General features: G+C 67.6%; 55 protein-coding genes and 2 pseudogenes (2 of these 57 running past the window's edge). 27 read left to right on the plus strand and 30 right to left on the minus strand.

All coding sequences use genetic code 11. The features are described from left to right. The 9 genes from RDCOP1_RS14210 to RDCOP1_RS14250 form a co-directional block, all read right to left on the minus strand. Positions 1-686, minus strand: the 5' portion of a protein-coding gene (locus RDCOP1_RS14210) for a sensor histidine kinase (RefSeq protein ID WP_084722623.1). It extends 538 nt beyond the left edge of the window; the window shows 686 of its 1,224 coding nt (coding positions 1-686); its start codon is at positions 684-686; its stop codon lies beyond the left edge, outside the window. Positions 687-808: 122 nt separating this feature from the next. After that, positions 809-2,443: a Na+/H+ antiporter gene (locus RDCOP1_RS14215; protein WP_072701644.1), complete on the minus strand. Its 1,635-nt coding sequence runs from the start codon at positions 2,441-2,443 to the stop codon at positions 809-811. Between the two features lie 100 nt (positions 2,444-2,543). Further along, positions 2,544-2,765, minus strand: coding sequence for an antitoxin (locus RDCOP1_RS14220; RefSeq protein WP_307718199.1), 222 nt, complete (start codon positions 2,763-2,765; stop codon positions 2,544-2,546). 65 nt (positions 2,766-2,830) lie between these two features. Next, complete coding sequence (locus RDCOP1_RS14225; RefSeq protein ID WP_072701648.1) at positions 2,831-3,139, minus strand: antitoxin; 309 nt, start codon at positions 3,137-3,139, stop codon at positions 2,831-2,833. A gap of 40 nt (positions 3,140-3,179) precedes the next feature. Continuing rightward, entirely contained in the window at positions 3,180-5,663 is a 2,484-nt protein-coding gene (locus RDCOP1_RS14230; RefSeq protein WP_072701650.1) for an HAD-IC family P-type ATPase, read from the minus strand. A gap of 51 nt (positions 5,664-5,714) precedes the next feature. Continuing rightward, entirely contained in the window at positions 5,715-6,833 is a 1,119-nt protein-coding gene (locus tag RDCOP1_RS14235; RefSeq protein ID WP_072701652.1) for an MBL fold metallo-hydrolase, read from the minus strand. Next, entirely contained in the window at positions 6,830-7,561 is a 732-nt protein-coding gene (locus RDCOP1_RS14240) for an enoyl-CoA hydratase (protein ID WP_072701654.1), read from the minus strand. Before RDCOP1_RS14240 ends, RDCOP1_RS14235 begins: the two co-directional genes overlap by 4 nt. A gap of 31 nt (positions 7,562-7,592) precedes the next feature. Then, the gene (locus tag RDCOP1_RS14245; RefSeq protein ID WP_072701656.1) at positions 7,593-7,817 is read right to left on the minus strand and encodes a type II toxin-antitoxin system antitoxin; all 225 of its coding nucleotides are present in this window, start codon (positions 7,815-7,817) and stop codon (positions 7,593-7,595) included. A 10-nt stretch (positions 7,818-7,827) separates the two neighbouring features. Continuing rightward, positions 7,828-8,718, minus strand: coding sequence for an SPFH domain-containing protein (locus RDCOP1_RS14250; RefSeq protein WP_072701658.1), 891 nt, complete (start codon positions 8,716-8,718; stop codon positions 7,828-7,830). 145 nt (positions 8,719-8,863) lie between these two features. Between RDCOP1_RS14250 and RDCOP1_RS14255 the strand changes: the two genes are divergently transcribed. The 13 genes from RDCOP1_RS14255 (at position 8,864) to RDCOP1_RS14320 (ending at position 21,406) form a co-directional block, all read left to right on the plus strand. Continuing rightward, positions 8,864-9,973, plus strand: a complete 1,110-nt coding sequence (locus RDCOP1_RS14255) for an NAD(P)-binding domain-containing protein (protein WP_072701660.1) — start codon at positions 8,864-8,866, stop codon at positions 9,971-9,973. Beyond that, positions 9,970-11,043 (plus strand): S1C family serine protease, encoded by a 1,074-nt coding sequence (locus RDCOP1_RS14260; RefSeq protein WP_072701662.1) that lies wholly within the window; start codon positions 9,970-9,972, stop codon positions 11,041-11,043. Before RDCOP1_RS14255 ends, RDCOP1_RS14260 begins: the two co-directional genes overlap by 4 nt. A gap of 49 nt (positions 11,044-11,092) precedes the next feature. Beyond that, complete coding sequence (locus RDCOP1_RS14265) at positions 11,093-11,737, plus strand: FMN-dependent NADH-azoreductase (protein ID WP_072701664.1); 645 nt, start codon at positions 11,093-11,095, stop codon at positions 11,735-11,737. 109 nt (positions 11,738-11,846) lie between these two features. After that, on the plus strand, positions 11,847-13,484 hold the full coding sequence (locus RDCOP1_RS14270; RefSeq protein ID WP_072701666.1) for an ABC-F family ATP-binding cassette domain-containing protein: 1,638 nt from the start codon (positions 11,847-11,849) through the stop codon (positions 13,482-13,484). Next, positions 13,484-13,858: an RNA-binding S4 domain-containing protein gene (locus RDCOP1_RS14275; RefSeq protein WP_072701668.1), complete on the plus strand. Its 375-nt coding sequence runs from the start codon at positions 13,484-13,486 to the stop codon at positions 13,856-13,858. The genes RDCOP1_RS14270 and RDCOP1_RS14275 overlap by 1 nt, the downstream gene beginning before the upstream one ends. Before the next feature lie 137 nt (positions 13,859-13,995). Continuing rightward, positions 13,996-14,376 (plus strand): VOC family protein, encoded by a 381-nt coding sequence (locus tag RDCOP1_RS14280; protein WP_072701670.1) that lies wholly within the window; start codon positions 13,996-13,998, stop codon positions 14,374-14,376. Positions 14,377-14,457: 81 nt separating this feature from the next. Continuing rightward, a complete protein-coding gene (locus tag RDCOP1_RS14285) occupies positions 14,458-14,733 on the plus strand; it encodes a helix-turn-helix transcriptional regulator (RefSeq protein ID WP_072701672.1) in 276 nt (91 codons plus the stop codon). A gap of 1 nt (position 14,734) precedes the next feature. Continuing rightward, positions 14,735-15,271, plus strand: a complete 537-nt coding sequence (locus RDCOP1_RS14290; protein ID WP_072701673.1) for a hypothetical protein — start codon at positions 14,735-14,737, stop codon at positions 15,269-15,271. Continuing rightward, a complete protein-coding gene (locus tag RDCOP1_RS14295) occupies positions 15,268-16,158 on the plus strand; it encodes an ABC transporter ATP-binding protein (protein ID WP_072701675.1) in 891 nt (296 codons plus the stop codon). Before RDCOP1_RS14290 ends, RDCOP1_RS14295 begins: the two co-directional genes overlap by 4 nt. Further along, entirely contained in the window at positions 16,155-17,348 is a 1,194-nt protein-coding gene (locus RDCOP1_RS14300) for an ABC transporter permease (protein WP_072701677.1), read from the plus strand. The genes RDCOP1_RS14295 and RDCOP1_RS14300 overlap by 4 nt, the downstream gene beginning before the upstream one ends. A gap of 80 nt (positions 17,349-17,428) precedes the next feature. Further along, the gene (locus RDCOP1_RS14305; protein WP_072701679.1) at positions 17,429-18,937 is read left to right on the plus strand and encodes a carboxyl transferase domain-containing protein; all 1,509 of its coding nucleotides are present in this window, start codon (positions 17,429-17,431) and stop codon (positions 18,935-18,937) included. A 757-nt stretch (positions 18,938-19,694) separates the two neighbouring features. After that, positions 19,695-20,249, plus strand: coding sequence for a DUF2231 domain-containing protein (locus tag RDCOP1_RS14315; protein WP_072701683.1), 555 nt, complete (start codon positions 19,695-19,697; stop codon positions 20,247-20,249). Continuing rightward, entirely contained in the window at positions 20,246-21,406 is a 1,161-nt protein-coding gene (locus RDCOP1_RS14320) for an AI-2E family transporter (protein WP_084722624.1), read from the plus strand. Before RDCOP1_RS14315 ends, RDCOP1_RS14320 begins: the two co-directional genes overlap by 4 nt. Positions 21,407-21,434: 28 nt before the next feature. Here RDCOP1_RS14320 and RDCOP1_RS14325 read toward each other — a convergent pair whose 3' ends face one another. Further along, complete coding sequence (locus RDCOP1_RS14325; RefSeq protein ID WP_072701685.1) at positions 21,435-21,689, minus strand: SHOCT domain-containing protein; 255 nt, start codon at positions 21,687-21,689, stop codon at positions 21,435-21,437. Positions 21,690-22,005: 316 nt separating this feature from the next. Between RDCOP1_RS14325 and RDCOP1_RS14330 the strand changes: the two genes are divergently transcribed. Further along, the gene (locus RDCOP1_RS14330) at positions 22,006-24,357 is read left to right on the plus strand and encodes a heavy metal translocating P-type ATPase (RefSeq protein WP_072701687.1); all 2,352 of its coding nucleotides are present in this window, start codon (positions 22,006-22,008) and stop codon (positions 24,355-24,357) included. A gap of 222 nt (positions 24,358-24,579) precedes the next feature. Beyond that, a complete protein-coding gene (locus RDCOP1_RS14335; RefSeq protein ID WP_072701689.1) occupies positions 24,580-26,472 on the plus strand; it encodes a propionyl-CoA synthetase in 1,893 nt (630 codons plus the stop codon). Positions 26,473-26,483: 11 nt separating this feature from the next. Here RDCOP1_RS14335 and RDCOP1_RS14340 read toward each other — a convergent pair whose 3' ends face one another. From RDCOP1_RS14340 to RDCOP1_RS14350, 3 genes are read right to left on the minus strand one after another with little or no spacing between them, the layout of a single operon-like run. Next, complete coding sequence (locus RDCOP1_RS14340) at positions 26,484-26,753, minus strand: DUF3618 domain-containing protein (protein ID WP_084722625.1); 270 nt, start codon at positions 26,751-26,753, stop codon at positions 26,484-26,486. Further along, complete coding sequence (locus tag RDCOP1_RS14345) at positions 26,750-27,178, minus strand: phage holin family protein (RefSeq protein ID WP_072701691.1); 429 nt, start codon at positions 27,176-27,178, stop codon at positions 26,750-26,752. Before RDCOP1_RS14345 ends, RDCOP1_RS14340 begins: the two co-directional genes overlap by 4 nt. Then, the gene (locus tag RDCOP1_RS14350) at positions 27,175-28,248 is read right to left on the minus strand and encodes a YihY/virulence factor BrkB family protein (RefSeq protein ID WP_072702012.1); all 1,074 of its coding nucleotides are present in this window, start codon (positions 28,246-28,248) and stop codon (positions 27,175-27,177) included. Before RDCOP1_RS14350 ends, RDCOP1_RS14345 begins: the two co-directional genes overlap by 4 nt. A 69-nt stretch (positions 28,249-28,317) precedes the next feature. Here RDCOP1_RS14350 and RDCOP1_RS14355 point away from each other — a divergent pair, with 69 nt between their 5' ends. The 4 genes from RDCOP1_RS14355 to RDCOP1_RS14370 are packed head-to-tail and all read left to right on the plus strand — an operon-like array spanning position 28,318 to position 30,715. Next, the gene (locus tag RDCOP1_RS14355) at positions 28,318-28,830 is read left to right on the plus strand and encodes a flavin reductase family protein (protein ID WP_072701693.1); all 513 of its coding nucleotides are present in this window, start codon (positions 28,318-28,320) and stop codon (positions 28,828-28,830) included. A gap of 38 nt (positions 28,831-28,868) precedes the next feature. Then, complete coding sequence (locus tag RDCOP1_RS14360) at positions 28,869-29,642, plus strand: pyrimidine reductase family protein (protein WP_072701695.1); 774 nt, start codon at positions 28,869-28,871, stop codon at positions 29,640-29,642. Continuing rightward, positions 29,632-30,123: a CinA family protein gene (locus RDCOP1_RS14365; RefSeq protein WP_072701697.1), complete on the plus strand. Its 492-nt coding sequence runs from the start codon at positions 29,632-29,634 to the stop codon at positions 30,121-30,123. The genes RDCOP1_RS14360 and RDCOP1_RS14365 overlap by 11 nt, the downstream gene beginning before the upstream one ends. A gap of 22 nt (positions 30,124-30,145) precedes the next feature. Next, on the plus strand, positions 30,146-30,715 hold the full coding sequence (locus RDCOP1_RS14370) for a dihydrofolate reductase family protein (RefSeq protein ID WP_072701699.1): 570 nt from the start codon (positions 30,146-30,148) through the stop codon (positions 30,713-30,715). Positions 30,716-30,758: 43 nt separating this feature from the next. On the opposite strand, the gene RDCOP1_RS14375 is transcribed toward RDCOP1_RS14370, so the two are convergent. Beyond that, the gene (locus RDCOP1_RS14375) at positions 30,759-32,558 is read right to left on the minus strand and encodes an acyl-CoA dehydrogenase (protein WP_072701701.1); all 1,800 of its coding nucleotides are present in this window, start codon (positions 32,556-32,558) and stop codon (positions 30,759-30,761) included. 149 nt (positions 32,559-32,707) lie between these two features. Between RDCOP1_RS14375 and RDCOP1_RS14380 the strand changes: the two genes are divergently transcribed. Beyond that, entirely contained in the window at positions 32,708-33,391 is a 684-nt protein-coding gene (locus tag RDCOP1_RS14380) for a response regulator transcription factor (RefSeq protein WP_072702014.1), read from the plus strand. Position 33,392: 1 nt separating this feature from the next. Then, the gene (locus RDCOP1_RS14385; RefSeq protein ID WP_072701703.1) at positions 33,393-34,718 is read left to right on the plus strand and encodes a sensor histidine kinase; all 1,326 of its coding nucleotides are present in this window, start codon (positions 33,393-33,395) and stop codon (positions 34,716-34,718) included. An 87-nt stretch (positions 34,719-34,805) separates the two neighbouring features. On the opposite strand, the pseudogene RDCOP1_RS21840 reads toward RDCOP1_RS14385, so the two are convergent. The 6 genes and pseudogenes from RDCOP1_RS21840 to bla form a co-directional block, all read right to left on the minus strand. Next, a pseudogene (locus RDCOP1_RS21840) lies at positions 34,806-34,964 on the minus strand (AraC family transcriptional regulator); the annotation flags it as partial. Between the two features lie 131 nt (positions 34,965-35,095). Further along, on the minus strand, positions 35,096-35,467 hold the full coding sequence (locus RDCOP1_RS21845) for an FKBP-type peptidyl-prolyl cis-trans isomerase (RefSeq protein ID WP_269460126.1): 372 nt from the start codon (positions 35,465-35,467) through the stop codon (positions 35,096-35,098). 3 nt (positions 35,468-35,470) lie between these two features. After that, positions 35,471-35,818 (minus strand): annotated as a pseudogene (locus RDCOP1_RS21850) (FKBP-type peptidyl-prolyl cis-trans isomerase); the annotation flags it as partial. Positions 35,819-35,872: 54 nt separating this feature from the next. Next, a complete protein-coding gene (locus tag RDCOP1_RS14400; RefSeq protein WP_072701707.1) occupies positions 35,873-37,171 on the minus strand; it encodes a citrate synthase in 1,299 nt (432 codons plus the stop codon). Positions 37,172-37,434: 263 nt separating this feature from the next. Continuing rightward, positions 37,435-38,421: an aldose epimerase family protein gene (locus RDCOP1_RS14405; RefSeq protein WP_084722626.1), complete on the minus strand. Its 987-nt coding sequence runs from the start codon at positions 38,419-38,421 to the stop codon at positions 37,435-37,437. An 81-nt stretch (positions 38,422-38,502) separates the two neighbouring features. Then, the gene (bla, locus tag RDCOP1_RS14410; RefSeq protein WP_231923046.1) at positions 38,503-39,309 is read right to left on the minus strand and encodes a class A beta-lactamase; all 807 of its coding nucleotides are present in this window, start codon (positions 39,307-39,309) and stop codon (positions 38,503-38,505) included. A gap of 325 nt (positions 39,310-39,634) precedes the next feature. Here bla and RDCOP1_RS14415 point away from each other — a divergent pair, with 325 nt between their 5' ends. Next, on the plus strand, positions 39,635-40,510 hold the full coding sequence (locus tag RDCOP1_RS14415) for a LysR family transcriptional regulator (protein ID WP_072701711.1): 876 nt from the start codon (positions 39,635-39,637) through the stop codon (positions 40,508-40,510). Positions 40,511-40,538: 28 nt separating this feature from the next. Here the strand turns inward: RDCOP1_RS14415 and RDCOP1_RS14420 are convergent, their stop codons facing one another. The 3 genes from RDCOP1_RS14420 to pdxH form a co-directional block, all read right to left on the minus strand. Further along, on the minus strand, positions 40,539-41,780 hold the full coding sequence (locus RDCOP1_RS14420; protein WP_084722643.1) for an MFS transporter: 1,242 nt from the start codon (positions 41,778-41,780) through the stop codon (positions 40,539-40,541). Positions 41,781-41,928: 148 nt separating this feature from the next. Further along, a complete protein-coding gene (locus RDCOP1_RS14425; protein WP_072701713.1) occupies positions 41,929-43,197 on the minus strand; it encodes an MFS transporter in 1,269 nt (422 codons plus the stop codon). Further along, on the minus strand, positions 43,194-43,844 hold the full coding sequence (gene pdxH / locus RDCOP1_RS14430) for a pyridoxamine 5'-phosphate oxidase (protein WP_072701715.1): 651 nt from the start codon (positions 43,842-43,844) through the stop codon (positions 43,194-43,196). Before pdxH ends, RDCOP1_RS14425 begins: the two co-directional genes overlap by 4 nt. Positions 43,845-44,062: 218 nt before the next feature. Here pdxH and RDCOP1_RS14435 point away from each other — a divergent pair, with 218 nt between their 5' ends. The 4 genes from RDCOP1_RS14435 (at position 44,063) to RDCOP1_RS14450 (ending at position 48,242) form a co-directional block, all read left to right on the plus strand. Beyond that, a complete protein-coding gene (locus tag RDCOP1_RS14435; protein ID WP_072701718.1) occupies positions 44,063-45,190 on the plus strand; it encodes a citrate synthase 2 in 1,128 nt (375 codons plus the stop codon). A 79-nt stretch (positions 45,191-45,269) separates the two neighbouring features. Next, on the plus strand, positions 45,270-46,391 hold the full coding sequence (serC, locus tag RDCOP1_RS14440; protein ID WP_072701720.1) for a phosphoserine transaminase: 1,122 nt from the start codon (positions 45,270-45,272) through the stop codon (positions 46,389-46,391). A gap of 239 nt (positions 46,392-46,630) precedes the next feature. Next, complete coding sequence (gene sepH, locus RDCOP1_RS14445; RefSeq protein WP_174555817.1) at positions 46,631-47,530, plus strand: septation protein SepH; 900 nt, start codon at positions 46,631-46,633, stop codon at positions 47,528-47,530. A gap of 10 nt (positions 47,531-47,540) precedes the next feature. Continuing rightward, positions 47,541-48,242 (plus strand): DUF6928 family protein, encoded by a 702-nt coding sequence (locus RDCOP1_RS14450; protein WP_072701725.1) that lies wholly within the window; start codon positions 47,541-47,543, stop codon positions 48,240-48,242. Positions 48,243-48,329: 87 nt separating this feature from the next. Here RDCOP1_RS14450 and RDCOP1_RS14455 read toward each other — a convergent pair whose 3' ends face one another. From RDCOP1_RS14455 to RDCOP1_RS14470, 4 genes are all read right to left on the minus strand, one after another. Next, the gene (locus RDCOP1_RS14455) at positions 48,330-49,136 is read right to left on the minus strand and encodes a TrmH family RNA methyltransferase (protein WP_072701727.1); all 807 of its coding nucleotides are present in this window, start codon (positions 49,134-49,136) and stop codon (positions 48,330-48,332) included. A 316-nt stretch (positions 49,137-49,452) separates the two neighbouring features. Continuing rightward, positions 49,453-49,920, minus strand: coding sequence for a MarR family winged helix-turn-helix transcriptional regulator (locus RDCOP1_RS14460; protein WP_197713482.1), 468 nt, complete (start codon positions 49,918-49,920; stop codon positions 49,453-49,455). A 24-nt stretch (positions 49,921-49,944) separates the two neighbouring features. Beyond that, positions 49,945-50,376 carry an Rv0880 family HTH-type transcriptional regulator gene (locus RDCOP1_RS14465; protein WP_072701731.1) on the minus strand — a complete coding sequence of 144 codons (432 nt, stop codon included), beginning with the start codon at positions 50,374-50,376 and terminating at the stop codon, positions 49,945-49,947. Between the two features lie 45 nt (positions 50,377-50,421). Then, a complete protein-coding gene (locus RDCOP1_RS14470) occupies positions 50,422-51,891 on the minus strand; it encodes an NCS2 family permease (RefSeq protein WP_072702020.1) in 1,470 nt (489 codons plus the stop codon). A gap of 80 nt (positions 51,892-51,971) precedes the next feature. On the opposite strand from RDCOP1_RS14470, the gene RDCOP1_RS14475 reads away from it, so the two are divergent. Next, positions 51,972-52,220 (plus strand): DUF2530 domain-containing protein, encoded by a 249-nt coding sequence (locus RDCOP1_RS14475; RefSeq protein ID WP_072701733.1) that lies wholly within the window; start codon positions 51,972-51,974, stop codon positions 52,218-52,220. 45 nt (positions 52,221-52,265) lie between these two features. Here RDCOP1_RS14475 and RDCOP1_RS14480 read toward each other — a convergent pair whose 3' ends face one another. The 3 genes in view from RDCOP1_RS14480 to RDCOP1_RS14490 are tightly spaced (at most 1 nt apart) and all read right to left on the minus strand, a layout consistent with a single transcriptional unit that may run on beyond the window. Then, the gene (locus RDCOP1_RS14480) at positions 52,266-52,805 is read right to left on the minus strand and encodes a phosphatase PAP2 family protein (RefSeq protein ID WP_072701735.1); all 540 of its coding nucleotides are present in this window, start codon (positions 52,803-52,805) and stop codon (positions 52,266-52,268) included. Beyond that, positions 52,802-55,636 carry a sacsin N-terminal ATP-binding-like domain-containing protein gene (locus RDCOP1_RS14485; RefSeq protein WP_072701737.1) on the minus strand — a complete coding sequence of 945 codons (2,835 nt, stop codon included), beginning with the start codon at positions 55,634-55,636 and terminating at the stop codon, positions 52,802-52,804. The genes RDCOP1_RS14480 and RDCOP1_RS14485 overlap by 4 nt, the downstream gene beginning before the upstream one ends. 1 nt (position 55,637) lies before the next feature. Next, positions 55,638-56,659, minus strand: partial view of a DUF3027 domain-containing protein gene (locus RDCOP1_RS14490; RefSeq protein WP_072701739.1) — the 3' portion only. It continues 25 nt past the right edge of the window; the window shows 1,022 of its 1,047 coding nt (coding positions 26-1,047); the start codon falls outside the window, past its right edge; its stop codon occupies positions 55,638-55,640.

Genomic DNA, 56,659 nt, shown 5'->3' on the forward strand with positions numbered 1-56,659 from the left:
AGCAGTTCCCGCGCCCGGTCCGGGTCGGTGCGCACGAACGAGGCGACGGTGTTGAGGGCGTTGTAGATGAAGTGCGGGCTGATCTGCGCGCGTAATGCCCGTAGTTCGGCCCGGTCGAGCCTGGCCCGGGAAGCGTCGAGTTCGGCCAGTTCGAGTTGGCTGCACGCGTAGCGCGCCACTTCGGTGATCGCGCCGAGCAACGCGGGGCCGGGCGTCGTGGTCGTCACCACCCCGAGTATCCCGGCCACCCCCACGTCCTCGATCACGAGAGGCTGAGCGATCAGTGCGCGCGCAGCGAGATCGCCGACGCCGGGCACGAGGTCACGGTGCCCGACCAGTACCCGCCGTTCCTCGGCCACGGCGCGGGCCGCGGCCTCCTGCATCTGGTCCGCGAGCCCGCCGAACGGCCCATCCCAGGCAAGCAGGGTGCCGTCCGGGTCGATGAGAGCGACAGCCTGTGCCTCTGCAAGCAACATCCGCAGGTGGACGGCGGCCTCGGTGGCGGACGATGCGTCGAGGCCGCGGCGCAACGGCCGCGCGGCGAGCGACGCCGTGTGCAAGGTGGTGTGCACGGCGCGCTCGGCGGGCGTGGTGACCACTCGACGGGTCCGGGCCCACACCACGGCGAACACGACGACGACCAGCGTGGTCACCGCCGCGAAGGCGAGGAGGACGGTTGCGTTCACGTCTCGTCCGCGCTCTCTGCTGTGCTCACGGAGTCCGGCGATTCGATCATGGGCCTACGCTACGGCGACCACCGGCGGCGGGTGCGTCGATCCGTCGGCACCTGCGGGCCGGGCGGGTTCCGTCAGTATCTGGCGCGGCGCTCGACGCGCTCTTCCGCAGCCGCCTCCTCGATGTCGAGGCTCTCGAGTTCGACGCGCAGGCTCTCGTCGTCGAGCGTGCCGTCGTCCCGCGCCGCGATCAGGGCGGTGCGCTGGGCCCGGAGCACGGCGCGGCGGAACTCGTCGAACAGTGCGCCGGCGTCGATGCCAGGGTCGGTGTCGTCCTCCGACTCGACCTGCCTCGCGTCGACGCGCGCCTGGAGCGATCGCCGGACACGTTCGAGGATGCGGCGCACGGCTTCCGGGTCGAACCCGCGGGGCGGGTCCTTCTCCAGACTGCCCATCTCTTCTCTCGCCGCGTTCACCGTGATGGTGCGGGCGAGTTCCCGTTGCTCCTCGTCACGGAGACGTTCGTACGGGTCGACGACGTCGAGTCGCCGGATCAGCAACGGCATGGTGGCTCCCTGGATGAGCAGCGTGCCCACCGCCACCACCAGCGCCACCAGGTGAATGATCTCGCGTCCCGGGAACGGCTCGCCCGACCCGAGGACCGCCGGCACACCACCGGCGGCGGCGAGGGTGACCACCCCGCGCATCCCGGCCCACGACACCACGATGTGCTCGCGGTAACTCAAGGGGTCGCGGCCGAGGCGGGTCAGCCCGGCGGTGCGCACCACCCGCCTGCGACCCCAGTTCAAGAAACCCCAGATCGGACGGACGAGCATGACCACCACCAGCACCGAGACGGAGTACATCAGAACCCGCAGCACATCCAGGCCGGTGTCGGCCACCTCGTCCAGGACGAACTTCAGTTGCAGTCCCATGTATGCGAAGACGAACATCTCGAGCAGGGTGTCGACGCTTTCCCACACGAACCGTTCCTGCAACCGGGTGGTGACCGTGGTGTCGGTGGCGCGGTGCCCCATGTAGAGGCCCGCCGCGACCACGGAGAGCACTCCGGACGCGTGGATTTCCTCGGCGACGAGGTAGGCCGCGAACGGAAGGACCAGCCCCACCGCCGTTTCCAGCGGTGAATCGAACATGCGGCCGCGGACCCAGTGCACGATCACCGCGAGCACCAGACCGATCACGACTCCGCCTGCCACTTCGTAACCGAAGAACAGAACCGGTGAGTCGCCGAACACCTGGGTTCCGGCGACCGTAGCGATCGCCACGCTGAACAGGGTCAGGGCGGTGGCGTCGTTGACGAGTCCTTCGCCGGTCAGAATGGCGATCACCCGTTTGGGGAGCCCCAGTTTCTTCCCCACCGCGACCGCGCTGACCGCATCGGTCGGAGCGACCACCGCCCCGAGCACCAGCGCCGCAGCGAACGTCAATTCGGGGATCAGCCAGTTGGCGAAGAACGCGACGGCAAACGCCGTCGCGAGGACCGTGACGATCCCGAGCCGAAGGATCGGCGCAAGATGACGACGGAACGTGGGAACGGAGAACTTCAGCGCCGCCGAATACAGCAACGGGGGCAGGACGACCCCGAGCAGCACGGCCGGTTCCAGCTCGAGCCGCGGCAGGCCGGGGAGGAACGACGCGATCGCACCGATGGTGACGAGAACCAATGGGGCCTGGAGGTTTCTCCGATTCGCAAGGCCGGTGACAGCGATGGCCGCAATGACGACGAGAAGGATCATGGTCCCGTTCACGGGACCGATTCTCCCCCTCCACTACCCGTCGTGAGCCTGTCACCGCCGAGCCGACGCAGGACCGTGGCCGAGCAGTCCAGGGCTCAGTGGGTTGCCGGACTCAGTCGGTGCCGAGCGCCTTCTTCACCGCACCCTGCGCGGAATCGACCTGTCCGGCGAACTTGCCGCCGGTCTTGCTGTCCGCGACGTCACCGATCTTGTCGACGACCTGGTTGACCTTCTCCGGATTCTCGGCCGCGAACTGTCTGCCCTTGTCGACGATGCCCTTGACGTTGTCCATGAATCCCACGCGCAAACCCCTGTTGTCCGGTGATCGGGTCATTCCGATCGAGCGAACAAAAGGGTGTCACAGCGTCGGCCGGACCAGCGAGCGGGCCGGTCGGTTCGTTACTGGGCGGGCCCCGACGGGGTGGCCGGTCCGGGGCCGCCCTCCGGCCGGGGGTCCGGACCGGGCTCGGGATCGGGCCGGACGACAGGGTCGGGATTCGGCGGCGGTGTGCCGGGCGCCGCGTCGGTGCCGAGGTGCTTCCGCGCGGCGTTCTGCGCCTTGTCGATGTGCTGGGAGTACTTCCCACCGGTCTTCGAGTCGGCGACGTCGCCGACTTTCCCGATGGCGCCGTCGATCTTGTCGGAGTGTTCCGCGGCGTACCCCTTGCCTTTGCCGAGGAGTCCCTTCACGGTGTCCATGAGTCCCATGGCGTGTCCTTCCGTTGGACTACGACCAGCGTGCCACAGGTCACGGCGCCGCGTGCAGATCCTCCCGGGAAGCGAACACCCGGCGGCGCTCGCCGTGAATCCTGCCGGTGACCCACCAACTGACCTCGACGAGAACCATCCCGATCGCCCCGCAGGTGAAGGCGATGCCGGTGTAGGCGAGGTTCGAGGGGTCGAGCGCGAAGAACTCTCGGAGGAACGGCACGGAGAACAGCACCACGTACCCGAGTGCCGCTGCGACGATCAGCGCGATCTTCCACCACTGGTACGGCCGCGCCACCACCGCGAGTACCCACAGCGCGATCATGATCAGCGTGATGAGCGCCGAGGTTCCGGCCTGCACCTTCTCCACTTCGGTCTGGTCCGGACCGGCGTAGACGAGGAGGTAGCAGACGAACGTCGCGACTCCGACGATCACACCCGACGGGATGGCCAGCCGCATCACCCGGGGAACGAATCCCGGCCGGGCGCGCTCGTTGTTCGGGGCGAGCGAGAGCAGGAACGCCGGAATGCCGATGGTGAACCACGCCGCGATCGTGACGTGTCTGGGCAGGAACGGGTACGGCAGCGGATCGAAGCCGAACACCGTCGCCAGCACGCCCGAGATGCCGATGAAGAAGGCGAGCAGCACCGAGTACACGGTCTTGGTGAGGAACAGATTCGAGACCCGCTCGATATTGCCGATGACCCGGCGACCCTCACCCACCACGTAGGGCAGCGTCGCGAACTTGTTGTCGAGCAGGACGATCTGCGCGACCGACCGTGCCGCCGGGCTACCCGAGCCCATCGCGACTCCGATGTCCGCGTCCTTGAGCGCTAGGACGTCGTTGACCCCGTCGCCCGTCATCGCGACCGTGTGGCCGCGGGACTGCAACGCACCGACCATCGCCCGTTTCTGGTCGGGCCGCACGCGCCCGAACGTCGTCGACGCTTCTGCGATGTCGGCGAGTTGCTCGCGATCGTCGGGCAGTGTGCGCGCGTCGATCGGGCTGTCGCCCTGCGGCAGACCGAGCGACGACGCGACCGCACCGACGGAGACTGCGTTGTCGCCGGAGATGACCTTGACGTCGACGTGTTGTTCCGCGAAGAACTCGAGCGTGGCCTTCGCGTCGGTGCGCACCCGCTGTTCGAGGACAACCAGGGCGACGGGGGCGACGGTCCCGGGTGCGAGCGCGTCGTCCACGGGACGGTCGCTGCGTGCGAGCAGCAGCACGCGCAGCCCCTGGGCTCCGAGTTCTTCGGCGCGGCGGGCGGTAGGTGTGTCCCGGTCGAGGAGCACGTCGCAGGCACCGAGCAGCCAGTTGCCGTGTGCCCCGTACGACTGCCCGCTCCACTTCTTGGCCGAGGAGAACGGTGCGACCGCGGTGGGTTCACCCCAGCCGGGATCGTCGGGCAATGCCTCCGACAGTGCGAGCACGCTCGCGTTCGGGCGCGGGTCGTTGCCGGCCAGAGCGGCCAGCGCGGTGCGAGCCGCTTCGAGCGTCGTACCGCCAGGACCGTCGACGAGTTCGACGTCGGCGAGCCGCATGCCGTTCTCGGTGAGGGTTCCGGTCTTGTCCGCACACACGATGTCGACCCGTGCGAGCCCCTCGATGGCGGGTAGCTCCTGCACGAGGCACTGGCGACGGCCCAGTCGCACCACGCCCACGGCGAACGCGATGGACGTCATGAGGACCAGACCTTCGGGGACCATCGGCACCAGCGCGGCGACCATGCCGCTGAGCGACGGGCCGAGCGCCTCGCCGCTGGAGAACAACTGGTTGTAGATGATGAGCAGACCCGCGGGGATCATCAGGTAGGTGATGAGCTTGAGGATCTTGTTGATGCCGGCGTTCAGCTCGGAGTGGACCAGCGTGAACTTGCTGGCTTCCTCCGCGAGCCGCGCCGCGTATGCGTCGCGCCCGACCTTCGTCGCGCGGTAGGCACCGGTACCCGACGACACGAAGCTGCCCGACATCACGGAGGTGCCGGGATCCTTGTGCACAGCTTCGGATTCGCCGGTGAGCAGTGATTCGTCGAGTTCGAGGCCGACGGACTCGACGACGGTGCCGTCGACGACCAGCTGGTCGCCCGGACCGAGTTCGATGATGTCGTCGAGCACCACTTCGCGGGGCGCCAACTCGCCGCCGGCGCCGTTGCGTCGCACGACCGGTTTGGTCTGGCTGACGATCGCGAGTTTGTCGAGGGTCCGTTTGGCCCGGACCTCCTGGATGATGCCGATCGAACTGTTGGCCACGATGAGCAGACCGAACATGCCGTCGACGATCGAACCGGTCGCGAGCACGATCAGCAGCAGCACGCCCAGAATCGCGTTGATCCGGGTGAACACGTTCCCCCGGATGATGTCCTTGACCGAGCGGGAAGCACGGTCGGGTACGTCGTTGGTCTGCCCGCGGGCGACCCTCTCGGCCACCTGCTCGGTGGACAGCCCACGCTCGACAAATGCGGGGTCATGCGCGAGCGCATCACCGGTCTCGACCACCGCGGTGGGCTCTTCTCCTGCCATGATTGACAAGGGTATTCCACCCGGTCGCGGCCCTGTTCCCCTGGATGCAGGTCAGCCCAGTGGGATCCACCACGGTTCGCGAGGGACGGGGTGAAGCGCGTCGATGCGCTGCCCCGGCATCGGTACCGCGGTCGCGACGCGAGACTCCTGAGCGGCCGGGACCAGCCGCGCGATCGGCTCGGACCACGAGTGCAGTGCGAGGTTGAACGTCCCCCAGTGGACCGGGACCAGCAGACTGTCGCGGCGGTCGGTGCCGCCGAGGTCGAGGTGCGTCCGTACGGCCTGCTCCGGGTCCATATGGACGTCCGGCCAGCGCCGGTCGTAGGCGCCGACGGGCAGCAGTGTCAGATCGAACGGTCCGTACTTGTCGCCGAGGTCGGCGAAGCGCGGGGTGTAACCGGTGTCGCCGCCGAAGAAGACTCGGCGCGTCGGCCCGGCGATGACCCACGACGACCACAGCGTGATGTCGCGCTGCAGGCCGCGCCCGGAGAAGTGCCGGGCTTCGGTGCACGTGATGCGCAACCCCTCGACCTCCACGTGCTGATCCCAGTCGAGTTCGACGATCCGGTTCTCGGCGACCTTCCACCGTCTCAGGTGGGCGCCGATGCCGAGCGGCACGACGAACCGGACATCGGGCTGGAGTGCGGCGAGGGCTTCGACGGTGTCCCGGTCGAGATGGTCGTAATGGTCGTGCGAGATGAGGACCGCATCGGCGGCGGGCAACGCCTGCAGTTCGATCGGTACCGGGTGCATCCGCTTCGGCCCGACGGTCGGCGACGGCGACACGCGTTCGCTCCAGACCGGGTCACAGAGCACGCGGTAGCCGTCGATTTCGACGAGTGCGCTCGAATGCCCGAACCAGGTCACGGCGAGCTCTGCTGCGTCGACCGGGGCCAGCGCCGGAGCGAGAGGGACCTCGCTACGGGGCGTTCCGCGGGAACCGCGGGTCAGCATGTCCTTCAGCAGCCCCCCGCCGTCCTCGGGACCGAGTACTGACGCGGGGTCGAGGTTGTGGAACCGGCCGTCGCGGTAGTTGGGCGATCCCGCGGCATAGGGGCGGATATCGCCGACCGATGCTCCGATGGAGCTCGGCAGACCGCGTGCAGCTCGTGCGAACCAGAGCGCGCCCGCACCGGCGAGCGCGGACGATGCGGCCTGCCGGGCCCTCATCGGCCGCGGAAGATCGGGTCGCGGCCGCCCGCGCGGGCCAGCCTGGCTTCCTGTGCGTCCTCGCTGAGCCATGCGGCGGCCAGCGCTGCCGTCTGCTCGGGAGTGCTGTCGTCGCGGGTGCCGTCGTCGTTGAGGAACAACTTCTGCGCGTGGAGCGACAGGGGTGCGAGTTTCGCGATCTTCTGCGCCCACTGCTGTGCGGCTGCGAGGTCGCCGATCTTGTTGGCGAGTCCGCGGGCCAGCGCTTCCTCGGCTTCGATGGGCTCGGCGGCCAGGAGCACCGTCCGGGCCGGGCCTCCGCCGACGAGCGACGCGAGTCGTCGTACAGTCCACCGGTCCACCGAGATTCCGAGACGGGCCGCGGGCACCGCGAACCTGGCATTCGGGGCGACGACCCGGAGATCGGAAGCCAGCGCGAGCTGGGTGCCCGCGCCGATGGCGGGGCCGTTGATCGCCGCGATCACCGGAATCGGCACGTTTTCGATCGTCTGCAGCATGTCACCGAGGTTGTCGAGGAACCCGGCGGCGTACACGTCGCCGGACAGGTCGGCTCCGGCGCAGAAGCTCGTTCCGCGACCGGTGATCACGATGACCCGGGCGTCGTCGTCCACGGCTTGCTCTACCGCCTCGCGGATCTCGACGCACAGCTGCGAGTTGAGTGCGTTCCGGCGCTCTTCGCGCTGCAACTCCAGCGTGACGACCTCACCGTCGCGGTTGATCCCGATCATGAATGTGGCACCTTTCGTCACTGCACAGCGATCATTCCATTGTCTCGTCCTCGCCGCGCGACTCCTGTGCACGGGGTCGTCCGGGACCGCGGATCCTGCCGACGCCGCGTGGCGTCCGTCCGGCGTCGGCCAGGGCGCGACGCAGGAGCAGTTCGATCTGGGCGTTGGTACTGCGCAGCTCGTCGGCGGCCCAGCGCGCGAGCGCGTCGTGGACCGCCGGGTCGAGCCGCAGCAGGACCTTCTTGCGTTCGGGCATGCCGAATTCCCTACTGGTACAACGACCCCGTGTTGAGGACGGGCTGGGCGCTCTGGTCACCACACAGGACGACGAGCAGGTTGGAGACCATCACGGCCTTGCGGTCCTCGTCCAGCGAGACGGTGTGCTCCGCTTCGAGGCGCTCGAGCGCGGTGCCGACCATGGACACGGCGCCCTGCACGATCTGTTCTCGCGCGGCGATCACGGCGCCGGCCTGCTGGCGGCGCAGCATCGCCTGGGCGATCTCGGGCGCGTAGGCCAGCTGGTTGATGCGGGTCTCGATCACCCGGACGCCCGCCGACTGCACGCGAGCATGCACCTCCGCCGACAGCTCGGTGGTGATCTGGTCGGCGTTCTGGCGCAGCGAAATCGATTCGAGCGCACCGTCGTACGGGTAACTGCCTGCGATGTGGCGCACAGCGGCCTCGGTCTGGACGGCGACGAACTCTTCGAAGTCGTCGACATCGAATACGGCCCGCGCGGTGTCCTCGACCTGCCAGACGATCACCGCCGAGATCTCGATGGGGTTGCCGTCGGCATCGTTGACCTTGGCCCGGGCGGTCTCGTGGTTGCGAATGCGTGTGGTGATCTTGCGGCGCGAGTTGAGGGGGTTCATCCAGCGCAGGCCGGGCTCACGCAGAGTGCCGGCATACGAACCGCCGAGCAGCTGGAGCACGCGGGCCTCGTTGGGCTCGACGAGAATCAGACCCGCGAGGAAGACGACGGCGACGACTGCGACAACCGATCCCACGACGACCAGCGGGACGTTCACCTCGACCGCTCCCCAGACGATCAGCCCGGTGGCTACCGCCAGCGCGACGAGTGCGACGCCGAGCACGGGCCAGCCGTTGGACGAACGTCCCGGGCGCTCCGACGAGGTGTTGGACTGTGCAGTTTCCATGACTCTCCCTTTCGTCACGAACGCCGATGCGAACGTGATGTCAAAGTGATATCACATTTTTGGATCGGGGCCGCTTCCTGTTCACAGCGCACGCCTCCCGCGGTCGCGGCATGATGGAGGACAACCATCCGAGGGAAGGCCGGGGATGACGTCGGACGAAACAGCCGAGAACGCGACGCACGTGGACGTCGTCGTGATCGGGGCGGGCCAAGCAGGGCTGTCCGCTGCCTACTATCTGCGACGGTTCGGCCTCGAACCCGAAGCCGAATTCGTGGTGATCGACCGGTCGTTCGGACCCGGTGGCGCGTGGCAGCACCGGTGGCCGTCCCTCACCTTGAACACCGTCAACGGCCTGCACGACCTGCCTGGCTACGCCTTCTCGGACGTGGTCCACACCCGGTCGGGTGAGGTGCCGGCGTCCTCCGCGGTTCCCGCGTACTACGGCGCCTACGAGAAGGAATACGACCTTCCCGTACACCGCCCGGTGCAGGTCACGGTGGTGTGCGATCGGGGCGAGCGACTGCGCGTCGAAACCGACGAGGGAATCTACTTCGCGCGCGGGATCATCAACGCGACGGGAACCTGGGAACATCCGTTCGTCCCGTGGTACCCGGGTGCCGCACGATTCCGGGGGCAGCAACTCCACACCAAGGACTACCGCGACGCCGAACAGTTTCGCGGACGGCACGTCCTCGTCGTCGGTGGCGGAATCTCCGCGGTCCAACTGCTCGACGAGATCTCGCGCGTCACCACGACCACCTGGGTCACCCGGCGCGAACCGGTCTGGCGCGACAAGGAATTCACACCCGAGTTCGGCCGCGCAGCGGTTGCCGCCGTGGAGGACCGAGTGCGCCAGGGATTACCTCCGGGCTCGGTCGTCTCGGTCACGGGTATCCCCGTCACCCCGACGATCCGAGCGGCACGCGAGCGCGGTGTCCTCGACCGGAAGCCGATGTTCTCCGAGATCACCGAGACCGGGGTCCGGTGGTCCGACGGCACCACTCTCGATGTCGATGCGATCCTGTGGTGCACAGGTTTTCGAAGCTCGCTCGATCACCTTGCCCCGCTCGGGCTCCGCAACCCCGGCGGGGGAATCACCATGACGGGCCGCCTCGCGACGCAGGTCGCGGCCGATCCGCGAATCCACCTCGTCGGCTACGGCCCTTCCGCATCCACGATCGGCGCCAACCGGGCGGGACGGGCGGCAGCGCGTGAACTCGTCGACCACCTGACCACCGGAGCTGCGGCGCCGTGACGCGACGCGGGGGGTCTGTCCTGCTGGTCGCCTTCGCAGTGGCCACCAGTCTTCTCGCCTCCGCACCGGAAGTCATCGACAGCGCGCTGCCTCCCCCGCCACCACCGGTACCGGCAGCACCGCCGGCGCCACTGGCCGCCGACGAACTCGCCGCCCGCACCGTCCCCGTCGTCGTGACGATCGACGCGAGCCGGGGCTGGACGGGTGTGTCCGGGAGCGGAATCGTCCTCACACCCGACGGCACGGTGCTGACGAACCACCACGTGGTCAGTGGCGCCACCGACATCACAGCGGTGAGCGCCGCGACCGGACTGATCTACGACGTGGAAGTCGTCGGCTACGACAGCGCGCTCGACATCGCCGTGCTCCAACTCGCCGCCGCGAGCGGCCTTCCGGTGGCACCCGTCACGGACGATCTCCCCGCGGCGGGCACACCCGTCACCGCGTTCGGCAACGCGGACGGTGGGGGTGTCGTCGTCGCGGCCCCGGGCACCGTCGTCGCCGCCGACCGCAGCGTGATGGTCCGCGATTCCACCGAGGGCTCCCGGAAGCGGCTCACCGGAATGCTCCAGACCGACACCCCGATCCGCCCGGGAGATTCGGGCGGCCCGCTCGTCGACCATTACGGCGCGGTCGTGGGCGTCAACACCGCCGGAGCGATCGAAGACGGCCCACAAGAAGCGGCGGACTCGCCACCGGAGGCGTATGCCGTACCGATCGGCGAAGCCCTCGCCGTCGTCGAACAGGTGCGAACCGGTGGCGGCACGGACACCGTCCATGTGGGGCCCACACCGCGCCTGGGTGTCGGCGTCACCACCGCGCGCGCCGACGGTGCCGATCGGGGGGCCGAGGTTCTGTGGGTGTCGTTCGGCACGCCCGCCTACGACGCCGGAATCGAAATCGGCGACGTGGTGGTGTCGTTCGGCGGCGACCGCGTGTCGTCGACGACGGAACTGGAATCGCGGCTGCGGATGCGCAAACCCGGGGACGCGGTACCGATCGAATGGCAGGACGCGGACGGCCGTACCCGCAGCGCCGAGGTCGTCCTCGAGGAAGGACCCGTGCGCTGACCACGGAAGACCGTACGTTGGGAAGATCATCACCGAACCGGGAGAGCACATGCCTCGACTACTGCACCTCGATTCGTCCGCCGACCTCGAGACCTCCGTCTCGCGCGAGCTGACACGGTTGTTCGTCGACACCTGGCGCGGGCTGGGCCCCGGCCACGCGGTCGTGGAACGGGACCTGCACCGCTCGCCGCTGCCGCACCTCCCCGACGCCGGACTGCACTACGCGCCGCAGTTGCGCACCGACTCCGAGCGGCCCGACCCGGCGGCCGAGGGCCTGCAAGCCGAGTTGATCGGTGAGTTGACGGGAGCGGACGCGGTGGTGATCGGTGCGCCCATGTACAACTCGTCGATGCCCTCCACGCTCAAGGCGTGGATCGACTTCGTCCACGTCGTCGGGACCACCGTGCCGGTCGACGGAAGCGGAAAGCCGCTCGCCGGCAAGCCGGTGACGATCGTGTCGACCAGGGGCAACAACTACGCACCCGGGACGGCCTCCGCGAGTGGAGATTTCGTCGTTCCTCCGCTCCGGCAGGTACTGGGCGACTCTCTCGGCATGTCGGTGTCGGTGGTGACCGTGGATCTCACGCTGGCGAACCGTCTGCCGCCGTTGGCCCCGTTCGCCGCCCAGGCCGCGGAGAGTCTGGCCGCGGCCCGGGTGGCCGTTCGGGATCTCGCGGCGACGCTGGGCTCCTGAGAGACGACAACCTCGTGTCGGCGGTGGCACGTGTGGGTCAGGTCACGGCTCCTGCCCGGTGCCTACCCGGGCCGACGGCCTGACTCATCGCAGCGGGGATACTCGAGATGTGAGCGCAACACTACGTATCAGCGGCCTGTCCACCTCGAGAGGCGAACGCACCCTGTTCGAAGGCCTCGATCTGACGGTCGCGCCGGGTGACGTGATCGGACTGGTGGGCGCCAACGGTGCAGGAAAGTCGACGCTGCTCACGACCCTCGCCGGGGTGGGGAACGCAGACGTCACCGGATCGATCGTGCTCAGTCCACCCGACGCCACGGTGGGCTACCTCGCGCAGGAACCCGAGCGCATTCCGGGTGAGACCGTCCTCGGATTCCTCGGTCGCCGCACCGGGGTCACCGCTGCGGAAGAGACGATGAACGCGGCCGCGGAGGCCCTCGGCGACTCCACAGTCGACGAATACACACCCGCTCTCGAGCGGTGGCTCGCGCTCGGTGGTGCCGATCTCGCCGAGCGCGCCGAAAAAGTGGTGGCGGATCTCGGTCTCGGAGTCGGTCTCGACGCGCCGATGACCGGCCTGTCCGGCGGGCAGGCAGCGCGCGTCGGGCTCGCGGCGCTACTTCTGTCGCGCTACGACGTGCTGCTTCTCGACGAACCCACCAACGATCTGGACCTTGCGGGGTTGGAGCAACTCGAGCGGTTCGTCGCGGAGACTCGCACCGCGCTCGTGGTGGTGAGCCACGACCGCGAATTCCTCGCGCGGACCGTCACGGGCATCGTCGAACTCGACCCCGTCCAGCAGCAGATCTCGGTGTACGACGGCGGATACGACGCGTACCTGGTCGAGCGGGAAGTCGCGCGCAGGCACGCACGCGAACAGTACGAGGAGTTCGCAGACACCAAATCGCAGCTCGAAGACCGCGCGCAGATGCAGCGCAACTGGCTCGAGCACGGCACCCGCAATGCGCGTCGCAAGTCGAAGGACAACGACAAGATCGGCAAGAAGTTCCGCGCGGAGGCCACCGAGAAGCAGGCCGCGAAAGCACGTCAGACACAGCGCCGCATCGAGCGTCTCGACGTGGTCGAGGAACCTCGCAAGGAGTGGGAGTTGCGCATGGAGATCGCTGCGGCGCCCCGCAGCGGCACGGTGGTGGCGACGCTCGACGACGCTGTCGTCCAGCGTGGTGACTTCACCTTCGGCCCGGTGACCACGCAGGTCCAGTGGGGTGATCGCATCATCGTGACCGGGCCGAACGGCGCCGGGAAGACCACCCTGCTCCGGCTGCTCCTCGGCGCCCTCACTCCGGATTCGGGGCGGGCGACGCTCGGCTCGGGAGTACAGGTCGGCGAGATCGATCAGGCGCGCGGTCTCTTCGAGGGGAACGAGCCGCTGGTCGAAGCGTTCGGGCATCAGGTGCCCGAATGGCCGGACGCCGACGTGCGCACCCTGCTCGCAAAGTTCGGGCTCAAGGGCCACCACGTTCTGCGGCCCGCCGCATCGTTGTCGCCGGGCGAGCGGACCCGTGCCGGATTGGCGCTCCTGCAGGCGCGCGGTGTGAACTTGCTCGTACTCGACGAGCCCACCAACCATCTCGATCTTCCGGCGATCGAGCAACTCGAGCAGGCAGTGGAAAGCTTCGACGGAACGCTCCTTCTGGTGACGCACGACCGCAGAATGCTGGAGACGACGCGAAGCACGCGGCGGTGGCGCCTCGAGGACGGGCGGTTGAGCGAGGAGTTGCTGTAATGAGCGGAAGCGTTCGCGCGGACAGCTGGACGTGGTCGGTGCGTCTGTTCAAGACGCGGTCGGCTGCGGCGTCGGCCTGTCGCGCCGGCCACGTGAAGGTCGACGGGGTCACAGCCAAGCCGTCGACACCGGTGACGATCGGCACCGAAGTCCGAGTGCGGGCGCACGGCGTCGAAAAGATCGTCGAGGTAACGCAACTGGTCAACAAGCGGGTGGGTGCGCCCATCGCGGCCACCGCCTACATCGATCACAGCCCACCGCCGCCGCCGAAGGAAATCCTCGCGGCGATCCCGATCCGCGATCGCGGTGCGGGCCGGCCGACGAAAAAGGACCGCCGCGAACTCGACCGGATCCGCGGGTTCAGCGAAGACTGACCGACCGGGTCGACGTCATCGAGCAATGCCCTCGCCGGTCCGGGGCCTGCTCGCTACGATCACCGCCATCGACTGCCGGGTGCCGGCGATCTCGGGGCAGCATCCCGGGCAGTCCCGAAGGGGACGGAGGTTCGGCGATGGCGTGTCGTATCAGTGAACTGGTGCTCGGCTGTAGAGAACCCGAGGTGTTGGCCCGGTTCTGGTGTGCGGTCTTGGACTTCGTCGTGCTCGATCGTGAGGACGACGGGTCGCTGGAAATCGGGCCACGCGAAGGGTTCGGCGGCGCGCAGCCCACCATCATTCTGAGTCGCAGAGATGAGCCCGAGCCGGGGAAGTCGCGCTTGCACATCGACGTCAACGCAACCGATCGCGACCAGGACGCCGAACTCGACCGTCTGCTGAGCCTCGGTGCGGTACCGGCCGACATCGGCCAGACGGGCGCGGAGCAATGGCATGTATTGGCTGATCCCGAGGGCAACGAGTTCTGCCTGCTGAAGACTCGGCTCGACCCTCTCTGACGGCACGCATCCCGGTGCCTCCAGAGACACCGGATGACGTAAATTTTGACAAATCGTTGTGTTTTTACAACACTTCGTTTCATGAGTCCGGTACGCCGTGGGGAAACGCTCCCCATCTTCAACCGCATCCGCGTTCTCCGTGCGGAACGCGGGATGAGCCGCGCACAACTTGCCGAGCTCATCGACGTGAACCCCCAAACCGTGGGTGCCCTCGAACGCGGAGACCACTACCCGAGCCTGGATCTAGCCTTCCGCATCTGTGACGTCTTCGGCCTTCCCGTCGAGGCCGTCTTCTCACGCACCGAGTTCACTCCGTTGTCGACCGAGTTCTACCGACGCCACCCCAAGGAGGCATGAGATGTCCACCGCGTCGCTCATCGACCGGTACGAGGACTACCGCACGCGCCGGTTCCTGACACACGAAGCCACATTCGGACGCTGGCTTCCGGGGTGGCGCAGACAGCACCGTCGCCGCATCCTCGCCGGCACCGTCATCGCGCTGATCTCGGCGATGTTCGTCATTTCCGTTGCAACCTACTTCTTCCCCGCCGTCGCGCTCGTGTGGCTTCTGGTGGTGTTCGCGTTCCTGCCCGCATGGACGTGCCTGCAGATCGTGTCGGGACGGCAATCCGACGCCCCGCGACATGCGCTGGACGAGCGCGAGATCGCCGAGCGCAACAGCGCCCGCTCGATCGGACTCTCGGTAGCCCAAAGCCTGCTTATCGTGCCGATCTTCGCACTATTGTGGAGCCCGCCTTTCGATTTCATCGACCACCGGGCCCTTTGCTACTCCGCAGGTGGATTCGCGCTCGCCGCAATTCTTTTCAGCGGATGCCTGCCGGCAGTGTTGCTGGCGTGGACCCGGCCCGACGACGACCCGGAGGACCAGATATGACTCTCACGATCGACAATCTCTCCAAACGTTACGGAAGCACTGTCGCTCTCGACGGCGTGAGTTTCGAGGTGAGGCCGGGTGAACTGTTCGGCTTCGTCGGCAGCAACGGTGCCGGCAAGACCACCACCATGCGCATCGCGTTGGGTGTTCTCGCCGCCGACAGCGGTGAGGTCCGGCTCGACGGCAAGCCCGTCGACCTCGAGGTCCGCCGCACGATCGGGTACATGCCCGAGGAGCGCGGCCTCTATCCGAAGATGAAGGTCGGTAACCAGCTGACCTATCTTGCTCAATTGCACGGTCTTTCGAAGCGCGATGCCACGGCGGCGATGCAGCGGTGGACCGAGAGGCTCGGCATCGCCGAGCGGATCGGCGACACGGTCGACTCCTTGTCTCTCGGCAATCAGCAGCGGGTTCAGCTCGCCGCGGCGCTCATCCACGACCCGGCGGTTCTCGTCCTCGACGAACCGTTCTCCGGCCTCGACCCCGTCGCCGTCGACGTCATGAGCGAGGTGCTCGTCGAGAAGGCGAACACCGGTGTTCCCGTCATCTTCTCGAGCCACCAGCTCGATCTCGTGCAGCGGCTCTGCAAGCGAGTCGGCATCATCGTCCACGGACGTATGCGCGTCGTCGGCGAGGTCGACGAACTGCGCGCAAGCGGAAGTGCTCACCTCGTCGTGCACGCGCCCGATGCCCCGGTGGGTTGGGCCGACGGTCTGCCGGGTGTCTCCGACGCAGAGTATCTCGACGGCCGGACCACGCTCGCGGTCGAACCCGGCGCCGACGACCAGCAGATCCTCAAGACCGCACTGTCCACCGGCCCGGTCCACGAGTTCTCCTTGGAGCAACCGTCCCTGACCGATCTGTTCCGAGAGGTGGTGGCCGCATGAGCGCCCCATTGAGCAACTCGCGTGCGATCGGGCTCGTCGCCCGACGTGAATTCTTCACCCAGGTCCAGAAGAAGAGCTTTGTCATCAGCAACGCCCTCGTGCTGATCGCAATCGTCGTCGGCATCGTCGCAACATCGATCTTCTCCGGAGGCGACGACGAACAACCTACCGTCGGGGTCGTAGCCGGCTATTCCCTCGGCACCACGCTCGGCTCCATCGGCGACGCCGCGGGCATGCCGATCGAAATCTCGACTGTGCCCGACGCGGACGCCGGACGTGAGCAGGTCAGCAGCGGCAGCCTGGACGTCGCCCTCGTTCCGGGCACGGACGGCACCGTCACCGCGATTTCCGAATCCGAGATCGACGCCGGTCTCAAGACGCTGATCGATACTGCGGTCGCGCAGGAAGCCCAGTCCGCGGCGTTGACCACTCGTGGCGTCGACCCTGCGGAGGTCGCTGCCGATGCTGCACGCGCAACGGTGGTCGTCGAAGCCATCGATCCCCCCGACCCCGAGCAGGGCCAGCGAATCATCCTGTCGATCCTTGCCGTGGTCCTGCTGTACATGCAGATCCTGTTGTTCGGAACGTACGTCGCGATGGGCGTGGTCGAGGAGAAATCCTCGCGCGTCGTCGAACTGCTGCTCTCCACGCTCCGCCCGTTGCAGTTGCTGTGGGGCAAGATCCTCGGCATCGGTGCCGTCGGTTTGCTCCAGCTCACCGCGTACGGCGTCGTGGGTGTCGGTACCGCGCTCGCCACGGGGACACTGACCGTCACGGGCACAGCCCTCAGCGTGCTGGCCGGCACGATCGGCTGGTTCATTCTCGGCTTCGCCTTCTTCGCCGTCCTCTACGCCGCGGCGGGGTCGATGGTGTCGCGCCAAGAGGACGTGAACTCCACGTCCGGACCATTGATGGTCGTCATCATCGCGATGTTCCTCGCGGCGTTCTCCTCGGTCGACGACCCGGAAGCCTCGTGGAGCACGACCCTCAGCTGGATACCGCCGTTCTCGGCGATTCTCATGCCGCTCCGCATCGCCGCAGGTGTCGCGACTCCGGTGCAGATCGTCGGCACCGTCCTTCTCATGCTTGCTGCGACGGCGTTGCTCAGTGTCATTGCCGCCAAGATCTACCAACGCTCGATCCTGCGTATCGGCCGCACGGTCACGTGGAAGGAAGCGATCGGCCGGTAGCCGTGGGCGCACGGTTCAGCGAGTCGCCTGCCCGTCTCGTATAGGTTCGTTCCACAGCATGATCGACAGGTGGAGGCGACGTGGCGGGCAACAAGATCTCCGCGCAGGAGTTCATCGACGGCGTGATCGACCCGGGTAGTTTCACCTCGTGGGACACAGCCCCGGTGGACGTCCCGGCCGACGAGAACTATCGGGCGGAACTTCGGCGGGCCGCCGAAAAATCCGGCACCGACGAGTCGGTTCTCACCGGTGCCGGGACCGTGCACGGACGCCGCGTGGCGCTGATCGCCTGCGAGTTCTCCTTCCTCGCAGGGTCGATCGGCGTCGCGGCGGCCGAGCGCATCGTGACCGCGATCGAACGCGCCACCGAAGAGCGTCTCCCCCTGCTCGCCTCCCCCACCTCCGGAGGCACTCGAATGCAGGAGGGGACGCTCGCGTTCGTACAGATGGTGAAGATCGCCGCCGCCGTCGCCGAGCACAAAGCTTCACATCTGGGTTACCTTGTGTACCTGCGCAATCCGACCACCGGCGGAGTGTTCGCGTCGTGGGGATCGCTCGGGCACGTCACCGCCGCAGAACCGGGCGCACTCGTCGGATTTCTCGGGCCCCGCGTCTACCAAGCGCTCTACAACGAGCCGTTCCCGGAAGGCGTACAGACGGCGGAAAACCTCTACCGCAAGGGCGTGATCGACGGAGTCGTTCCGCTCGAGGGCGTCCGGCAACTCGTGCACCGGCTTCTGCGTGTGCTCGTGGAACCGGATCGCCCCGATAACAGCACCTCTCGCGCCGTCACCACCGTCGACGACGTGCCCGATATTCCGGCCTGGCAGTCGGTGATGCTCAGCCGCCGGTCCGAGCGGCCGGGGATCCGTGAACTGCTCCGGCACGCGGCCTCTGCTCAGGTGAGGCTGTCCGGCACCGGGGAAGGCGAGTCCGACAGCACAGTGTTGTTGTCGCTGGCTCGGTTTCGCGGGGTGTCGTGCGTGATGTTCGGGCAGGACCGCACCGGGCAGTCCGCGTCGAGCACGATGGGTCCCGGCGCGCTACGGGAAGCGCGACGCGCAATGCGGCTTGCCGAAGAGCTTCGACTTCCGCTGGTTCTCGTCATCGACACCCTCGGCGCCTCGTTGTCCAAGGAGGCCGAGGAGCGCGGACTCGCACCGGAAATCGCCCGGTGCATATCCGATCTCGTGACACTGTCGACTCCGACGGTGTCGGTGCTGCTCGGCCAGGGCACCGGCGGCGGCGCGCTGGCACTGCTGCCCGCCGACCGTGTGCTGTGCGCGCAGCACGGCTGGCTCGCCCCACTACCCCCGGAGGGGGCGAGTGCCATCGTGCACCGCGACACGACCCACGCCCCGCGGATGGCGGAAGCGCAAGGAATCAGAGCGCGGGACCTGCTTCGCAACGGAATCGTGGACGGGGTGATTCCCGAGCGACCCGACGCCACTGAGGAACCCAAGGAGTTCGTGAAGCGAGTCGGGGCGGCCGTCGCGCGCGAACTCGCCGAACTTGCCGACGAACCCGCGGGCGAGCGGTACAGCCGGCGAATCGACCGGTATCGCCGATTGGGCGTCCCGACAGTGTGAGTAGTGCGTCGGCGCCGCGCAGCGTCGCGACCAGGTCGTCCTCTGCCACGTCGACGCCGCGAACTGCCCCTTCGGAACATCCCACTCGGTCGGGCGACGAGCCACACCCAGAACCGTGGCCACGGAGGGCTCTGCCCCGAAGGCTCGAACCACAGCGGTGCCGACGTTGCCCGTCGCGCCGGTGACGACCACCTATATGCCGGAAGATCCGGCTTTCGAGGCGGGCATGAAACGTGTCCTCCGCCTGGCGGTTTGGTCGACCAGGTCGGGACAGGAGCGCAAGGAACAGTTCCGTCGACGGATGGTGCGCTAAATCTGCAGATCGAGCACACCCACACCATCGATGGGCGGGGGCGTGTGCCGACCCGACAGCTCACGGCGTCATGGGACGGAACGAGGGTCTCGTATTACATGGGCATGTGCATCATGGGCATCCCGCCCATCTGGTGCAGCCACATCATCAAGTGGTGTAGCAACATGTGCGCCTGGTCCATCATCATCATCACGTTCACCGCCGTGACCTGCCCTTCTGGAGTCGCCGGACCGGGGGATCCGTCCCGCGACCACTTCCCATCGTCCTCCTCGGTGCGGCGGTTCACACCACGGTTCGGCCGTGATCCGAAAGCTCACTTGTGCGCCCGACAAAGACATCTTCCTAACCGGCTGAGAATGCCGGCGGTCGACTGAGAAGGTTCCATTTTCGTGGATACTTCCGAACTCCTCTCCACATCGGCGTACCTACTCGAATATTGAGTTCATGTCGACTATCAGCGGGCTTCCTGCACATGTACTGCTCGTCCATTTCATGGTGGTTCTTGCGCCGGTGACCGCGATCCTGGTCGCAGTGTGCGGAGTATGGCCGGCCGCTCGACGTCGACTCGTCTGGCCGACCCTCGTTCTCGCGACCGTCGTACTGGCTCTGACTCCGGTGACGATCGAGGCCGGTGAATGGCTCGAAGAGCATGTCGATCGGTCTGCGGCCGTGGAGGTCCACACCGAACTGGGCGACACGATGCTGTACTTCGCCGCGGTCCTGTTCATCGCCGCCCTGGCTCTTGCCGCACTCCATCTCAGAGAGCGAACGGCACGACCGTCTCGGGTGCTCAGGGTGGTCGCGGCTGCTCTGGCACTGGTCGCCGCCGTCGCCGTGATCGTGCAGATCTACCGTGTCGGTGAATCGGGTTCACGGGCGGTGTGGGGCGATGTCGCGGCGTACTCGGACGCGACCACTCAGCGGGAACCCCACGTCGACAACAATTATCGGCATACCACGGATGGCTACGACCTCGTGATCCGCTGGCTCTGGTCATGACCGGTTCAGACGGTGATCCACCAACCCACTCCGATCCCGAGCGAGTCCCGGATACCGACCCGATCGCCGCAGCCGAACGGACTGCGGCCGCGCTGAGCAGCGACGGCTCTCCTCGCGGCACGCTCGGTCCCCGATTCGATCGCCACTCCCCCTTCTTCACGGGGATGACTGCCGCGGCCGGCGCACTCACCACCGTCGCGGTCGTGCTTGCGGCACGGGCTGTGGAGTCGATCCTGATCCTGATCGGTGTCGCGTTCTTCCTCGCTCTCGGAATCGAACCGCTGGTGCGGTGGGTAACTGCCCGCCGGGTCCCGCGATGGGCGGCGGTCACCGGTGTATTCGTTGTCGGGGGCGCCGCGCTCACAGCACTGGTGGCTGCGGCGGTTCCGCCGCTGACCGAGCAAGCATCGGCATTGATCGCTGCTGCCCCGCACTACTTCGAACAACTCACCGAGCCGTCGTCGTGGGTCGGTCGCCTGAATGCCCGCTTCGACTTGCAGCACCGGTTGACCCAGTTCTCGGGCGGCGCGGGCACATCGGTCTTGGGAGAAATCGTCACGGCAGGAGAGGCCGTGTTCACCGCGTTGACCGACACCCTCATCGTCACGGTGCTGACGATCTATTTTCTTGCCGATCTTCCCCGCTTACGTGCCACCTTGTATCGGTTCGTCCCGCACTCCCGGCGCCCCCGGGCGATCCTGCTGGGCGACGAGATCTTCGCGAAGGTCGGCTCGTACGTGCTCGGCAACGTCATCATCTCGGTGATCGCAGGCGTAGCCACCTTCGTGTGGCTCGTCGCATTCTCCGTGCCCTACGCGCTTCTACTGGGAGTTTTCGTCGCCGTCCTCGACCTGGTGCCGCTGATCGGCTCGACGATCGCCGGCATCGCGGTGGCGGCCGTAGCGTTGACGGTTTCGGTGCCGGTCTGCGTGGCCACGATCGTGTTCTTTGTCGCCTTCCGGCTCGGTGAGGACTATCTGCTCGTTCCCAAGATCATCGGACGGTCGGTCGAGGTACCGGCTCTGAGCACCTTGATCGCCGTCCTGATCGGCGGGTCGCTGCTGGGTCTGGTGGGAGCACTGGTGGCGATTCCGTTCGCCGCCGCAGTGCACCTGCTCGCACAGGAAGTGTTCTTCCCGCGTCTCGACCGCGGCTGACCAGTGTCACCGAACCCGCGGATGGTCGTCAGCTACGCCGCAGTGCCGCCCGCCGGGCGAGGAACTCGTCCTCGTCGATCTCACCGCGCGCGAACCGTTCGGCGAGGATCCCTTCGGCGTCGTGATGATCCGGACGTTCCAGTTCGGGACGGCCTGTCGTGGAAAGTCTGCGGGCCAGATAGACGCCGTAGACGACGAGGAGGACTATTGCCGACCAGAGCAGGACGATCATCACCGCCATCAGCAGCACACCGCCCCCTCCGGCGCCATACCAACCGTGCATGGCTCTCACCTCTCGTTTCGTGGCGGTCGCAGATGTCGTTCGCAGGTTCACAGGCCGCCCGCTGTCGACATGTGCGCACACAGCGTCAATCGGCCGAGACGAAAGCGGTCATGTCGACGCTTCGCCATGTTTCACAGTATTCGCGGTTTCTGAGGAATCGAGCAGAAGGTCCTGAGAATCCGGAGAGGCACCGAGACGTTCTTACCGATGCCGATCGGGTTCATCACGACCGCCGGATACCCGTCGAGGCGCCGCGCATTTCGCTAGCGTCGGTGATATCCGGAGTTCGAAGCCCCAGACAAGCAGGATCGGCGCAATGACTGAAGCGTCACCGACACCTTCGTGGACAGCGCGGTTGCGTGCACGGGCGGAGTTCATATTTCTCGTCGTGACCGTTGCCGCCCTGGTTGCAGGTGGCCTGGCATGGATACTCGGCAGTAGTACGGCTGCCGACGTCTGCTGGATCGTCGGCACCGTCATCGCGATTGTGCCCGCGACCTGGTGGGTAATCGGCGCACTGCGACGGGGCAGGGTAGGGGTGGATCTGATCGCGGTGTTGTCGCTGGTCGGCACGGTGGCGATCGGTGAGTACGTGGCCGGGGCGCTGATCGCGGTGATGCTCGCATCGGGACAGGCACTCGATGCTGCTGCCGAACGCCGTGCCACCACCGATCTCAGGGCGTTGCTCGAGCATGCTCCCCGCACCGCTCGTCGTCGGGTGGGCGATGAACTCGAGGTGGTACCTCTCGAGGCGATCGTTCCCGGAAACAGGGTCGTCGTGGGGCCGGGTGAGGTGGTGCCCATCGATGGGTGGGTAGCTTCCGACCTCGCGGTGCTCGACGAGTCGGTGCTCACCGGCGAGCCGATGCACGTGCAGCGCCGGGTCGGCGAGTCGGTGCGCAGCGGAATCGTCAATGCGGGCGGGGCGTTCGAGATGACCGCCCGCTCCACCGCCGAGGAGAGCACCTATGCCGGCATCGTGCGACTCGCTCGTGACGCTGCCGCCGAGAGTGCCCCGGTGGTGCGCATCGCGGATCAGGTCGCCGCCTGGTTCCTGCCGTTGACGTTGATCGTCGCAGCGTTCGCCTGGCTCGCAGGCGGCTCGGCGACGCGGGCCGTCGCGGTGCTGGTGGTGGCCACCCCGTGTCCTTTGCTGCTCGCAGCACCGGTCGCCATCGTCTCCGGACTGTCCCGCGCGTCCCGGTTGGGTGTGGTCATCCGAAGCGGCGGTGCGCTCGAGAATCTCGGACAGGCCAAAACCCTGGTGATGGACAAGACCGGCACACTCACCAGCGGTCGCCCCACCGGAACCGATATCGTCACCGCCCCCGGAAAGGACGCGGTGGAACTGCTGCGCCTGGCCGCCTCCGCCGATCAACTGTCTCCGCATGTCCTTGCCGAGGCGATCGTGCAGGAGGCGAAAAAACGCAGGCTGACGTTGTCGATGCCCACCGACGTCATCGAGCAGGCCGGCACCGGGGTGACCGCTACCGTGGACGGTCACCGTGTGAGCGTCGGTGCCCTGCCACTGCCCGCCGACGCCCCGGGCTGGGCGCGGACGGTGGCGAACCGAGCCGCACTCGACGGCGCCGTGATCGCCTGGGTCGCTGTCGACGGGGATCTCGCGGGCGCGCTGCTGCTCGTGGATCCGCTGCGGCGCGACGCTGCCCGCACCCTGCGGCGGCTGCGCGGCGCCGGGCTGAACCGGCTCGTGATGCTCACCGGGGACCGGCATGAGCCTGCCGAAGCTGTCGGGGCAGTGCTCGGACTGGACGCGGTGTGTGCCGAGCAGACTCCGGCCGACAAGGTCGCCGGCGTCCGCGCTGAACGCCGGTCGGCCGTGACGGTCATGGTCGGTGACGGGGTCAACGACGCGCCGGCCCTCGCCGCGGCGACCGTCGGAGTCGCGATGGGCGCACGAGGTTCGACGGCCAGTTCCGAGGCCGCGGACATCGTGCTCACCGCCGACCGCCTCGACCGGCTCGCCGACGCCATGGTCATCGCCCGACGCTCGCGGCGCATCGCCGTGCAGAGCGCCGTCATCGGGATGAGCCTGTCGCTGATCGCGATGGGTTTCGCCGCGTTCGGCTATCTGCCCCCAGCAGTGGGGGCCCTGTTGCAGGAATGCATCGACGTCGCGGTGATCATCAATGCCCTGCGGGCACTGCGCAGCGATCGTGCCCGTGCCCCGGAGCTGCGAGAGGACACCGAGGCGATGCTGCACCGGTTCTCGGCCGAACACGAGGTACTGCGCGACCGCCTGTCGGTGTTGCGCGACACCGCCCAGTTGCTCGCCGAAGGTGATCTCGTCGCCGCGCACGCGGCGTTACGGCGGGTGGACACCTTTTTGTTCGGCACCCTGTTGCCGCACGAGCGCGCCGAGGACACCGAGCTGTATCCCGCGCTCGCGGAACCGTTGGGCAGCGGCGAAGCGACCGCGACGATGAGCAGGATGCATGCCGAGATCGATCGGCTCAGCCATCGACTGCGGGCGCAACTCACCCAGGCCGATGCGGCCGGGGGTCTACACCCCGACCAGTGCGAGGAACTCCTCGCCGACCTCTACGGTTTATCGGCGCTACTACGTCTGCACTTCGTGCAGGAGGAGGAGAACTATTTCACCCTCGCCTCCGAGACGGACTCGGCAACCGACCTGGACCGCAGTTAACAGCGGGCACAACGGCGAAGGGCGGACGGCCCGAACGAATCTCCGAGATCAAGGCGTGGCTGGGTCGGCGGTAGGGATTCGGAGTAGATGCGCCGTAGAGCAAACCGTCACCCCCGCTCGTCGCCCAACCACTGCCGCCTGTCGCACATTGCCGTCCGGGCACAAAACGGTCGCATAGGGTGACGCGGTCACCACTGTCAGTGCGAGGAAGGACATGAAGCGATGAGCTCGTACGAGGAGGCGTTCCGCCAGAGCGTTGAGGACCCAGAGTCGTTCTGGCTCGAGGCCGCGAAGGCCGTCGACTGGGATACAGCGCCCACCCGCGCACTGGACGACACGCAAGCACCCTCGTACCGATGGTTCCCGGACGGCGCTCTCAACACCAGCGTCAACGCGCTCGACCGGCATGTCGCCGCGGGCGCGGGTGACCGGACCGCCCTGATCTGGGATTCGGCGATGGTGCCGGCGAAGAAGACCTACACGTACGCCGAACTGCTCGACGAGGTTGCAACGTTCGCGGGAGTTCTGCGCGATCAGGGAGTCGTGGCGGGCGACCGCGTCATCATCTACATGCCGATGATCTCGGAGGCCGCGATCGCGATGCTCGCGTGCGCCCGCATCGGTGCCGTGCACTCGGTGGTGTTCGGCGGCTTCGCGGCGAAGGAACTCGCGACCCGCATCGACGACGCCCGTCCGGTCGTGCTCGTCACCGCGTCGGGCGGGCTCGAGCCCGGCCGCACGGTCGAGTACCTCCCCATGGTGGAGGCGGCCCTCGGTTTGACGAAGACTCCCCCGCACACCGTGATCGTGAAGGATCGGGAGCAGATCCCCGGTTCCGCAGCCGACTACAAGGCCTCGACCGCCGCGTGGTTCGACTGGGACGAACTCGTCGCCGACTCGTCGCCGGCAGAACCGGTCTCGGTCGCCGCGACCGATCCGCTCTACATCCTCTACACCTCCGGCACCACGGGTAAGCCCAAGGGTGTCGTCCGCGACAACGGCGGGCACGCGGTCGCGCTGACGTGGTCCATGCGCAACATCTACGACATCGATGCGGGCGACGTGTGGTGGACCGCGTCCGACGTCGGCTGGGTGGTCGGCCACTCGTACATCGTCTACGGCCCGTTGATGGCAGGCGCCACGACAGTGCTCTACGAGGGCAAGCCGGTGGGCACGCCCGACGCCGGGGCGTTCTGGCGCATCATTTCCGAGAACAATGTCAAAGCGCTGTTCACGGCGCCGACCGCGATCCGCGCGGTCCGCAAGGCCGACCCCGACGCCGAGGAACTCACGAAGTACTCGATCGACACGTTGGAGACGTTGTTCGCCGCCGGGGAGCGTCTCGACCCCGACACCTACGAATGGGCGAGCCGGGTTCTCGAACGCCCGGTCGTCGACCACTGGTGGCAGACCGAGACGGGCTGGGCGATCGCCGCGAACCTGCGCGGTCTCGATCCGATGCCGCTCAAGGCCGGTTCACCGACTGTCCCCGTCCCGGGATATCGCGTCGAAATCGTCGACGCGCACGGCGATCTCGTGAAGGCGAACACCGAAGGCAACATCGTCGTCCGGCTGCCGCTTCCGCCGGGTACCTTGACCGGGCTGTGGCAGGACGAGGACCGCTTCCGCAGGTCGTATCTCGACACGTTCCCCGGCTACTACCTCACAGGTGATTCCGGTTATGTGGACGAAGACGGCTACGTGTTCGTGCTCGGACGCTCCGATGACGTGATCAACGTTGCCGGACACCGGCTTTCGACGGGAACGATGGAAGCGGTCGTGGCATCGCACCCGGCTGTGGCCGAATGCGCGGTGGTGGGGATCCGCGACGAGATCAAGGGGCAGCGCCCGTCGGGCTATGTCGTGCTCAAGGCCGGCGTGGAGATCGACCCCGAAACGCTGCGTCAGGAACTCGTGGCGATGGTGCGCGACCAGATCGGCGCGGTGGCCACCTTCCGCGACGTCACGGTCGTGCAGGCGCTCCCGAAGACGCGCTCCGGCAAGATCCTTCGCAAGACGATGCGTCAGATCGCCGACAACGAGCAGTACACGGTGCCGTCGACCATCGAGGATCCGGCTGTCCTCGAGGCGCTTCGGGCGCAACTGGGCGGCTGACCCGCGAGGGGCTAGCGGCGGCGACGCCAGACGACCACCAGCACGACAGCGACGAGAACTGCCCCGGCCACGGCGACGAGGTCGGGGCGGTTCTTCACTGCCTCGACCCGCTCGTCGGCTGCGTGCTTGACGCGGGTCGGGACGTCGAGGCGGTCGGTCAATTCGCCGACAGTCGCGGCGAGTTCGGCGCGCTGCTGCGCGATATCGGCTTCGGTTCCGCTGCCCGACCCGTTCGGGGTCGACGCGGTGGGCGAGGGATCCTGAGATTCCGGTCGGCTCATCGCAGTGCTCCCTTCGCCGCGGCCACGTCTGCGCGGACGCTTTCGGCTGTGTGTTGCGGCACGGGTGGTGCCGCATTCTTCGCCTTCGAGGCGCCGACCGCCGCCAGGATGCCGCCGATCACGAGCACCACCAGGGCGACGATCAGTGCTGCCAGCCACGGGTCCAGTGCCGTGGCGAGCCCCAGCACGCCGGCTGCGATCAGGGTGGCGAGTCCCAAGTAGAGCAACAGTGCACCGGCGCCCGAGATCCCGGCACCGATCCCGATCCGCGTGCCCTTGGACTTCACTTCGTGGAGGGCGCTCGTGACCTCGGTCCGTACGAGTGTCGAGACCTGTGTGGCAAGCCGTTCGGTGAGTTCGACAGTGGACAGTGCGGAGGGCTGGGCCGCCACGTGCCGGGCATCGCCTCCGGTCGGTTCCGTCATGTTCGTTTCCCTTCCTCTTCGTCGCCGGACGTTCCACGCAGGCGACGTCCGCGTTCGATGAGTTCTCGGTGCTTCGCCTCGGTCTTCTCACTCGCCCGGGTGTCACGCGGGGGCAGTTGGATGGTCTTCTCAGCCTCTATTCCACCCTGCAACTGACGGCCACGTTCGAGTTCCGCATCGAATTCGGCTCCGAACAGCAGTGCCAGGTTGGTGATCCACAGCCACAAGAGGAAGATCACCGCGCCGGCGAGCGAACCGTATGTCTTGTTGTAGCTTCCGAAGTTGCTGACGTACACCGCGAACAGCACCGACGCGAGGATCCAGACCAGGATCGCGATGACCGAACCGACGCTTACCCACCGGAACTTGGGCTGCTTGACGTTCGGCGTGGCGTAATAGAGCACCGCCACGATGACGATGACGAGCACGAGCATCACGGGCCACTTCGCGATGTTCCAGACCGTTACCGCGGTCTCTCCCAGGCCCACGACGTCACCGATGGTGCGGGCGATCGGTCCGCTCACCACGAGCATCAGGCCCGTGGCGCCCGCGAAGACGAGCACGAGGGCCGTGACCAGCAGCATCTGCGGGCGCAGCTTCCAGATCGGACGTCCCTCTTCGATCTCGTAGATGCGATTCATAGCGCGACCGAATGCACCGACGTAGCCGGAGGCCGACCAGAGGGCACCGAGAACACCGACGACGAGTGCGAGGCCGGCGGTGGGTGCGTCCACCAACTGTTCGATGGGGCCTCGCAAGGTGTCGACCGCGGAGGACGGTCCAAGATCCTCGACCATCTGGAGCACCGCGTCCACGGTGGCCTGGCCCTGCCCGAAGACGCCGAGCAACGACACCACGACCAGCAACGCCGGAAACAGCGAGAGGATGGCGTAGTAGGTCAGCGACGCTGCCAGATCGGTGCATTGATCTCGGCTGAACTCACTCACGGTCCTTTTGACCACGTATTTCCATGACGGCTTCTCGATGTCCGTCGGAGAGTCCGGCTTGCGCGAATCGTCGGGTGCCACGGTTGCGCCCGCAGCACCGTCCCCGCCGTGTTGGTCCGTCATGGCCCCCGGGTACCGCACGCACCGCCGCACCAAACCGTATCGGCACTACCTAAAACGTACGATCGGAGCATGTCCGACACCGATGCAGTCCGCGGCTCTTCCGAGGGATTCGCCGACATCATGTCCCAGCTCGATTACCCGATGTACATCGTCACGACGCGCGCCGGGGACGAACGCAGCGGGTGCCTCGTCGGGTTCACGACTCAGACGGGCATCGACCCGGCACGCTTCCTCGTGGCCATCTCGAACAAGAACCACACGTTCCGTGTGGCTCAGGACGCCGAGTACCTCGCAGTACACGTTCTCTCGCCCGAGAACCGCCCGATCTCGGAGCTTTTCGGAGAACAGACGGGCGACGAGATCGACAAGTTCTCACAGTGCGAGTGGAGCGAGGGGCCGCACGGCCTGCCCATCCTCGACAGCGCTGCCGGCTGGTTCGTCGGGCGGGTACTCGACAGGTTCGATCTCGGCGACCACATGGGGTTCCTGCTCGATCCCGAGGTGGGGGAACTGCGCGAGAAGCTGAACAAGCTGCTGACCTTCCGCGACGTGAGCGACATGGAGGCCGGCCACGGCGCGTGACATGGCGGCGAACGAACCGCCGTGATCTGATCGGGTGCATGCATCAACTCGACGACCCCGCCTCCCCCGCCGAAGTCGACGACGACCGGCTCCGGCAGCTGTACGCATATCCGGACGGGCTCGAACGCCCGTGGATGCGCGTCAACTTCGTCTCCTCTCTCGACGGTGCTGTCGCCGTCGAAGGACGGTCGGGTGCGCTCGGCACCCCGTCGGACAAGAAGGTCTTCGGGCTGCTCAGGGAACTCGCAGACGTCGTTCTCGTCGGCGCGGGCACCGTGCGCACCGAGAACTACGGGGGTGCACGCACCAGCGAGACGCTTCGTGCGCGTCGCGAGGCGGACGGCCTCGAAGCCGTACCTCCCATCGCGGTCGTGACGACGTCCTGCTACTTCCCCTCGGATCTGCGGCTGTTCACCGACACGACGGTGCCGCCGATCGTGTTCACCAGTGCGAGCGCCCCTGTCGCCAACCGCCGCGCGGCGCAGGACGCCGGTGCCGACGTGCGGGTGATCGCCGACGACACCATCGACGGCGCGGCCCTGCTCGCCGCTGTCACGAAAGCCGGATGGACGCGCGTACTGTGCGAAGGAGGTCCGCAACTGTTCGGCAGCATGATCGAGGCCGACATCGTCGACGACCTGTGCCTGACCTTCGCCCCCGTCCTCGCGGCCGGCGCCGCGGGGCGCATCGCTTCGACGCCGACCCCCGTGGTGACCCCCATGCGACGAACCCACCTGCTCGCCGACGACGACGGCACCCTGCTCACCCGATGGATTCGAGACGACAGAGAAGGAGCTTCCAGTGGCCGATGACGACATCGTCGAAGGAACCGATCGTTCCGACGACCTGATCGAACGACTCGCCGACCTCGCCTCCGAGCGCAGTCTCACGGTGGGATGTGCGGAGTCGCTCACCGCGGGCACGCTGGCCGCCCGCATCGGTGCTGCGAAGGGAAGTTCGGAGTGGTTTCGCGGCGGCATCGTCGCGTACTCACGCGAGGTAAAGCACGGTCTCCTGCGCGTTCCCGAAGGGCCGGTCGTGAGCGAACAGGCGGTCCGTGCCATGGCCGAGTCCACCTCGCGCCTGCTCGAAGCGGAGATCGTGGTCGCCGTGAGCGGAGCGGGCGGACCCGACTCGCAGGACGGACGCCCGCCTGGCACGGTCTGGTTCGCCACCACCGGGCCGGAGGGAACCCGCTGCGAGGTAAAGCAATTCGACGGTGACCCCCAAAAAGTCCTCGCCCGGACGGTGCGCCATGCTCTAACGTTGCTCGTCGATCGGGCGCAGGCCTGACTTTCGACGGGCAGGAGCATTCTTGCGGACACTCACCTACTACGTGGCGACCACGCTCGACGGGTTCATCGCCGACCCCTCGGGCGGGTTCGATTTCTTTCCGGTACCCGACGAGCTGATATCGACCATCGTCGAGGAATTCCCGGAAACCATCCCCACCCAGGCGCGTGCGCATCTCGGGATCGACCCGCCGAACAAGAACTTCGACGCGGTGGTCATGGGCAGACGCACGTGGGAGCCGTCCCTCGATGCCGGAGTCACGAGTTCGTATCAACATCTGAAGCAATATGTCTTCTCCACCACGATGAGCGAAGCGCCGGACGACACCGTCACACTTGTCGCCAGCGATCCGCTCGCGTACGTGCGCGAGTTGAAGCAACAGGACGGCGGAGGAATCTGGTTGTGCGGGGGCGGATCTCTCGCGGGGGCACTGTTACCCGAGATCGACGAACTCGTCTTGAAAGTCAGTCCGATCGTGGCGGGCAACGGAATCCCGTTGTTCCGCGCGGACTTCGAACCGCATCTCTTCGATCCCATCGAAAGTCGCGTGGTCGCGGGCGTCACGATCACTCGTCTGGCTGCCCGTCGTTGACGTGCCGCCGCCGTGACAGCGATGCTGTCACGGCGGCACCGGATCAGAAGACGGAAGGATCGACGTCCAGCGTAGTGCGGTCGAGGCTCGCGAGCAGATCGAACTGCGGCCCCGTCTTCGGAAGTTCGAATCGGAAGAAGTACCGGGCCGCCGCGCGCTTTCCGTCGTAGAACGCGCCGTCGCGCTCGCCCACAGCGAGGAGTTGCTCGAGCCAGATCCACGCGACCACCACATGCCCGACTGCCTCGAGATACACGGTCGAATTCGCCAGGGCGACAGCAGGATCACCGGTTGCCCACAAAGTGGTGGTCGTCTCCCCCACCCGGACGACGGCGCGCTGCAACTGCTGTGCATATTCAGCGGCGTCCCCGCCCGCGTCCAGCGCCCGCGTGACGGTCTCACCGACGGTCTCCCCCAGCACGGCAAGCGCAGCCCCGCCCTGCATGATCACCTTGCGGCCGAGGAGGTCCATGCCTTGAATGCCATGGGTGCCTTCATGAATCGGGTTGAGCCGATTGTCCCGGTAATACTGTTCGACGTCGAACTCCCGGGTGTACCCGTATCCACCGAGCACCTGGATCGCAAGGCTGTTGGCTTCTAGGCACCACTGCGACGGCCACGACTTGGCGATCGGGGTGAGCAGATCCAGCAGCAGTCCCGCGCGCGTCCGGACCTGCTCGTCGGGTGCGGTCCGCTGTTCGTCGACCAGCTTGGAGCAGTAGAGGCCCAGCGCGAGTGCACCTTCCACGTAGGACTTCTGCGCCAGCAACATCCGGCGCACATCCGGGTGTTCGACGAGCGGCACCTGCGGGGAGGCCGGGTCTTTCGCGCCGAGGGGGCGCCCCTGTGTCCGGGTGCGTGCGTAGTCGAGCGACTGGAGATACCCGGCGTAGCCGAGCGACGTGGCGAGGAAACCGACCCCGATGCGTGCCTCGTTCATCATGTGGAACATGTAGGACAAGCCCTTGTGCGGCTCGCCGAGCAGATAGCCGACGGCTCCCGCCTCACCACCGGGTGTGTGGACGCCCTCGCCGAAGTTCAGCAGCGTGTTGGTGGTTCCGCGGTTGCCCATCTTGTGGTTGAGACCCACGAGCGCGACGTCGTTGCGGTCGCCCAGCGTGCCGTCGGGCTCGACGAGGAACTTGGGGACGATGAACAGCGAGATGCCCTTGACGCCCGCCGGGCCGCCCGCAATCTTGGCAAGCACGAGATGGACGATGTTCTCGGTCAGTTCGTGGTCGCCACCGGAGATCCACATCTTCGTTCCGGTGAGCCGGTAGGTGCCGTCGCCCGCCGGGACCGCTTTCGTGGTGATGTCGGCGAGCGACGAACCCGCCTGCGGCTCGGACAGACACATCGTGCCGAAGAATCGTCCCTCCAGCATGGGAGGCACGAAGGTCGCGATCTGCTCGTCGTCGCCGTGCGCGACCAGCAGGCTCGCGTTGGCCGCGGTGAGGAACGGGTAGGCAGAGGTTCCCGCGTTCGCCGCCTGGAACCAGGCCATCGATGCCCGTAGCACCGTTATCGGCAACTGCATGCCGCCCTGCGCCTCGTCGAACCCGCCGGCGATCAGGCCCGCCTTGGAGAACAGGTCGAGTGCGGCCTTGACCTCCGGGATGATCTCGACGCGCCCGTCCTCGTCCATGCGCGGTTCCTGCGCGTCGGCCTTCTTGTTGTGCGTCGCAAAATGCTTCGTGGCGATGTCCGCGCTGAGGTCCAGCACCGCGTCGAACGTCTCGCGAGAATGCTCCGCGAACCGGGAACGCGTGGTCAGCGACTCGATGTCGAGCCAGTCGTACAGCAGGAAGTCCAGGTCGCGACGGGACAACACGGGAGCGGGCATGGCTGGGTCCTTTCGGCGGCGTACCGATCGAGCGCGCACCCAGTAGAGCAATCCGGGCACGGCCGTCGACCGGTGGGGTGGCACCCGTGGGTGCACGCTACCCCTCGATGCTTGGCACCGACGCCCCGAATGCGGGAATACTGCCCTTCATGACCGGATCCCCTTCCGTGCTGGTCGTCGACGACGACGCGGACGTCCTCGCCTCCCTCCACCGCGGCCTGCGCCTGTCCGGGTTCTCGGTGCTCACCGCGGCCGGCGGCGCCGAAGCCCTCGAAGTCGTGGAAATCGAGCGTCCCGACGTGATGGTGCTCGACATGAACATGCCCGGTCTCGACGGGACGGCCGTCATCACCACCCTGCGGGGTGCGGGTGACGACATCCCGATCTGCGTGCTCAGCGCGCGCGACACCGTCGACGACCGCATCGCGGGGCTCGAATCCGGTGCCGACGACTACCTGACCAAACCGTTCGTGCTGGCCGAACTCGTCGCGCGTATCAACGCGATGCTGCGCCGGCGCGCGCCGGTCGACGATCAGGTGGTGCGCGTCGGGGCACTGCGCATCGAACCCGGGGGTCGTCGGGTGTTCGTCGACGGTGAACCCGTCGACATGACCAAACGCGAATTCGAACTGCTCGAAGTCCTCGCCCGCAACGCGGGCATCGTCCTCTCCCGCGACCGCCTGTTATCGCTCGTGTGGGGCTACGACTTCACGTCGGATACCAACGTCGTGGACGTGTTCGTCGGCTACCTTCGGCGCAAACTCGAATCGGGTGGACGTGCCCGGCTCGTCCACACGGTTCGTGGGGTCGGTTTCGTCCTGCGGGAGCCGTGAGATGCCGCGCTCCTTCTCGTTGCGCGCCCGGGTGGCCATCGCGACCGCGCTGGGCACGACCATCGTGGTCGGAATACTCGGTGTCATCGTGGCGCTGGCGATCTCGCACAACAATCTTGCGCAGCTGGATCGCCGTCTCGATCTCGCAGCCGACGTGCTGGCAGCCAATGCCGCTGCGGCAGAGTTGTTCCTGCCGGTGTTCGGCGATGGCGGCGCGTTCGCGATGACCATCCGAGCGGAACCCGACGGCGCGCTACGGGCGAGCACCCCCACGGAGCTTCCTGTCCTCGAACCGGGTGCGCAGACCGTCACGGTCGACGGTATCGAGTACCGCGCGTACACCACCCCCATCGAATCGAACCGGGGGCTGATGTCGGTGGCCGTGCTGCTCGCCGAAGCACAGGACGTCACCACCGACCAGCACCGGCAGGTATTGATCGCGGGTGTCGTCGCGGTGGCGGCCGCGACCGGTCTCGGCTGGTTGCTCGGCGGCGGTGCGGTGAGTCCACTCGTCGACCTCACGCGCCGGATCGTCGCCCGCGACCGCGATCTCTCTCCGCGCCCGTCCGGAGTCAGGGAGGCCGACGAACTCGCCTCGGCCGTCGGCACCATGCTCGACGACGTGGCTCGCGCTCGGGCGGATACCGATGCCGCACTGGCGACGGCACGGGATTTCGCGGCGGCGGCGGCACACGAGATGCGCACCCCCCTCACCGCGATGCGCACCGACGTGGAGGTGCTCAGCACCCACGACCTCGGTGCCGACGACCGTTCCGAAATACTCGCGGACCTGGCGCGTACCCAGGCACGACTCGAGGCGACCCTCAACGACCTCGAACGCCTCGCGCGGGGCGACCTGTCCACCGACCGCGACTTCGTGGATGTCGATCTCGTCGAGATCTGTGACACCGCCGCAGCGGATGCGATGCGACGGTATCCGGGTCTCGACGTGGACGTCCGAGGAAACGCCGGGCAGGTCCTGCGCGGTCTACCGGCGGGTTTGCGCCTTCTGGTGGACAACGCGATCACGAACGCGGTGCGGCACGGCGGCGCATCGCTCGTCCGGATCACCGTTGCCACGAACGACGAATCCACCAGCCTGATCGTCGACGACGACGGCGCGGGCATCCCCGCCGCCGAACGCTCGGCGGTGTTCGAGCGGTTCCGGCGCGGATCCAATGCCCGTCAGACGGGGTCCGGGCTCGGGCTGACACTCGTCGCGCAGCAGGCAGCCCTGCACGGCGGCGACGCGTACCTGGACGAGAGCCCTCTCGGGGGCGCGCGTCTCGTCATCCGTCTCCCCCGCACGCGACGACGCGAGCCTTAGACGACCGTGAGCCACCGACTACCGCGAGCCGCAGAAGACACAGTGGCGACGCGCCCGTCGCCCTAAGCGGGGCGGTACCCAAAGGCTCAGTGCGGGAACGACTCTCCCGAAGTGGAACTCGGACACCCCGGCGTTGGCGGCGAGCGCCCCGAGATCGAGTGGTTCTGCAAAATCGCGGTCCGCGACATCCCGCGCACGGCGCAGGTGCGGAAGAAGTTCCGCCGGCACCCGCACTCCTGCTGCCATTGCCCCAGCCTGACAGCGACGGACGACCCGCGCTTACGGATACACCCCGATGCACAAGGGCCCGAGCCCGGCATACCACCGGTCTCGGGCCCTTGTGGGGCGTGAGGATCGCAGTCCTCACGAACGGATTTCTACGGCAGTCCCACCAGGTCGATCACGAACACCAGTGTCTTGCCGCCGAGCGGATGCCCGGAACCGGCCGGACCGTATGCGAGTTCGGGCGGCACGGTCAGCTTGCGGCGGCCACCGACACGCATACCCGGGATGCCCTGCTGCCAGCCCGGGATCAACCGGCCGAGCGGGAACGCGACGGACTGACCGCGGCTCCACGACGAATCGAACTCTTCGTTGGTCTCGTACTCGACACCCTTGTAGTGGACATCGACGGTCGCGTCGGGCTGCGCCTCGGGGCCCTCACCGATGGTGATGTCCTCGACGACGAGTTCGGTGGGCGCGGGGCCCTCCGACTTCTCGATCACCGGCGGTTCGGGCTGGACCTGCACGTCGAGCAGATCGATGACGAACACGAGCGTCTTACCCGAGAGCTGGTGGCCGGATCCGGCCGGGCCGTATGCGAGTTCCGGTGGGATCGTCAGCTGACGACGCCCACCGACACGCATGCCGGGGATGCCTTCCTGCCAGCCGGCGATGAGACCGGAGAGCGGGAAACGAATGGATTCGCCGCGGCTCCACGACGAATCGAACTCCTCGCCCGTGTCGAACTCCACACCGACGTAGTGCACATCGACAACTGCACCGGGCGTGGCTTCGGGACCGTCCCCGATCGTGATGTCCTTGATGACCAGTTCGGTGGGCGCCGGGCCCTCCTGGAACTCGATCTCCGGTTTACTCACAGGTCTCTCCCTTGTCGAGATGGCAGTCGTCGCGGCACACCGCGAGAAGAACGATCAGCGGAGATCGATCCCCTTGTAGTCGCGTTCGGTGTGGCCGACGTAGATCTGGCGCGGGCGCCCGATCTTGAGGGTCGGGTCGGAGTGCATCTCACGCCAGTGCGCGATCCAGCCCGGCAGGCGGCCCAGCGCGAACAGCACGGTGAACATGCGGTCCGGGAAGCCCATGGCGCGGTAGATCAGTCCGGTGTAGAAATCGACGTTCGGGTACAGCTTGCGCTCGATGAAGTAGTCGTCGGTGAGCGCGGCCTCTTCGAGCTTCATGGCGATCTCGAGCAGTTCGTCGCCTGCACCGAGCTTCTTGAGGATCGAATCGGCGGTCTTCTTGACGATCGCGGCGCGCGGATCGTAGTTGCGGTAGACGCGGTGCCCGAAGCCCATGAGCTTCACGCCGTCTTCCTTGTTCTTGACCTTGCGCACGAACTCGTTGACGTCGCCGCCCGAGTTCTTGATCTGCTCGAGCATCTCCAGCACAGCCTGGTTCGCGCCGCCGTGCAGCGGGCCCCACAGTGCATTGATGCCGCCGGAGATCGAGGTGAAGAGGTTGGCGTCCGACGAGCCGACAAGACGCACCGTCGACGTCGAGCAGTTCTGCTCGTGGTCGGCGTGCAGGATCAGCAGCATGTCGAGAGCCTGCGCGATCTCGGGGTCGATCTCGTACGGCTCGGCCGGGAACCCGAACGTCATCCGCAGGAAGTTCTCGACCAGCGACAGCGAGTTGTCGGGGTAGAGGAACGGCTGACCCACGGACTTCTTGTAGGCGTAGGCGGCGATCGTCGGGAGCTTGGCGAGCAAGCGGATCGTCGACAGCTCGACCTGCTCCGAGTCGTCGGGGTCGAGCGAGTCCGGGTAGTACGCCGACAGCGCGTTCACGGCGCTGGAGACGACCGGCATCGGGTGCGCGTTGCGCGGGAATCCGTCGAAGAAGCGCTTGAGGTCTTCGTGCAGCAGCGTATGCCGGCGGATCTTGTCGGTGAAGGTCTCGAGCTGCTCGGAAGTGGGCAGTTCTCCGTAGATCAGCAGGTAGCTGACCTCGATGAAGCTGGCCTTCTCGGCCAGCTGCTCGATCGGGTATCCGCGGTAACGCAGGATGCCCTTCTCACCGTCGATGTATGTGATCGCCGACTTGGTGGAGGCGGTGTTGACGAAACCGGGATCGAGTGTGGTGTACCCGGTCGCCGCAAGGAGCTTGCCCAGCTCGATACCGTCATTGCCTTCCGTTGCTTTGGCGATCGACATCGCGTGCTCGCCACCGGGGTAGCTGAGGGCGGTTGTGGGTTCATTCTCAGCGGGCACGAAGGATCCCTCTCAAGCTCAGACCTACGAGAAACTTCCGAACATTCAGGTAGAACCTAGCTGTAACGCAGCGTGTGCGCCCAGCCAGGGTCGGTCGAAAGTCCCCGCACAGTGTTTCGTTGATATAGACGTCGGACGTCGGCCCGCACCCTCGGAAATTCCGCCGCAAGGTCGGCGCACGCCGCTTACCTGGGGTAATCGTACGCGATCCGTGTGCTGCCACCATCGGCGCCCTGCCACCGGTACTCGGTCCCCGCGGTCTCTCAGACGGAAAAACCGACAACGCCCAGGCCCCAACTGGCGTCCCAGACCTCCCCCGGTTGCAGGACCAGCACGTCGATTCCCAGATTGAACGCGTCGGGAGGGCACGTCGCGGGGATCAGCGCGAGCGAACGCTCCGGACCTCCGTCCGCGCGGCCCGTCTCGGTGGTCGCGTACAGCCATCCGAACTCCGGAACAGTCCGCAGTTCGACGCCGCGCCCGTCCGGTCCGCACAGACGGTGCCGAATCACCTCGTCGGCGTCCTCGTCGAGCGCGCTGAAGGGAACCGCGAGCCGCACGCCGTCCATCGGACGCGGTTCGGTGAAGTCGAAGTCCGTCCCGACGACGGGTTGCGAATATGCGGTGGGCAGCCCGCGCTGCCGGTCGATCGGAACCCGGGTGCCCGCAGCCAGGCGCAAGGTGCAGTCGTCGAGCGGTGTGTACCCCGCGTACAGATACGGGTGCACTCCGAGACCGAACGGGGCGTGATAGTCGCCGATGTTCGTAGCCGTGTAACTGGCTACGAGGCCGTATTCACCGAGTTCGTGGGTCGCCGTGAGCAGGAGTCGATACGGCCATCCCGTCTGCAGTCCGATCTCGATCACTTGCTCCACGCGGGCCGCCGTGTGCGACACGAGGTTCCATTTCCTGTTCCACACGAAGCCGTGCACCGCGGCGCCACGGTCCGGGTCGGTGACCGTCAACTGGTGTTCGATCCCGTCGAAGAAGAAATGGCCGTCGCGCACGCCACCCGGCCACGGCGCCAGCACCGCACCCGCGTAACGCAGCGCGTGTTCGGGATCCGGACCGCTCCCCGCGAGCGGGTAGGGGCCCGACGGATCGTCGTACACCAGCGCGCGCACCGCCGCACCCACCTCGGACACTTCGGCCCGGTAGCCGAAGCCGCGGATCACGTAATGCGTGGGACCGTCGCCCGGCCGAGCGTCGATCGGCTGATCGTCTCGCTGGGGGTGGATCGAATCGGACATGCCCCCAGTCTTACGGGCCGGGGACGATCCCACTAGTGATTCGGGGCCCTCACTCTCCGCGCGGACTCTCCCGGTGCCCGATCAGAGATGCGCAGCCATGGCCTCGATCACCGCGGTGGTGGCTGCAACCGTCGGGGCGTCGTCGATCGGGACGTCGGGATTCCCGGTGGTGGAATCCGAGAGCACCACCAGCACGAGAGGGTTCCCGCTCGGCGACCACACGACCCCGGCGTCGTTGACCGTCCCGTGGAGACCCCCGCCGGTCTTGTCCGCGGCGGTCCAGTCCCGCGGCAGCGCGGCGCGGATTCGCTTGCCGGACGTGAGGCTCGCCCGCATCCATCCCGTGAGCATGCGCTGTTGCGGAGGCGGCAGGCCCGCACCGACGAGCAACTCCCTGCATCCGGTCCCGAGCCCGACGGCGGTCGTGGTGTCGCGCTCGTCGCCCCTCCCGGCTTCGTTCAACTCAGGTTCCCAGCGGTCGAGGCGGGTCGCCCCGTCACCGACGGAGCGGGCGAGCGCCGTCACCGTGTCCGGTCCGCCGAGGCGCCTCAGCAAGAGATTGGCGGCGGTGTTGTCGCTACGGGTCAGCGCGGCCTCGCACAACCCGCCGACGGTCATGACCCGGCCCTGGTGTTCCGTCGTGACCGGCGAGTTCACGACGATGTCCGCGGGCTCGACCGGAACGGTCTCGTCGAGCGACAACTTCCCGAGCGATTCGAGACGCAGGATCCCCGCCGCGGCGTACATCTTGAACGTCGAGCACATCGCGAACCGTTCGTCACCGCGGTGGGCGTACACCCTTCCGGTGGCCGGCGTGTGCCCCAGCACTCCGAGCCGAACCTTGTGCTGATTCTCGATCTGCGCCAGACGCGAGTCGAGCGCGGGCACCGTCAAGCGGGCCTCCGGTGCACTTCGGGCAGCGTGGGTCGTATCCGGTGTCGCGCTGCTGCTCGGCGCATCGCATGCAGCCAGGAACGAAAAAGCCGACATCGCGACTGCTCCGGAGAGAAAACCTCTGCGGGACAGTGATGTTCGGTCGAATACGGATGGTGTCGCCATGCCGCCAGCCCACCACCGACGACCTTTCCGGACCAATTGTTAAACGAAAACATACGAGTCGAATCGAGTATCAGCGCTGCTGGTGACATAGAAATAACTCCCGCATTCGGCCGACTTCCGCCGAAGGAACCGGGTGCGCTGGTTGAATACGCCCATGGATTTGATCCGCCATCTCCGGTACTTCGTCATGGTCGCCGACAAGGGACACTTCGGGCGCGCCGCAGCGGCCCTGGGCATGACGCAACCTCCTCTGTCACAGGGGCTTCGACGACTCGAGGAGTACATCGGCACACCGCTCGTCCACCGCACGCGACAGGGCGCCGTCCTCACCTCCGCCGGCGACCGATTGCTTGCCCACGCACGGCAACTCGTCGACGAGTCGGATCGGTTTCTCACAGAAGCGGTACGCGTCGCAGACACCCGGGGACTGGTTCGCTGGGGTGCCGGATCGGCACTCCCCGACCGGTTGCTCACCGCCTGCGTCGCAGCCCTGTGCGCGGAGACCGATGCCGCGGTGGCGACCGAGTCGGGCACCACCGTCGAACTCGTCGACGCGGTGCGATCGGGCTCGTGCGATTTCGCGATCGTCGAACACCCCGCCCAGGTGGACGGCGTGGAGTCCGGGCCTGTCACCAAGGTGCCGCGGTGGGTGGTCGTGCCGTCGCACCATCGCAGCGCGCAGGCGGAGCGCCCGCGGTTCCCGATGCTCTCCGACCTGACGTTCGCGGCACCTCCGCGAGCGGGAAACCCGGCGGCATTCGACGCAGTGCGTGGCCTGTTCCGCGACCGCGGTCTCGACGTCGACACGACGAGCGCGCGGGACGACCGGGCAGTGCTCGCCGCAGTGGCGGCAGGAACCCATTTCGGGTTGTCCACCACGGCGCCCGGTTCGGCACCGGGGGTCGCGTGGCTGCAATTGGCGCCCGCCGCGACCGCAGTGCGATTGGGAGTGGTGTGGCGAGCAGGTGCCGACACCGACCGGTTCGTCGCGGCACTCGACCGGGTGCTGGTGCGGGAGCGGGTGCGATGAGCAGAAAGAGCATCCGCCCGCGCAGCGGTTACTGCCCGCCGGTGTCGACTGCCTCGCCGGGAGCGACTCGGTCGGCCGGCATCCGCACGGCGATCGCGAAGACGAGCACACCTGCCGCGGCGAGCAGCACTCCGGCAGCCGCCGGGGCTGTGTAACCGAGACCGGCGGCGATCACCGCACCACCGATCGCCGCGCCGATCGCATTGGCGAGATTGAACGCCGCGTGGTGGAGGGACGCGGCGAGTGTCTGTGCGTCCGCCGCCACGTCCATCAGACGGACCTGTAGGCCCGGACCGACCGCGGCACACCCGGCGCCGAGCAGGAACACCATCACCAAGGCTGTGTACGGGTTGTGGACGGCGACGACGAACACGGCGAGCAACACACCCAGCGCTCCCATGGTGGTGAAGATGCCCGGCACCAGCGCACGATCGGCAAGGCGCCCTCCGACCGCGTTGCCCAGGACCATGCCGAGGCCGAAGAGCATCAGTGCGACCGGCACAAGCGATTTCGGCAGTCCGGCGACGTCGGTGAGAGTGGTGCTGATGTACGTGTAGACCGCGAACACGCCACCGAAGCCGATCATCGCGACCGCCAGGGTCATCCACACCTGCTTGCGGCGCAACGCGCCCAGTTCGGTGCGCGCACTCGTAGTGGGGATCGACAGCGCCGGAACCCACGCGGCGACCGCGGCGACAGTGACCACGCCGATGATCGCGACCAGACCGAACGCGGTTCGCCAGCCGAGCGCGATACCCAACCACGAGGCGGCGGGCACCCCGACCACATTCGCGACCGACAGACCCATCATCACCAGGGCCACCGCCCGGGCCCGCTGACCTCGCCCGGCGAGATGTGCGGCGACGATCGCGGCGACACCGAAGTACGCGCCGTGTGGCAGACCGGCGACGAACCGGGAGACGACGAGTGCGCCGTAACCCGGCGCCAGGACGGTGGCGGCATTTCCGATCGTGAACGCGACCATCAAGGCGATCAGCAGCGTCTTGCGCGGTACCCGGGCGGTCAGAGTCGCGATGAGAGGCGCACCGACCACCACGCCCGCGGCGTACGCGGACACGATGTGCCCGGCCGACGGCTCGGAAACCCCGAGACCGGTCGCGATTTCCGGGAGCAGGCCCATCGCCATGAACTCGGTGGTGCCGATCCCGAAGCCCCCGAGCGCGAGCGCCCACATCGCGAGGGTGCGACCTGCCCGTGGACCGTCGTCGGTCCGGGCATCGTGGGGTGGGCAGGCGGGAGCCGTGGTCATGGGAAAGCCTTCGAGGATTGCGGGGTAGAAGGAATGCCGGAAGCTGCGTCCGGCCCGTTCCATCCTCCGCCTCACCCCGGCGCTAGCTCGAATTCGCCGGGGGTGAGTTCGGCCACCGCGTGTCGAGCACCTACGACAGCGCCTTCGCCTACGACAGCGTCTTGCCGACCCGGTACCGGACGAAGGCCGGGAACGCGACGACACACAACGCGACGCCGACGATGACCAGGACTCCGCCTCCCGCCGCCGCGACAGCGGTCCCGGCGGCGGCAGCGGCGGCACCGTGCAGCACGTCGCCGATGCGGGGGCCGCCGGCCACGACGACGATGAACACCCCTTGCAACCGGCCCCGCATCTCGTCGGTCGCAACCGTCTGCAGCATGGTCGACCGGAACGCGGCCGAGACCATGTCCACCGCGCCGCCGAAGGCAAGGAACGCGACCGCGAGCCACACCAGCAGCGCACTACCACCGGAATCGGCCCACCACACCACGATTCCGAATCCGACCATCGCGGCACCCCACAACGCGATACACACGATCACCGCGAGTCCCTGCCGCCGGACTCTCGGCAGCCACCCCGAAAACACACCGCCGAGAACAGCTCCTACGGACATCGCCGCGAACAGCACGCCGAGAACGAATCCGCCCGCCACGGGATCCCCGAAGGTTTCGTGGGCGATCTGCGGGAACAATGCGCGCGGCATACCGAAGACCATGGCGACGATGTCGACGACGAACGACGCCAGCAGGATCTTCTGCCCCGACAGGTAGCGGAACCCGTCGAGCACCGCGCGCAACCCGGCACGCGCCACCTCTCCGAGCGGCGGGATGGGCGGCAGCGCAACCACAGCCCACAACGTCGCAAGGAGGAAGACTGCGTCGAGCAGGTACAGCGTCGGCAGCCCGATCATCGGGATCAGCACCCCCGCGAGGAGCGGGCCCGCGATCGCGCCGAACTGTACGACGGTCATGTTGAGCGACGTCGCCGCCGCGATCTGACCGATGGGCAGCAACCGCGGAATGACGGCGGCGCGGGTGGGCTGGTTGACCGCGAAGAACGCCTGCTGCACCGAGAACAGGCAGAGCAGCACCCAAACGTTGTTCAGCCCCGCGGCCGCTTGCGCCCACAACAGCACCGAGGTGCCGCCGAGCCCGATCGACGTGATCACCAGCAGTTTGCGTCGGTCCATCGCGTCGGCGAGGGCACCGCCCCACAAGCCGAACACCACGAGCGGCACGAGGCCGAACACCCCGGTCAGACCGACGTACGCGGAGTTGCGGGTGATCTCGTAGATCTGCTGCGGTACCGCCACCACCGCCATCTGCGCGCCGATGACCGTCACGACACCGGCCCACCACAACCGCGCGAAGTCCTGGTTCTGCAGCGGAGTGGTGTCGGCGAGAAGCCGCCTCACGGCTGGAGGCGCTGAGCGGACCACGCTCCGTCGACGAGCCGCATACGGATCCGGTCGTGCAGGCGGTCCGGTCTGCCCTGCCAGAATTCGACCACGTCGGGGTGGATCCGGAATCCGCCCCAGAACGGCGGTACCGGAATGGCGTCGGAGCCGACTTCGTACTCCCTGCTCACCTCGACGAGGGCGCGTTCCAGGTCGGCGCGGGAGGTGACCGGTCGCGACTGCCGCGACGCCCACGCGCCGAGCCTCGACCCGCGCGGGCGGGTCCGCCAGTACTCGGCGGTCTCCTCCTCCGTGACCCGTCTTACCGGCCCACGCACCGTGATCTGCCGGTGCAGCGGCAGCCACAGGAACGTCGCGGACGCGTACGGGTGCGCGGCCAGATGTCGGCCCTTGTCCGAGTCGTAGTTGGTGAAGAAGGTGATGCCGTCGGGCTCGATGCCTTTGCACAGCACCGTGCGCGTCGCTGGATTGCCGGCCTCGTCCACGGTCGCGAGCACCATCGCGTTGGGTTCGGGGACGGCGGCTTCGACAGCGGCGGCCAGCCAGCGCCCGAACAACGGCAACCAGCCGTCGGACACGAGGGCCGGATCGAGTTCGTCGGACAAGGCTTGCTCCGCGCCCGCGATGTCGTAGTGGGCACGCATCGCGGCCAGATCGTTCGCCGGGACGTGTCCGCGAGGTGGTTCGGGCTGCACGGACGAAGACGCTACTCCGGGGCAGCCCACGCCCGGAGACGAGCGGTCGAGGACTAGAGTTCAACCGACGACTCGAGTGGGGTGCCGATCACAGTCACCGGTGTCCTCATTCCCACCGGCAGTGCGGCCCGGACCGGGCGGCACACGACAGAGGAGAGCCCATCCGCATGGCACCGCGCGCGTCTGTACCCGAGGATTTCGTCGCAGGTCTCGAAGGCGTCGTCGCCTTCACCAGTGATATCGCAGAGCCCGACAAAGACGGTGGCGCCCTGCGTTACCGCGGTGTCGACATCGAAGAACTCGTCGAACGCGGCGTGACCTTCGGTGATGTGTGGGCACTGCTCGTCGACGGCGAATTCGGCCGTGGTCTGCATCCGGCCGAGCCCTTCCCCCTGCCGATCCATACCGGCAACGTTCGGGTGGACGTTCAGGCCGGTCTCGCGATGCTCGCACCCATCTGGGGCTTCGAGCCGTTGCTCGACATCGACGACGAGACCGCCCGCGACAACCTCGCGCGTTCCGCGGTGATGGCACTGTCGTACGTCGCCCAATCCGCACGCGGCATCTACCAGCCCGCCGTGCCCCAGGAGCGGGTCGACAAGGCGAAGACCGTCACCGAGCGGTTCATGGTCCGCTGGAAGGGCGAGCCCGACCCGAAGCACGTCGAAGCCATCGACGCCTACTGGGTGTCGGCTGCCGAGCACGGCATGAACGCCTCGACCTTCACTGCTCGCGTGATCGCCTCGACCGGCGCCGACGCTCCCGCGGCGCTGTCCGGCGCCGTGGGTGCGATGTCCGGCCCGCTGCACGGCGGCGCCCCGGCACGCGTGCTGCCGATGATCGAGGAGACCGAGCGCAGCGGCGATCCGCGCGCCGTGGTCAAGGGAATCCTGGACCGCAAAGAAAAGCTCATGGGCTTCGGACACCGCGTGTATCGCGCGGAGGACCCCCGTGCCCGTGTGCTGCGCAATACCGCCGAGCGGCTCGGCGCTCCCCGCTTCGAGGCCGCTGCGGCACTCGAGCAGGCCGCGCTGACCGAACTGCGCGAGCGCCGTCCCGACCGCGCCATCGAGACCAACGTCGAGTTCTGGGCCGCCGTGATCCTCGATTTCGCCGATGTTCCCCCCGCGATGATGCCGGCGATGTTCACGTGCGGACGCACCGCGGGATGGTGCGCGCACATCCTCGAGCAGAAGCGCCTCGGCAGGCTGGTGCGTCCCGCCGCGATCTACACCGGCCCGGATCCTCGTTCGCTCGAGACCGTCACCGGCTGGGATTCGATCTCCCATCGCTGACGCACCCGGCAGGACGTCCAGGCAAGCGGTCTAGAATACATCTGCAACATGTCACTCGACGCTTAGGACACGCATTCCGATGGCAGACGCTTCACCGATCATTCCCGCCGACCTCAAGCCCGCAGACGGCCGCTTCGGCTGCGGCCCGTCGAAGGTCCGCCCCGAGCAGCTCCAGTCGCTCGTCGACGTCGGTGCTTCGGTCTTCGGCACCAGCCACCGGCAGAAGCCGGTCAAGGACGTCGTGGCCCGGGTGCGCTCCGGTCTGCGCGATCTGTTCGCCCTGCCCGACGGGTACGAGGTCGTGCTCGGCAACGGTGGCACCACCGCATTCTGGGATGCCGCCGCCTTCGGTCTGATCCGCGAGCGGTCGCAGCACTTCACCTACGGCGAGTTCTCGTCGAAGTTCGCGTCCGTCGCGAAGAAGAACCCGTTCATCGGCGATCCGATCGTCATGGGGTCCGAGCCCGGTTCGGCTCCCGAGATCGTCGCCGACGCTTCCGCCGACCTGATCGGCTGGGCGCACAACGAGACGTCGACGGGTGTTGCCGTGCCCGTGCAGCGTCCGGCCGGATCGTCGAACGCGCTCATCGCGATCGACGCCACCTCGGGTGCCGGCGGACTGCCGGTGAACATCGCCGACGCCGACGTGTACTACTTCGCACCGCAGAAGTGCTTCGCCGCCGACGGTGGTCTGTGGATCGCGCTGATGAGCCCGGCCGCACTCGAGCGGGTCGAGGAGATCAAGCAGTCGGGCCGCTACACGCCGGACTTCCTGTCCCTGCCCATCGCGGTGGACAACAGCAGCAAGGACCAGACGTACAACACACCGGCACTGGCGACGCTGCTGCTGTTCGCGAACCAGATCGAGTGGCTCAACGGCAACGGTGGCCTCGACTGGGCCGTGTCCCGGACGAAGGACTCGTCGTCCCGTCTGTACGAGTGGGCCGAGGCGTCCGAGTTCGCGTCGCCGTTCGTCGCCGATCCGGCACTGCGTTCCCAGGTCGTCGGAACGATCGACTTCGCCGAGTCGGTCGATGCGGCAAAGGTCGCGAAGATCCTGCGCACCAACGGGATCGTCGACACCGAGCCGTACCGGAAGCTGGGCCGCAACCAGCTGCGCGTCGGCATGTTCCCGGCGATCGATCCCGAGGACGTCACGCAGTTGACGAAATGCGTGGATTGGGTGGTTTCGCAGCTCTGATCTCCGGGTAGTCAGCGACGGTCGCGAGGGGCCGGGTCCTCAGACGGGCTCGGCCCCTCTCCCGTACCCCAACCCTCAACCTGACATCGAGACATTTCGGTGAACCTAGGACCATAACGCGTCCCGGGGGAATCCGTGTGACATCGCCCCGGCGTGGCGCGGCGTGTCCTCGCCCGGAAATGTGACGACTCGATTACAGTCGGGCGGGTCAATCGCGATCGGCGCGCGAGGAGGTCAAGGTGCGAGAGCTTCGAGTGGTCGGTCTCGAGCCCGATGCAAAATTTGTCGTGCTCGCCGATCCCAACACGGGTGACAAATTCCGTGTCCCGGTGGACGACACCCTGCGTGCGGCGTCACGCGGAGATCTCGCCCGTCTCGGGCAGATCCAGATCGAAACCACCAGCCAGCTCCGGCCCCGCGAGATCCAGGCGCGAATCCGCGGCGGCGCATCGGTCGAGCAGGTCTCCCAGGAGGCCGGTATCCCGATCGCCAAGGTCGAGCGGTTCGCCTACCCGGTTCTGCTCGAGCGGTCCCGCGCGGCCGACATGGCGAAGAAGGGGCATCCCGTCCGCCCCGACGGACCCACCGTCGAAACCCTGCTCGAGATCGTGACCCAGGCGTTTCGTGCGCGCGGCCACAACCTCGACGCGGCCACGTGGGATGCCTGGCGCGACGACGACGGCCACTGGGTCGCCGAACTGCAGTGGCAGGCAGGCCGATCCACCAATACCGCGCACTGGCGCTACCAGCCCGACGCACACGGCGGCACGATCACCGCGCTCGACGACATCGCCGCCGATCTCGTCGATCCGGACTGCGGTCGTCCCCTGCGCTACCTGACGCCGGTCTACTCCGCACGCGACGTCGACGATTGGACCGAGACGGAGGTCGCCGAGCGCCGGGCAGCCGTTACGAGCCCGATCCCCCTCGACCAGCCTGCCGCGTCCGAAACCGCTTCGGAGCCCGCGGTTCTCGAAGCTCACGCACCCGACAGCGTCGCGGCCGACGATCCCGATCAGCACGAGGAGACGGTCGCGTCGCACGCCCCGCATGCGCCCGGCAGAGACAAGCGCGGCAAGCCCGCACTTCCCTCCTGGGACGACGTACTGCTCGGCGTGCGCAGCAACGGACGCATCTGAGAGACCGCCGATGGCGTCGATCGTTTCGGCGCTGTGGCACGTCGACGCTCCGGATCCGGCGGCCGTCCTGCGGGATTCGCGGCCGGACCCCGCAGCGGCCCGGGCACTTCTCGGGCGACTGTTTCCCGGACGCCGCCCCGTCGCACTCGACCGGGTGCCGCTCACGCAGGCGGTGCACGGCGGCGATCCCGAGCGAGAACAGGTCTTCGTCGGAAGCTACCCCGGCGTCACCGTGGTGTGCAGCGGCGAACTACACCTTCGCACCCCCTCCGCGCTGCCGTTGCGATGGCGACAGACACTCGCGGCCGAACACACTTTTCTGACGGTCTCCGATCCTCCGGGGGCGTGGGGTGCGTTCGCCGCGTGGGAGCGAGGCATCCTGCGACGCGCATTCGGGGCGGACACCGTGGAGTTCTTCGAGGACGAGGGCGTCCCGTTCGCGTGGGAACACCCCTTCTGGGCCGGTCGGCACCCGATCCGCTGGCCTGCGGGCTTCACTCCCCCGCCGCATTCGCTTCCGTTCCACCCACGCCGACTCGTCGAGCAAGCCAATGCCTCATGGCTCGGCTTCAGGTATGTGGGACGCCTCGCCGGCGAGCCGGACCCGGCGGACATCGAGGTGTGGGGGTTCGACCTGCTCGACAAGGACGAACCCGTGACGCCGCCCCGACGCGCTCGCTCGTCGTGGTGGCGACGCGGCGCCGCGCTGTAAGCCGGTGTCGGCTCTGTAACCGGGTTCAGGCCTGTAGCCGGGTCGAACCGGTAGCAGGGTCAAGCCGGTGGTCGGGGTCGAACCCGGTCAGCGCGGAAGCCGGACCCGCTCGTAGAACGCCATCGCGGCGGCCGTGGCGACATTGAGCGAGTCGGTGCCCGGGGCCATCGGAATCCGCGCGCGCACATCGGTCGCGCGCATCGCGTGTTCGGTCAGACCTGGACCTTCGGCACCGAGAAGAAGCGCCACCTTCTCGCCGGTCATCGCCTCGGCGAGCGGCACGGCCCGAGGGTCGGGAGTGAGCGAGATCAGCTGGAATCCTTTGCTCCGCAACACATCCAGATCGTGCGGCCACCTGTCGACGGCGGCGAACGGCACCCGCAGGACATGCCCCATCGACACACGCACCGAGCGCCGGTAGAGCGGGTCGGCGCACCCCTTGCCGAAAAGCACCCCGTCGACTCCGAGACCGGCCGCATTCCGGAACATCGACCCGATGTTCTCGTGATCGTTGACGCCCTCGAGCACCGCCACGGTCGTGGCCTTCTCGAGGACCTCCCCGAGTTCGAGCGGCTCGGGACGGTTCGCGACCGCGAGTACACCGCGATTGAGATGGAACCCGACGACCTCGGCCATTACGTCGGCATCGGCTCGGTAGAACGGGATGTCCACGTCGCGCAGATCGTCGGCCAGTTCGCCGAGGCGCCGGTCGACACCCAGCAGGCTCGTCGGCGCGAACCGCGAATCGAGCATCCGCTGCACGACCAGGACGCCCTCCGCGATCACCAGTCCTTTGCCGCCTGGAAGGTCGGGGCGGCGATCCGACGAGTTGAGGTCGCGGAAGTCGTCCAGCCTCGGGTCGGCCGGGTCGTCGATGTCGATAACGTGAACCACACGCTCATTGTCCCAGTATGCCGCGGCGCCGACGCGCCGGGTCCGGGCGCATCGAGGGACGCCGAAGCAGGCCGGGACGATAGCCCGCCCACCCTGACCGGGCGCGGGCTTCGACGGAGCGTCGTGTCAGCGGTGATCGGTGGAATCGTCGGTTACCAGGCGGTACAGCACGTAGAGGGAGAACCAGACGATCGCGACGGACGTCAGCACGAGCAAGATCTCGTAGAAGAGAACCACACCTCGATGCTAGGCCGATAACCGAGCCACCACCGGCACTCGGCGATTCCCCGCCGATCGCGCCGGCTGCCGCCGGGCGTCAGTCGCTCGCGAGCTTCTCCCAGTGGTCCGCCAGGCGCTGAAGCGTCCGGGTGAACGCCACCCGCTCGTCCTCCGGCAGCGGCGACAGCAACGGCCCACTCAGTGCCGCGACCCGCGCCGTCGCTTTGTCGAGCACCGCCTCGCCCTCCGGCGAGAGGTACAGGAGCTTTCTGCGTCCGTCGGCCGAATCCGGAACCCGGGTCAGAAAACCACGCGTTTCGAGCCGCCGTGCGAGGTCGGCCATCGTCGAGTTGTCGAGCGCCACCGCCACCGCCATGCTGCCCTGATCGGAACCGGGAAACATCCGTACCGCGGTCATGACGGAGAATTGCGGCCCGGTCAGCACCGGGTCCACATTCTTGCCCCAGTACGCCACGTACGCCTGGTAGAGCCGACGCGCCAGGTAGCCGGGCATGTCGAGCAGTTCGGGCGGTGTCGACGGCGGGTCGCCGATCTCGTCCGTCACGTCATCACCCCGAATTCCTCGCGTTCAGTTCTCGTCGTTCACCAGCGCCGAGAGGATCTCGACGGCGCTGCGGAGCGTGGCGAGGCTGTCGGGATCGAGATTCTCGAGACGTTCGGTGAGCCACGCTTCGCGGGCCTGCGCCTCGTCGGCGAGCATCTCTTTCCCGGACTCGGACAGCGTCACGATGATCTGGCGTCCGTCGGTCGGGTGTGGCGTTCGGCCGACGAAGCCCAGATCGTGAAGCGACGCGATGACCCGTGTCATCGACGGCGGCTGTACGCGCTCACGGGCTGCCAGTGCCCCCGGTGTCATTGCCCCCTCCGAGCCCAGCGTCGCCAGTGCCGACAGCTGAGTCAAGGTGACCCGGGAATCTGTGCGTCTCCCCCGCAAATGACGCGTCAGACGCACAACGGCGATTGCGAGGTCGCCTGCGAGTGCGCGTGTATCCGAGATCATGGCGTGCACAATACGTCACAGATGCCCGGACGCGGCCCTCCGCGACTAGGTGAGAATTTCGGTGATCGGATCGATCGCGAAATACACGGCGAACAGCACCGCGACGACCCAGAGGATCGGGTGGATGGTGCGGATCCGGCCTCCGGCCGCATGCAGGATCACCCAGGTGATGAATCCGACCCCGATGCCGTTGGCGATCGAGTAGGTGAAGGGCATCACCATGATCGTCAGGAAGGCGGGAAGTGCCACGGCGAAATCGGAGAAGTCGATGTCGCGGACCTGACCGATCATGAGTGCGCCGACGACGACCAGGGCGGGTGCGGCCGCCTCGATCGGCACGACCTCGTAGAGCGGCGTCAGGAACATGGCCAGCAGGAACAGCACACCGGTCACGACGTTCGCGAGGCCCGTCCGAGCACCTTCGGCGATGCCCGACGCGGATTCGACGAACACGGTGTTCGACGACGCCGACGCGCCACCACCGACGATCGCGCCGGCACCCTCGACGACCAGGGCCTTCCCGACGTTGGGCAGGTTCCCGTCCTTGTCGGTGAGATCGGCTTCCTTGCCGAGCCCGGTCATGGTGCCCATGGCGTCGAAGAAGTTGGCCAGCACGAGGGTGAAGACCAACAGCGTCGCGGCGATGACGCCGATGCGGGTGAACGCTCCGAAGAGGTCGAACTGGCCGACCAGGCTCAGATCCGGAATGCCCAGGAACGACCCGGGAGCCTCCGGCGTGCTCAGATTCCAGCCCTTGGGGTTCGTTCCGAGGGACGGGCCGACGTCGGCGACCGCTTCGACGATCATCGCGATGATCGTCGTGACGACGATGCCGATCAGCAGACCGCCGCGCACCTTCCGCGCGACCAGGACACCCATGATGAGCACACCCATGACGAAGACGAAGGTGGGCCAGGAGGCGATCGAACCGTCGATACCGAGTCCCACCGGGACGGTCGTGCCGGCTGCGTCAGGGATGCGGCGCACGAATCCTGCGTCGACGAGGCCGATCAGCGCGATGAATGCACCGATACCGGCGGCGATGGCGGCCTTGAGCGCCGACGGGATCGCGTTGAACACGGCGGTGCGGAAGCCCGTGAGGGCCAGGACCACGATGATGATGCCGTCGATGACGACCAAGCCCATCGCTTCCGGCCACGTGACCTGCGGCGCGATGCTCACGGCGAGCAGGCTGTTGATGCCCAGACCGGCGGCGATGGCGAACGGATAGTTCGCGACCACACCGAAGACGATGCTCATCAGACCCGCGACCAGCGCGGTGACTGCCGCAACCTGGTTGATCGGGAGAATGTTGCCGAGGACGTCGACCTTGGCGGTCGCGTCGTCAGCGGAGAAGCTGCCGAGGATCAGCGGGTTGAGGACCACGATGTACGACATCGCGAAGAAGGTGACGATGCCACCACGAACCTCGCGGGACAGTGTCGAGCCCCGTTCGGAGATCTTGAAATACGTGTCCAGGAAGGATGATCGCTTGGGTTCTGTGCCCACTGACATGTCCATAAATCCGCTCGTCGAGTACGGTGCGTCGCAACGGGAGAAGATTATTGCAGCCGAAACGAACTAATCTGCAAATTGTGGACCCATCCCAGATCGTCGCAGCGCGGACCCGTCGTCTCGCCGACCCGCGCCCCGTACTCGCCATCGGAACCGCATCGTGGTTGGTAGCGACAATCGTCGTCCTGCTCGTCGGCGACGACTGGAACGGCGCGCTGCCCGTGTGCATTGCCGGAATCTTGGTGGGGCTGTTGGGTTCTGCGCTTTTCTTTGCGCAGCGACGCGCGTCGCGGCGCGGGCATCGAGGTGCCCAGGTGGGCTTGGAGTAACACTCGCGGCAGCACCGCCGCTGCCTCGGAATGCCCCCGGGGTGGTCACCGGGCGAGGCGCACCCGAGTGAGAAACCACACCCACAGCATTGCCCACAGAACACCGAAGACCCAGCCCGCGAGCACGTCCGTCGCCCAGTGCGCGGCGAGATAGAGGCGGGTCAGACCCACCAGCAGCGTGTAGCAGACGAGCACGACGAGTGCGGCGATCCGCCGGCGATCTCCGCGTGGCCAGGTCCGCACCACGACGACGGCCAGCGCGGTCGCGAGGATGGCGCTCATCATCGCGTGGCCCGACGGGAACGATTCGGTCTGGATCACGATCAGCCGCTCCGGTTCGGGCGGGCGGGCACGTCCGAACAGGTGCTTCGTCAAGGACATCACCGGCCAGCCGGTCAGCACGGCGGCACCCACCGGGGTTGCGTCGCTCCGCCGGCCCGCCCGCGCGAGCAGTACCGCAGCGATCAGGGCGAGCACGATCGTGGCGGCGACACCACCGGTGTGGGTGATGCCGGTCATCAGCGTCGTCAGCCACGGCTCACGAAGGGGTACCACCCACTCGAGCACATCGCCGTCGAGGCTCACGAGCGTGTGCCACCCCCCGCCGCGGCAGCGTGCGCAGTGCTTACCGCCGCGGCAGCGTGCGCAGTGCTTACCGCCGCGGCAGCGGACGCAAGCCCCTGGACGGTGCTGTGGGTCGCACCCGACCCGTCGACCCACCAGGAGACGTCGTGCTCACCGGTCAGGGCACCCGAGCAGCGGAGGGTGAGCCTGTCGTGCAGCACGAGCGCACCCTTCGGCAGAGGCGCACCTGTGACCACCGTGGCCGCGACGGCGGCGGCCTCACGATCCCATGTCGTCGCCCTGCCCGGCCGGGCCGTCGCCGCGGAGAGGACAGCGGAGGCGACGGGGAGGTCGAGAAGATCGGCAAGGGCCGTCGCCGTCCCTGCCGCGCCTGTGACGAGCCGGTCCGTAGGAATCACTCCCACCCACCACGGCCGGTCGGGGATCAGCGCATCTGCGGCGTCGACCACGGCACCGGACACGGTCCGGACGCCGTCGGGCAGCGTCACGGCGTCGGCCTCGATCGTGCCGGCAGCGAACGCTTGCGCGAGGGTGGTGTGCGCGGCGACGATCACCGCCGGGGTCGGGCGACGTTCCGGGTCGGCAAGCCTGTCGAGGAGCGTCTGGGCGAGATCGACGTCCTCGAGGGCGTCAGCGGCGAGACAACTGCGGAACGCCCCGGCGTCAGGATGGGTACACGGGTCGAGCAACCCTTCGAAGGTGGTGTCGTCGGCCCACCTGTAGTGGCCCAGGCGTTGCCCTTCGAGTGTCGCCTCGTTGCGCAGCCACCACGCGGTGTATCCGGCACGATCGGCGAGCGCCTCGGCGGTCGCCGGGTCGGAGGCAAGCAGTGCGAGGGCCTGCGCCCACCGGTCCTCGTCGACGAGATCGAGGTCGCGGACCGCTACGAGCGTGTCGGGATCGGCGTCGACGGTCTCCCACCACAGATCCTCGTCGGGGAGGTTGTGGTCCGGGCCGGTGGGCAGTTCCGCGCGCAGAACGGTGAATCCCCAGCCCACCCCGATCGCACGAAGAGCGTCGGCGCCGTACTCGGCGACGAGATCCGGCTCGACGATGCCGAACGGAGCGTCCTCGACGAGGACGCCCGCGAGCGGGGCGTCAGGCAGGAGCAGTTCGTCCGCAGGGGTGAGTTCACCGTGCGTGTCGGGCAACGGGAGCGCGCCCAGTTCCCGGGGAACGGTGCCCGCGGGCACGTGCGTGACCAGTCGCAGGACGACGTCGGCGAGCCTTGCTGCCGTGTCGTCGGTCGGATCGTCGATGTCGACGTCCTCGACCGCCGCGACCAGTGCGGGATCGGACAGGAGATCGGCGGCGCTCACGGTGTCCGCGCCCAGCCGGACGAGCAGCGGATGGGCCGCCTCAGGGTGCACGAGACGAACCCAGGGCAACGCGAGGTCGCGGATCTCGGGCAGGTCGGAAGCCAGCACGGTCGTACGCGGCCCGGTCACCGTGCGCCCGTCCGAGAGCGGGACCGGGAGGGAGGCGAGTTCTTCCGCGACGACCCCGTCGACGACGAGCGGCATCAGCGCCTCGTACAACCTGTTCCACCAGCGTGGCTCACGGTCGTGGCCGGAAAGCAGCTCGGTCAGTCGCGCGGGCCCGATGCGATGCACGTCCACTGCGGCCAGGGCCGGGGCGTAGCGCGGTGCGCAGAGTGCGGGCACGATCAACCCGGGAACGATGTCGGCGAGCACGTCCGCCAGTTCGTCGGTGAGCCCGGGGAACGCGACCGCTCGTGAGGGCAGCAGGTCGGCGCCGCCGTCGGCGGCCGGCAACCACGGCGCGCTGCGGAGCTCGTCGAGAATCGCCGTGCGGAGCCGGTCGTCGGCGTCGCTGCGCGCGAACCCCGGTGTGGGCACGAGGTCGAGCCGCTGGTCGGCGGGCAACGCGGCGACGAACGAGGCATAACCTTCGGCCGCCGTCTCGAGGTGCGCTCCCGGCAGCATCCGGCGCCGATCCGGTTGCATCGCCACGTCGGCCACCACGAGTGCCGGCAGCGACAGTTCCTCGTCGGACCGGGTGGGCGCGCGCAGCACGTCTCGGGAGACGGGCCGCACCCGGTCGCGCACGACCGGCACTAGCCAGCGGGCCGAGGTGCCGCGGTACTCCCACCAGCGCAGTTCACCGATGCTCACGTCGTACAGCCCGGACGAAAGGCGCGTCTCCGACCGCGTCGTGTCGTGCCCGTCCACGACCACTGTGCGCAGCGCCGGAAGCTCGAGCAGGACGTCGACCGCCTCGTCGCGGAAGCGTTCGAGCAGTTCCCGGGCGTCGATGCCCGGCCGCAGGTGCAGTACGACTTCTGTGTCGGTGCCCGCGCGCGGTGCGTCGGCGATCGGCCATGCCAGTCGCAGGGCGGGGATTCCGGCGGTGGGTACCGGCAGACCGTGCTCGCCGAGGAGGTCGCGTGTACGGGATTCCGAGAACCGGATGGATCCGGTGCGCGAGCGCACCTCGATCTCGTCGGCGACCGAGAGAACGGCGGTGAAGCCCACCCCGAACTGCCCGACCCCCTGCTTCTTGCTGGACGCGCGCAGCGCCGTCAGGGCATGCACCCCGGCTTCGTCCAGGGGTTCTCCGACGTTGGCCACGTGAAGTGTGTCGCCGTCGCACCAAATGTGCATCTCACCGGCGATGCCGGCCCGAGTTGCCGCATCGGCGGCGTTCTGGGCGAGTTCGGTGAGAACGCGGTCGCGATAACCCGCGCGGACGTAGTCGGCTTCGGTGGCGGCGTCTTCACGCAGCCGGGTGGGAGACGACCGCCACGCCGCGACGATGCCGTCGCGGAGCGCCGCGGTGCCGAACGGGTCCGCGGAGTCGGGGCGCGGCACGTCAGTCGGTCTGCCCGGTCGCGTCGTTTTTCTCGGCGGTGTCATCCTGCACCGCGGTCTCCACCGCCGTCGCGGCAGCGTCTTCGGGCGCAGTCTCTTCCGGCGTGGTGTCTTGCGGCGCGGTGTTTTCCGATGAGGTCGCTTCCGGCGCCGTGGTCTTCGACGCGGTCATCGCGGTGTCGTCTACTGCCGCGGTGTCCTCGGTAACAGCAGTTTCGTCTTGCGCCGCGGTGTCGTCCTTCTCCGCGGTCTCGGTACGGGGGCGCGGAATCTCCACGATCTCGACGGCAGCGTCGTCGTACGCCGAGTACTGCGGCGAGCCGGCACCGGTGGGAAGGGTCGTATCCGAATGCGCGCCACATCCGTATTCGGCGTGCACGACGTGCCCGTCTGCGGCGAATTCGTTTCCGCACACTCCGAACGCCGCACGCAGCGATCCGCCGAGCGGGAGGTAGAAACCGCACAGGCCGCACGTGGAGGGGGCCGCCTTTGCCATCTCCGAATTCGGTCCGTAATCGCTCTCGTACCACCGCTGGGCATCTTCGAGGCGGCCTTCGAAGCTCATCACCTGTTTGCGGCCCAGCCCGATTTCGAGGGCCGTCTCGTCGACCTCCGGGTCGCCGGACTGCACATAGCCGGGCACGAGCCTGGGGTCGCCCGGAAGCGGCGCGAGCAGGTCACCCGGTCCGAGATCGCCCGGCCGGATCCGCTCGTTCCACGGCACCCATGCGGGCGCGACCAGCGAATCGGGACCGGGCAGCAGGACGAGTTCGCTGAGCGTCACGTGGTCCGCTCCCGGGACCGCGGCGACCACGACGGCCCATTGCCATCCGCGGTAGCCGGGAAGTTCCGCCGTGAAACGGTGTGTTGCCGCGTTCTCGTTCTCGAAGGTCACGCCGAGATAGGCACCGATTCCGCCTTCCCCGAGTTCGACGAGCGCGGACCGGGCGACGTCGACGGCACCTGCGAGCAGAGATCGCACCGCAGGGTCGACCGCAGGGTCCGTACCGGGGGCAGTGGCAG

The organism is Rhodococcus coprophilus NBRC 100603, from assembly GCF_001895045.1.
In the GTDB taxonomy this organism is placed as follows: Bacteria; Actinomycetota; Actinomycetes; order Mycobacteriales; family Mycobacteriaceae; genus Rhodococcus; species Rhodococcus coprophilus.

Coding starts and splice junctions, on each gene's coding strand:
- RDCOP1_RS14220 (WP_307718199.1), bottom strand. CDS start 2,765: ATGACCCGATCACCGGACAACAGGGGTTTGCGCGTGGGATTCATGGAC.
- RDCOP1_RS14225 (WP_072701648.1), bottom strand. CDS start 3,139: ATGGGACTCATGGACACCGTGAAGGGACTCCTCGGCAAAGGCAAGGGG.
- RDCOP1_RS14230 (WP_072701650.1), bottom strand. CDS start 5,663: ATGGCAGGAGAAGAGCCCACCGCGGTGGTCGAGACCGGTGATGCGCTC.
- RDCOP1_RS14235 (WP_072701652.1), bottom strand. CDS start 6,833: ATGAGGGCCCGGCAGGCCGCATCGTCCGCGCTCGCCGGTGCGGGCGCG.
- RDCOP1_RS14240 (WP_072701654.1), bottom strand. CDS start 7,561: ATGATCGGGATCAACCGCGACGGTGAGGTCGTCACGCTGGAGTTGCAG.
- RDCOP1_RS14245 (WP_072701656.1), bottom strand. CDS start 7,817: ATGCCCGAACGCAAGAAGGTCCTGCTGCGGCTCGACCCGGCGGTCCAC.
- RDCOP1_RS14250 (WP_072701658.1), bottom strand. CDS start 8,718: ATGGAAACTGCACAGTCCAACACCTCGTCGGAGCGCCCGGGACGTTCG.
- RDCOP1_RS14255 (WP_072701660.1), top strand. CDS start 8,864: ATGACGTCGGACGAAACAGCCGAGAACGCGACGCACGTGGACGTCGTC.
- RDCOP1_RS14265 (WP_072701664.1), top strand. CDS start 11,093: ATGCCTCGACTACTGCACCTCGATTCGTCCGCCGACCTCGAGACCTCC.
- RDCOP1_RS14275 (WP_072701668.1), top strand. CDS start 13,484: ATGAGCGGAAGCGTTCGCGCGGACAGCTGGACGTGGTCGGTGCGTCTG.
- RDCOP1_RS14280 (WP_072701670.1), top strand. CDS start 13,996: ATGGCGTGTCGTATCAGTGAACTGGTGCTCGGCTGTAGAGAACCCGAG.
- RDCOP1_RS14285 (WP_072701672.1), top strand. CDS start 14,458: ATGAGTCCGGTACGCCGTGGGGAAACGCTCCCCATCTTCAACCGCATC.
- RDCOP1_RS14290 (WP_072701673.1), top strand. CDS start 14,735: ATGTCCACCGCGTCGCTCATCGACCGGTACGAGGACTACCGCACGCGC.
- RDCOP1_RS14295 (WP_072701675.1), top strand. CDS start 15,268: ATGACTCTCACGATCGACAATCTCTCCAAACGTTACGGAAGCACTGTC.
- RDCOP1_RS14300 (WP_072701677.1), top strand. CDS start 16,155: ATGAGCGCCCCATTGAGCAACTCGCGTGCGATCGGGCTCGTCGCCCGA.
- RDCOP1_RS14315 (WP_072701683.1), top strand. CDS start 19,695: ATGTCGACTATCAGCGGGCTTCCTGCACATGTACTGCTCGTCCATTTC.
- RDCOP1_RS14320 (WP_084722624.1), top strand. CDS start 20,246: ATGACCGGTTCAGACGGTGATCCACCAACCCACTCCGATCCCGAGCGA.
- RDCOP1_RS14325 (WP_072701685.1), bottom strand. CDS start 21,689: ATGCACGGTTGGTATGGCGCCGGAGGGGGCGGTGTGCTGCTGATGGCG.
- RDCOP1_RS14330 (WP_072701687.1), top strand. CDS start 22,006: ATGACTGAAGCGTCACCGACACCTTCGTGGACAGCGCGGTTGCGTGCA.
- RDCOP1_RS14335 (WP_072701689.1), top strand. CDS start 24,580: ATGAGCTCGTACGAGGAGGCGTTCCGCCAGAGCGTTGAGGACCCAGAG.
- RDCOP1_RS14340 (WP_084722625.1), bottom strand. CDS start 26,753: ATGAGCCGACCGGAATCTCAGGATCCCTCGCCCACCGCGTCGACCCCG.
- RDCOP1_RS14345 (WP_072701691.1), bottom strand. CDS start 27,178: ATGACGGAACCGACCGGAGGCGATGCCCGGCACGTGGCGGCCCAGCCC.
- RDCOP1_RS14350 (WP_072702012.1), bottom strand. CDS start 28,248: ATGACGGACCAACACGGCGGGGACGGTGCTGCGGGCGCAACCGTGGCA.
- RDCOP1_RS14355 (WP_072701693.1), top strand. CDS start 28,318: ATGTCCGACACCGATGCAGTCCGCGGCTCTTCCGAGGGATTCGCCGAC.
- RDCOP1_RS14360 (WP_072701695.1), top strand. CDS start 28,869: ATGCATCAACTCGACGACCCCGCCTCCCCCGCCGAAGTCGACGACGAC.
- RDCOP1_RS14375 (WP_072701701.1), bottom strand. CDS start 32,558: ATGCCCGCTCCCGTGTTGTCCCGTCGCGACCTGGACTTCCTGCTGTAC.
- RDCOP1_RS14380 (WP_072702014.1), top strand. CDS start 32,708: ATGACCGGATCCCCTTCCGTGCTGGTCGTCGACGACGACGCGGACGTC.
- RDCOP1_RS14385 (WP_072701703.1), top strand. CDS start 33,393: ATGCCGCGCTCCTTCTCGTTGCGCGCCCGGGTGGCCATCGCGACCGCG.
- RDCOP1_RS14405 (WP_084722626.1), bottom strand. CDS start 38,421: ATGTCCGATTCGATCCACCCCCAGCGAGACGATCAGCCGATCGACGCT.
- RDCOP1_RS14415 (WP_072701711.1), top strand. CDS start 39,635: ATGGATTTGATCCGCCATCTCCGGTACTTCGTCATGGTCGCCGACAAG.
- RDCOP1_RS14420 (WP_084722643.1), bottom strand. CDS start 41,780: ATGACCACGGCTCCCGCCTGCCCACCCCACGATGCCCGGACCGACGAC.
- pdxH (WP_072701715.1), bottom strand. CDS start 43,844: ATGCGTGCCCACTACGACATCGCGGGCGCGGAGCAAGCCTTGTCCGAC.
- RDCOP1_RS14435 (WP_072701718.1), top strand. CDS start 44,063: ATGGCACCGCGCGCGTCTGTACCCGAGGATTTCGTCGCAGGTCTCGAA.
- serC (WP_072701720.1), top strand. CDS start 45,270: ATGGCAGACGCTTCACCGATCATTCCCGCCGACCTCAAGCCCGCAGAC.
- RDCOP1_RS14450 (WP_072701725.1), top strand. CDS start 47,541: ATGGCGTCGATCGTTTCGGCGCTGTGGCACGTCGACGCTCCGGATCCG.
- RDCOP1_RS14465 (WP_072701731.1), bottom strand. CDS start 50,376: ATGATCTCGGATACACGCGCACTCGCAGGCGACCTCGCAATCGCCGTT.
- RDCOP1_RS14470 (WP_072702020.1), bottom strand. CDS start 51,891: ATGTCAGTGGGCACAGAACCCAAGCGATCATCCTTCCTGGACACGTAT.